The 53,336-nt window shown below is 42.2% G+C and carries 51 protein-coding genes and 2 other annotated features (1 of these 53 cut by a window edge); of the genes, 48 read left to right on the top strand and 3 right to left on the bottom strand.

All coding sequences use genetic code 11. From position 1 onward, the window contains the following. Positions 1-179: 179 nt before the first annotated feature. The 15 genes from tig to BOD01S_RS19300 all read left to right on the top strand — a co-directional run bounded on the left by tig (position 180) and on the right by BOD01S_RS19300 (position 20,936). Entirely contained in the window at positions 180-1,469 is a 1,290-nt protein-coding gene (gene tig / locus BOD01S_RS19370; protein WP_036156535.1) for a trigger factor, read from the top strand. A 408-nt stretch (positions 1,470-1,877) separates the two neighbouring features. Further along, the gene (gene clpX / locus BOD01S_RS19365; protein ID WP_036156537.1) at positions 1,878-3,143 is read left to right on the top strand and encodes an ATP-dependent protease ATP-binding subunit ClpX; all 1,266 of its coding nucleotides are present in this window, start codon (positions 1,878-1,880) and stop codon (positions 3,141-3,143) included. 157 nt (positions 3,144-3,300) lie between these two features. Then, positions 3,301-5,637: an endopeptidase La gene (lon, locus tag BOD01S_RS19360; RefSeq protein ID WP_036156803.1), complete on the top strand. Its 2,337-nt coding sequence runs from the start codon at positions 3,301-3,303 to the stop codon at positions 5,635-5,637. 3 nt (positions 5,638-5,640) lie between these two features. Further along, the gene (gene yihA / locus BOD01S_RS19355; protein ID WP_036156539.1) at positions 5,641-6,222 is read left to right on the top strand and encodes a ribosome biogenesis GTP-binding protein YihA/YsxC; all 582 of its coding nucleotides are present in this window, start codon (positions 5,641-5,643) and stop codon (positions 6,220-6,222) included. Positions 6,223-6,814: 592 nt separating this feature from the next. Continuing rightward, the gene (locus BOD01S_RS19350; protein WP_036156541.1) at positions 6,815-6,997 is read left to right on the top strand and encodes a YjfB family protein; all 183 of its coding nucleotides are present in this window, start codon (positions 6,815-6,817) and stop codon (positions 6,995-6,997) included. A 137-nt stretch (positions 6,998-7,134) separates the two neighbouring features. Then, positions 7,135-8,823, top strand: a complete 1,689-nt coding sequence (locus BOD01S_RS19345) for a hypothetical protein (RefSeq protein WP_036156543.1) — start codon at positions 7,135-7,137, stop codon at positions 8,821-8,823. Between the two features lie 67 nt (positions 8,824-8,890). Continuing rightward, complete coding sequence (locus BOD01S_RS19340) at positions 8,891-10,324, top strand: S-layer homology domain-containing protein (protein ID WP_036156545.1); 1,434 nt, start codon at positions 8,891-8,893, stop codon at positions 10,322-10,324. Positions 10,325-10,339: 15 nt separating this feature from the next. Further along, entirely contained in the window at positions 10,340-13,267 is a 2,928-nt protein-coding gene (locus BOD01S_RS19335) for a VWA domain-containing protein (protein WP_036156547.1), read from the top strand. 394 nt (positions 13,268-13,661) lie between these two features. After that, on the top strand, positions 13,662-15,023 hold the full coding sequence (gene hemA / locus BOD01S_RS19330) for a glutamyl-tRNA reductase (RefSeq protein WP_036156549.1): 1,362 nt from the start codon (positions 13,662-13,664) through the stop codon (positions 15,021-15,023). 209 nt (positions 15,024-15,232) lie between these two features. Next, positions 15,233-16,060 (top strand): cytochrome C assembly family protein, encoded by an 828-nt coding sequence (locus BOD01S_RS19325; protein ID WP_036156551.1) that lies wholly within the window; start codon positions 15,233-15,235, stop codon positions 16,058-16,060. A 19-nt stretch (positions 16,061-16,079) separates the two neighbouring features. Further along, on the top strand, positions 16,080-17,012 hold the full coding sequence (hemC, locus tag BOD01S_RS19320) for a hydroxymethylbilane synthase (RefSeq protein ID WP_036156553.1): 933 nt from the start codon (positions 16,080-16,082) through the stop codon (positions 17,010-17,012). Further along, a complete protein-coding gene (locus tag BOD01S_RS19315; protein WP_036156555.1) occupies positions 17,002-17,754 on the top strand; it encodes a uroporphyrinogen-III synthase in 753 nt (250 codons plus the stop codon). Before hemC ends, BOD01S_RS19315 begins: the two co-directional genes overlap by 11 nt. After that, entirely contained in the window at positions 17,751-18,731 is a 981-nt protein-coding gene (hemB, locus tag BOD01S_RS19310; protein WP_036156557.1) for a porphobilinogen synthase, read from the top strand. Before BOD01S_RS19315 ends, hemB begins: the two co-directional genes overlap by 4 nt. A 1-nt stretch (position 18,732) precedes the next feature. Continuing rightward, the gene (gene hemL / locus BOD01S_RS19305; protein WP_036156559.1) at positions 18,733-20,022 is read left to right on the top strand and encodes a glutamate-1-semialdehyde 2,1-aminomutase; all 1,290 of its coding nucleotides are present in this window, start codon (positions 18,733-18,735) and stop codon (positions 20,020-20,022) included. 113 nt (positions 20,023-20,135) lie between these two features. Then, positions 20,136-20,936 carry a hypothetical protein gene (locus tag BOD01S_RS19300; protein ID WP_052124923.1) on the top strand — a complete coding sequence of 267 codons (801 nt, stop codon included), beginning with the start codon at positions 20,136-20,138 and terminating at the stop codon, positions 20,934-20,936. Here BOD01S_RS19300 and BOD01S_RS22720 read toward each other — a convergent pair. After that, on the bottom strand, positions 20,913-21,104 hold the full coding sequence (locus BOD01S_RS22720; RefSeq protein ID WP_081978021.1) for a hypothetical protein: 192 nt from the start codon (positions 21,102-21,104) through the stop codon (positions 20,913-20,915). The two genes, BOD01S_RS19300 and BOD01S_RS22720, sit on opposite strands and share 24 nt — an antisense overlap. A 383-nt stretch (positions 21,105-21,487) precedes the next feature. After that, positions 21,488-21,977, top strand: a binding site (T-box leader). Between the two features lie 42 nt (positions 21,978-22,019). Here BOD01S_RS22720 and BOD01S_RS19295 point away from each other — a divergent pair. The 22 genes from BOD01S_RS19295 to BOD01S_RS19190 all read left to right on the top strand — a co-directional run bounded on the left by BOD01S_RS19295 (position 22,020) and on the right by BOD01S_RS19190 (position 40,713). After that, entirely contained in the window at positions 22,020-24,662 is a 2,643-nt protein-coding gene (locus BOD01S_RS19295) for a valine--tRNA ligase (protein WP_036156561.1), read from the top strand. Between the two features lie 150 nt (positions 24,663-24,812). After that, on the top strand, positions 24,813-26,099 hold the full coding sequence (locus BOD01S_RS19290) for a bifunctional folylpolyglutamate synthase/dihydrofolate synthase (RefSeq protein WP_036156563.1): 1,287 nt from the start codon (positions 24,813-24,815) through the stop codon (positions 26,097-26,099). A gap of 43 nt (positions 26,100-26,142) precedes the next feature. Beyond that, the gene (locus BOD01S_RS19285; RefSeq protein ID WP_036156565.1) at positions 26,143-27,369 is read left to right on the top strand and encodes a bifunctional folylpolyglutamate synthase/dihydrofolate synthase; all 1,227 of its coding nucleotides are present in this window, start codon (positions 26,143-26,145) and stop codon (positions 27,367-27,369) included. Positions 27,370-27,395: 26 nt separating this feature from the next. Continuing rightward, the gene (locus BOD01S_RS19280; protein WP_169745624.1) at positions 27,396-28,079 is read left to right on the top strand and encodes a hypothetical protein; all 684 of its coding nucleotides are present in this window, start codon (positions 27,396-27,398) and stop codon (positions 28,077-28,079) included. An 87-nt stretch (positions 28,080-28,166) separates the two neighbouring features. Continuing rightward, positions 28,167-28,754, top strand: coding sequence for a Maf family protein (locus BOD01S_RS19275; RefSeq protein WP_036156570.1), 588 nt, complete (start codon positions 28,167-28,169; stop codon positions 28,752-28,754). Positions 28,755-28,767: 13 nt separating this feature from the next. Further along, positions 28,768-29,466 (top strand): RadC family protein, encoded by a 699-nt coding sequence (gene radC, locus BOD01S_RS19270; protein WP_036156571.1) that lies wholly within the window; start codon positions 28,768-28,770, stop codon positions 29,464-29,466. Positions 29,467-30,003: 537 nt separating this feature from the next. After that, a complete protein-coding gene (locus BOD01S_RS19265) occupies positions 30,004-31,023 on the top strand; it encodes a rod shape-determining protein (protein ID WP_036156573.1) in 1,020 nt (339 codons plus the stop codon). A 12-nt stretch (positions 31,024-31,035) separates the two neighbouring features. After that, positions 31,036-31,947: a rod shape-determining protein MreC gene (gene mreC / locus BOD01S_RS19260; protein WP_036156574.1), complete on the top strand. Its 912-nt coding sequence runs from the start codon at positions 31,036-31,038 to the stop codon at positions 31,945-31,947. Then, entirely contained in the window at positions 31,947-32,474 is a 528-nt protein-coding gene (gene mreD / locus BOD01S_RS19255; protein ID WP_036156576.1) for a rod shape-determining protein MreD, read from the top strand. The genes mreC and mreD overlap by 1 nt, the downstream gene beginning before the upstream one ends. A gap of 28 nt (positions 32,475-32,502) precedes the next feature. Next, entirely contained in the window at positions 32,503-33,171 is a 669-nt protein-coding gene (gene minC / locus BOD01S_RS19250; protein WP_036156578.1) for a septum site-determining protein MinC, read from the top strand. Between the two features lies 1 nt (position 33,172). Continuing rightward, the gene (gene minD, locus BOD01S_RS19245; protein ID WP_036156580.1) at positions 33,173-33,970 is read left to right on the top strand and encodes a septum site-determining protein MinD; all 798 of its coding nucleotides are present in this window, start codon (positions 33,173-33,175) and stop codon (positions 33,968-33,970) included. 79 nt (positions 33,971-34,049) lie between these two features. Next, complete coding sequence (locus tag BOD01S_RS19240) at positions 34,050-34,580, top strand: peptidoglycan DD-metalloendopeptidase family protein (protein ID WP_036156582.1); 531 nt, start codon at positions 34,050-34,052, stop codon at positions 34,578-34,580. After that, positions 34,573-35,187 (top strand): site-2 protease family protein, encoded by a 615-nt coding sequence (locus tag BOD01S_RS19235; RefSeq protein WP_036156584.1) that lies wholly within the window; start codon positions 34,573-34,575, stop codon positions 35,185-35,187. Before BOD01S_RS19240 ends, BOD01S_RS19235 begins: the two co-directional genes overlap by 8 nt. 40 nt (positions 35,188-35,227) lie before the next feature. Then, positions 35,228-35,310, top strand: a sequence feature (ribosomal protein L21 leader region). Between the two features lie 16 nt (positions 35,311-35,326). Then, positions 35,327-35,635 carry a 50S ribosomal protein L21 gene (rplU, locus tag BOD01S_RS19230; RefSeq protein ID WP_008405205.1) on the top strand — a complete coding sequence of 103 codons (309 nt, stop codon included), beginning with the start codon at positions 35,327-35,329 and terminating at the stop codon, positions 35,633-35,635. Between the two features lie 17 nt (positions 35,636-35,652). After that, entirely contained in the window at positions 35,653-35,991 is a 339-nt protein-coding gene (locus BOD01S_RS19225) for a ribosomal-processing cysteine protease Prp (RefSeq protein WP_036156588.1), read from the top strand. Positions 35,992-36,005: 14 nt separating this feature from the next. Beyond that, on the top strand, positions 36,006-36,302 hold the full coding sequence (gene rpmA, locus BOD01S_RS19220) for a 50S ribosomal protein L27 (RefSeq protein ID WP_036156590.1): 297 nt from the start codon (positions 36,006-36,008) through the stop codon (positions 36,300-36,302). A gap of 152 nt (positions 36,303-36,454) precedes the next feature. Further along, complete coding sequence (locus tag BOD01S_RS19215; protein WP_244887331.1) at positions 36,455-36,994, top strand: Spo0B domain-containing protein; 540 nt, start codon at positions 36,455-36,457, stop codon at positions 36,992-36,994. After that, positions 36,994-38,283 (top strand): GTPase ObgE, encoded by a 1,290-nt coding sequence (obgE, locus tag BOD01S_RS19210; RefSeq protein WP_036156594.1) that lies wholly within the window; start codon positions 36,994-36,996, stop codon positions 38,281-38,283. The genes BOD01S_RS19215 and obgE overlap by 1 nt, the downstream gene beginning before the upstream one ends. A gap of 24 nt (positions 38,284-38,307) precedes the next feature. Next, complete coding sequence (locus BOD01S_RS19205; protein WP_036156597.1) at positions 38,308-38,763, top strand: ACT domain-containing protein; 456 nt, start codon at positions 38,308-38,310, stop codon at positions 38,761-38,763. A gap of 85 nt (positions 38,764-38,848) precedes the next feature. Further along, positions 38,849-39,721, top strand: a complete 873-nt coding sequence (gene pheA, locus BOD01S_RS19200; protein ID WP_036156599.1) for a prephenate dehydratase — start codon at positions 38,849-38,851, stop codon at positions 39,719-39,721. 9 nt (positions 39,722-39,730) lie between these two features. Further along, positions 39,731-40,114, top strand: a complete 384-nt coding sequence (locus tag BOD01S_RS19195) for a thiol-disulfide oxidoreductase DCC family protein (protein WP_036156601.1) — start codon at positions 39,731-39,733, stop codon at positions 40,112-40,114. 38 nt (positions 40,115-40,152) lie between these two features. After that, positions 40,153-40,713 (top strand): NUDIX hydrolase, encoded by a 561-nt coding sequence (locus tag BOD01S_RS19190; RefSeq protein WP_036156807.1) that lies wholly within the window; start codon positions 40,153-40,155, stop codon positions 40,711-40,713. 75 nt (positions 40,714-40,788) lie between these two features. On the opposite strand, the gene BOD01S_RS19185 is transcribed toward BOD01S_RS19190, so the two are convergent. Continuing rightward, positions 40,789-41,316: a transcription repressor NadR gene (locus BOD01S_RS19185; RefSeq protein ID WP_036156603.1), complete on the bottom strand. Its 528-nt coding sequence runs from the start codon at positions 41,314-41,316 to the stop codon at positions 40,789-40,791. Between the two features lie 131 nt (positions 41,317-41,447). Between BOD01S_RS19185 and safA the strand changes: the two genes are divergently transcribed. The 8 genes from safA (at position 41,448) to BOD01S_RS19145 (ending at position 48,642) form a co-directional block, all read left to right on the top strand. Further along, complete coding sequence (safA, locus tag BOD01S_RS23870) at positions 41,448-42,476, top strand: SafA/ExsA family spore coat assembly protein (RefSeq protein ID WP_052124924.1); 1,029 nt, start codon at positions 41,448-41,450, stop codon at positions 42,474-42,476. Positions 42,477-42,479: 3 nt separating this feature from the next. Continuing rightward, the gene (locus BOD01S_RS19175) at positions 42,480-43,295 is read left to right on the top strand and encodes an aminoglycoside phosphotransferase family protein (protein ID WP_052124925.1); all 816 of its coding nucleotides are present in this window, start codon (positions 42,480-42,482) and stop codon (positions 43,293-43,295) included. Between the two features lie 142 nt (positions 43,296-43,437). Next, positions 43,438-44,058, top strand: coding sequence for a Holliday junction branch migration protein RuvA (ruvA, locus tag BOD01S_RS19170; protein ID WP_036156606.1), 621 nt, complete (start codon positions 43,438-43,440; stop codon positions 44,056-44,058). Positions 44,059-44,074: 16 nt separating this feature from the next. Next, complete coding sequence (gene ruvB / locus BOD01S_RS19165) at positions 44,075-45,079, top strand: Holliday junction branch migration DNA helicase RuvB (protein WP_036156607.1); 1,005 nt, start codon at positions 44,075-44,077, stop codon at positions 45,077-45,079. 20 nt (positions 45,080-45,099) lie between these two features. Continuing rightward, positions 45,100-46,143, top strand: coding sequence for a tRNA preQ1(34) S-adenosylmethionine ribosyltransferase-isomerase QueA (gene queA, locus BOD01S_RS19160; protein WP_036156609.1), 1,044 nt, complete (start codon positions 45,100-45,102; stop codon positions 46,141-46,143). 84 nt (positions 46,144-46,227) lie between these two features. Next, positions 46,228-47,373, top strand: coding sequence for a tRNA guanosine(34) transglycosylase Tgt (gene tgt, locus BOD01S_RS19155; RefSeq protein WP_036156611.1), 1,146 nt, complete (start codon positions 46,228-46,230; stop codon positions 47,371-47,373). A gap of 124 nt (positions 47,374-47,497) precedes the next feature. Beyond that, positions 47,498-47,758 carry a preprotein translocase subunit YajC gene (yajC, locus tag BOD01S_RS19150; RefSeq protein WP_036156613.1) on the top strand — a complete coding sequence of 87 codons (261 nt, stop codon included), beginning with the start codon at positions 47,498-47,500 and terminating at the stop codon, positions 47,756-47,758. A 245-nt stretch (positions 47,759-48,003) separates the two neighbouring features. Beyond that, a complete protein-coding gene (locus tag BOD01S_RS19145) occupies positions 48,004-48,642 on the top strand; it encodes a DUF421 domain-containing protein (protein WP_036156615.1) in 639 nt (212 codons plus the stop codon). On the opposite strand, the gene BOD01S_RS19140 is transcribed toward BOD01S_RS19145, so the two are convergent. After that, positions 48,625-50,121 carry an oligosaccharide flippase family protein gene (locus BOD01S_RS19140; RefSeq protein ID WP_036156813.1) on the bottom strand — a complete coding sequence of 499 codons (1,497 nt, stop codon included), beginning with the start codon at positions 50,119-50,121 and terminating at the stop codon, positions 48,625-48,627. The two genes, BOD01S_RS19145 and BOD01S_RS19140, sit on opposite strands and share 18 nt — an antisense overlap. A 96-nt stretch (positions 50,122-50,217) precedes the next feature. On the opposite strand from BOD01S_RS19140, the gene BOD01S_RS19135 reads away from it, so the two are divergent. The 3 genes from BOD01S_RS19135 to recJ all read left to right on the top strand — a co-directional run. Continuing rightward, positions 50,218-50,529, top strand: a complete 312-nt coding sequence (locus tag BOD01S_RS19135) for a post-transcriptional regulator (RefSeq protein WP_036156617.1) — start codon at positions 50,218-50,220, stop codon at positions 50,527-50,529. A gap of 260 nt (positions 50,530-50,789) precedes the next feature. Continuing rightward, positions 50,790-53,057: a protein translocase subunit SecDF gene (gene secDF, locus BOD01S_RS19130; protein ID WP_036156619.1), complete on the top strand. Its 2,268-nt coding sequence runs from the start codon at positions 50,790-50,792 to the stop codon at positions 53,055-53,057. 155 nt (positions 53,058-53,212) lie between these two features. Further along, on the top strand, positions 53,213-53,336 hold the start of the coding sequence (recJ, locus tag BOD01S_RS19125) for a single-stranded-DNA-specific exonuclease RecJ (protein WP_036156621.1). Its footprint extends 2,207 nt past the window's final position; 124 of the gene's 2,331 nt are visible here — the first part of the coding sequence; it begins with the start codon at positions 53,213-53,215; its stop codon lies beyond the right edge, outside the window.

Genomic DNA, 53,336 nt, shown 5'->3' with positions numbered 1-53,336 from the left:
CACAGGGGATGAATGGTGAGGTAATTAACTTTCTCCATCACCTTGAAAAGCTGACAGAATTACAACATATGTGAAAAAAGTTGAAACTATGCTCATCTATGATATACTAAAATGGTTGTCAAATCGTATAAAACGAACAATTGGTATACAACCTTAAACTTATTTTGGAGGTCATCTAAATGTCAGTAAAATGGGAAAAACAAGAAGGTAACCAAGGTTTATTAACAATCGAAGTACCTGCTGCAGAAGTAAACAATGCTTTAGACAAAGCATTCAACAAAGTGGTGAAACAAATCAACGAACCAGGTTTCCGTAAAGGAAAAATGCCTCGTCCGCTATTTGAAAAGAAATATGGTGTAGAAGCTCTATACCAAGATGCCTTAGAAATCATCATTCCTGATGCATACTCTAATGCAATCGACGAAGCTGGTATCGAGCCAGTTGATTATCCAGAAATCGCTGGTACTGAAAACTTCGCTAAAGGCCAAGATTTCACATTCACAGCTACTGTAACAGTAAAGCCTGAACCAAAATTAGGCGAATATAAAGGGTTAGAAGTAACAAAACTTCCAACTGAAGTAACTGATGAAGAAGTAGAAGCGCAAATCCAAGAACAATTAGCTCGTAAAGCTGAGCTGGAAATCAAAGAAGAAGGCGCTATCGAAGAAGGCGACACAGCTGTAATCGACTTTGAAGGCTTCCAAGGTGAAGAACCATTTGAAGGCGGTAAAGGCGAAGACTACCCATTAGAAATCGGTTCAGGTTCATTCATCCCTGGCTTCGAAGAGCAATTAGTGGGTGTAAAAGCTGGCGAATCAAAAGATGTTGTTGTAACATTCCCAGAAGAATACCATGCAGCTGAGCTAGCAGGTAAAGAAGCTACTTTCAAAGTAACTGTTAAAGAAGTAAAAACAAAAGTACTTCCTGAACTAAATGACGAGTTCGCAAAAGAAATCGATCCAGAAGTGGAATCTTTAGAAGCATTACGTGCAAAAATCAAAGAGCAAACTGTTGAACAAAAGAAAACTGAAGCAGAAGGCGCTCTACGTGATGAGCTAGTAGAAAAAGCTGCTGCAAATGCTGAAATGGACATTCCAGCAGGCATGATCAACACAGAATTAGACCGCATGGTTCAAGAATTCGGCCAACGCTTACAAATGCAAGGCATGAACCTTGAGTTATACTTCCAATTCTCTGGTCAAACAGAAGAGCAACTACGCGAGCAAATGAAGGAAGATGCAGAAAACCGTGTACGTGTTGCATTAACTTTAGAAGCAATCGCAAAAGCGGAAAATGTTGAAGTATCAGAAGAAGACATTACTACTGAGTTAGATGCAATGGCTTCTCAATTTGGTATGACTGTTGACCAAATTAAAACAGCATTAGGCGGCACAGCTATTTTAGAAAATGATGTAAAAACAAAGAAAACAGTAGAACTTTTAGTTGAAAACGCTAAAATTTCTGAATAATTTCAAACAAAATATACGACAGCAACAACTAAATCGTGTAGAATAGAATTAATAGAAGACAAGACAAGGTACGGAACTTCCCGTGCCTTGTTTTAGCAGATAGGCATGAATCTGTCCAAGCATCCCTCCGGAAATGTAAAGAGGGGTCTTTCTAAATAGACTATAGAAATGATTACAGAGAGATTCTTTTCCTTTATAATCGAGCCTGTAGTATGTGAATAGTAAGCATGCCAGACATATAAGAAGTTTAAAATTGGGTACATATGTGCTTTTCTTTTTAAAAGGAAATTGACTTATTATATACATAGATTTTGGCACGGTACATATAGGCAACTTTTTTACAGTCAATATATTTGATAATAAGCGGATAATCTTGTAAGATTGTTGCTTGAATAGGGGTGAAACAAATTGTTTAAATTTAATGATGAAAAAGGCAATTTAAAATGCTCTTTCTGTGGGAAGCCACAAGAACAAGTTCGTAAGCTGGTTGCAGGACCAGGCGTATATATTTGTGACGAGTGTATCGAGCTATGCTCGGAGATCGTTGTAGAAGAGCTGGGCGTGGAAGAGGAAATCGATTTTAAAGATATTCCAAAGCCGAAGGAAATTTTAAACATTTTAGACGAATATGTTATTGGACAAGAACGTGCTAAAAAAGCTTTAGCCGTTGCTGTGTACAATCACTATAAACGCATTAACTCAAATGCGAAAATTGATGACGTAGAGTTATCAAAATCAAACATTGTTTTAATTGGGCCGACAGGTAGCGGTAAAACATTGCTTGCCCAAACATTGGCGCGTATTCTCAATGTACCATTTGCCATTGCGGATGCTACTTCCTTAACGGAAGCAGGCTATGTAGGGGAAGATGTGGAGAATATCCTGCTTAAACTGATTCAAGCAGCAGATTATGATATCGAGCGTGCAGAAAAAGGTATCATTTATATCGATGAAATCGATAAAGTAGCACGTAAATCTGAGAATCCTTCTATTACACGCGATGTATCTGGTGAAGGTGTACAGCAGGCACTCCTTAAAATTTTAGAAGGAACAGTAGCAAGTGTGCCTCCGCAAGGCGGACGTAAACACCCGCACCAAGAGTTCCTGCAAATTGACACATCTAACATCCTATTTATCGTAGGAGGCGCGTTTGATGGAATCGAGCAGATCATTAAACGCCGTCAAGGTGAAAAGGTCATCGGATTTGGTTCAAATGTAAGCCGTGAAGAAGAAGAGGGCTCATTGCTTGCTCATTTAATCCCGGAAGACTTGCTGAAATTTGGGTTGATTCCGGAGTTTATTGGCCGTCTCCCTGTATTGGCGTCATTAGAGCAGCTGAATGTAGATGCATTAGTGCGCATATTAACAGAGCCGAAAAATGCATTAGCAAAGCAATACCAAAAAATGCTGGAGCTTGATAATGTAGAACTTGAGTTTGAAAAAGATGCATTAGTTGAAATTGCTAAGCTTGCAATCGAACGAAAAACAGGTGCACGCGGACTCCGCTCCATTATTGAAGCAACAATGCTGGATGTCATGTATGAACTGCCATCTCGGGAGGATATTGTAAAATGTATCATTACAGCTGAAACAATTACTGATAAAGCTGATCCGAAGCTTTTATTGGCAGATGGTACAGAATATAAACGAGATAACAAAAAGACTTCAGCATAGTGTCTGATGTTACGCTTGACGTGGTAAATAAGCTGGCTTCGGATGTGCCAACGCACAGTCGACAGTCAGCTTTTTATTCACACTTAATACATAGAGGTTTATGAAAATCATTTTTACACACATACTACAATTGCGGGTTGTTGCGTATAGATTTTGGATGGAGGTGAATACCCGCGTGAAAAAGATTGAAAAAAATATTCCGTTATTGCCTTTAAGAGGGTTGCTTGTCTTTCCATCAATGGTGCTACATATTGATGTCGGTCGTGAGCGTTCAGTCGCTGCCCTTGAGCAGGCGATGTTAGGAGACAGCAAAATTTTTCTGGCGACTCAGCAGGATATGCGTGTCGAATCACCGGAGCGAAATGACTTGTATGAGGTAGGGGCAGTAGCAAATGTTAAGCAAATGCTTAAACTACCAAACGGGACATTGCGTATATTAGTCGAAGGCATTGCACGGGCGAAAGTCCTGGATTATAAAGAAGGGGAAAAGTATACGTCCGTTGATATTGAAATCCATGAGGATGATCCGACAAAAGATGCGGAAACGGAAGCGTTAATGCGTACACTGTTAAGTTATTTTGAGAAGTATGCCAAAATCTCCAATAAAATTACGACTGAAACAATTGAATCGGTTGTTGATATTGAAGAACCTGGTCGGTTCTCAGACGTTATTTCATCCCATCTTCCATTAAAGGTAGCGGAAAAACAGGAAATTTTGAGTATTTTCAATGTCAAAAAGCGTTTGGATTATTTAATTATCCGTTTACATGACGAGCAAGAAGTGATGGCCCTTGAAAAGAAAATCAATACAAAAGTAAAGCAGGCAATGGAGCGTACACAAAAAGAATACTTCCTGCGTGAACAAATGAAGGCGATCCAGCAGGAGCTGGGAGACCGAGACGGGAAATCCGGTGAAGTTGCCGAACTTCGTAAACGTATAGAGGAAGCAGGCATGCCTGAGGCGACACGGAAAGTTGCGCTAAAAGAGCTTGACCGTTATGAAAAAATACCAGCGGCAAGTGCAGAAAGCGGTGTAATCCGCAATTATGTAGAATGGCTGGCAACTCTCCCGTGGAGTGAAAAAACAGAAGACCGCCTGGATGTTGCTTATGCAGAGGAAATTTTAAATCGTGATCATGATGGTCTGGAAAAAGTTAAGGAACGAATTTTGGAGTATTTATCCGTTCGTCAGCTAATGAACTCCTTGCGTGGCCCGATTATTTGTTTAGCAGGACCTCCAGGGGTGGGTAAAACGAGTTTGGCACGTTCCATTGCGGAAAGTTTAGACCGTAAGTTTGTCCGTGTTTCCCTTGGCGGAGTGCGTGACGAATCAGAAATCCGCGGCCATCGCCGTACGTATGTAGGAGCAATGCCTGGTCGGATTATTCAGGGAATGAAAAAAGCCGGTACAACAAATCCTGTATTCTTGCTGGATGAGATTGATAAAATGTCCAATGACTTTAGAGGAGATCCTTCTGCTGCAATGCTGGAAGTGCTGGATCCTGAACAGAATAATACGTTTAGTGATCATTATATTGAAGAACCATATGATTTATCTGATGTATTATTCATTGCTACGGCAAATGATTTAAGCACGATTCCTGGCCCTCTCCGTGACCGTATGGAGATTATTACGATCGCTGGCTATACGGAGATGGAAAAGAAGGAAATCGCTAAAAATCATTTAATTCCAAAGCAGATGAAAGAGCATGGATTGAAAAAGTCCCAGCTTGTTGTGAAGGATGAAGCGGTCCTTGATTTAATTCGCTACTACACAAGAGAAGCAGGGGTACGTGGATTAGAGCGCCAAGCTGCGACTATTTGCCGTAAAGCGGCAAAAATAATCGTATCAGGCGAGAAAAAACGCGTAACCGTATCTTCCAAAATGCTTGTAGATATGCTGGGCAAACACCGCTTCCGCTATGGACAGGCAGAAACAGAGAATCAAATCGGTATCGCGACAGGTTTGGCCTATACAACCGTGGGTGGGGATACGCTTCAAATTGAAGTATCATTAACACCTGGTAAAGGAAAGCTGCAATTAACGGGGAAACTAGGGGATGTCATGAAGGAATCGGCCCAAACAGCCTTGTCCTATGTCCGTTCCCTCACAAATAAGCTTGGCATCAAACCTGAATTCTTTGATGAACATGATTTGCATATCCACGTTCCAGAAGGGGCTGTGCCAAAGGATGGCCCTTCCGCAGGGATAACGATTGTAACAGCAGTCGTATCTGCTATTACAAAAAAACCGATCAAGCGTGAAATCGGTATGACAGGGGAAGTAACACTCCGGGGACGTGTTCTGCCAATCGGAGGATTAAAGGAAAAATCGTTAAGTGCACATCGGGCTGGCTTAACAACAATTATTATACCAAAGGACAATGAGCGCGATATTGATGATATTCCTGAGGCGATTCGCGAACAATTGTCATTTAAATTAGTGTCACAAGCGGAGGAAGTGCTTCAGCTGGCATTAGATGGAGGGTTTTAAAAAATGAAAGTCCATAACGTCGAAATGGTCATTAGTGCCGTTAGACCAGAGCAGTATCCTGAAGATGGACTTCCTGAATTTGCGCTTGCTGGGCGCTCTAACGTCGGGAAATCTTCATTCATTAACCGTATGATAGGGCGTAAGGCATTGGCGCGTATATCTTCAAAACCGGGAAAAACGCAAACACTGAACTTCTATAAAATCGAAGAGCAACTGTTTTTCGTGGATGTACCTGGTTATGGTTATGCAAAAGTATCGAAAACTGAGCGAGCAGCTTGGGGTAAGATGATTGAAAAATATTTTACAGGCCGTGATTTATTGAAGGCCGTTGTACTGATTGTGGACTTGCGCCATTCACCTACGAATGATGACTGCATGATGTACGATTTCTTGAAGCATTACAATATCCCATGTATCGTTATTGCCACAAAATGCGATAAGATTCCGAAAGGGAAATGGGACAAGCACAAGAAAGTTGTAAAAGAAACATTGCAGATGGATAAGGAAGATCCGCTAATTGTATTCTCTTCTGAAAAAGGGATTGGATATGAACAGGCATGGGCGGAAATCGAAAGCCGTATGTAATACGGAACATACAGGATATACAAGAGAAATTATAAATGAAAGAGGGTAGTACATAACTATGCCCTACCTCTTATCAAAGGGTGAGTTGTCAAAGACAACTCACCCTTTGAATGTTTTTATGCCACAAAAAGGGAATTCTTTTCTTGTCAGTTCATTTCTACATTCAGCAGTTCAATTAATTAATTCATGTTACCATCTTTACACATATGAGCAATTCTTTTGCTTGAAATTTAGTAGTAGGATCCTTTTATTTCAACAATGAATGCTCTTTTTGTTTAGTGACAAAATTAGATAAAGATAGATATAAGTTGTTCGTAGTGGAGGCCGCGAAACGCGTCGGCCAGAACGGGAACAGCGTTTTCATAGAAAATAAGGCTTCAATCATCTCTGAAGAAAATTTTTTAAGACACAAATGCAGCCTGAGTGTTTACAGCAAGAAGTTTGTTACAAACATACGATGAGTCGTTTGTTTCCGCCCGTAATAATAGATGATCTACCTCATGCCTAGGAAGGACATCATTTCGTGAAGAAATGTAAATAAATGCTTGAGGTCTAGAACATACCGCCGATAAATATAAGAGGAGGTGCTACTATGGATATTGCCGCATTATCTATTACAATGAGCCAGGCACAGCTAATGCAAAATGTATCATTAGCGGTAGCTGGAAAAGTAATGGAGACACAGCAAATGCAGATACAGCAAGTGACCGAAATGATGGAATCAATGGACGCACCACATCCGGATCTAGGTCAGAAAATTGATATATCTATCTAAATAAGCAGAAAAATGGGTGGGCCGTCACTCTAGTCATGAGAAGTTTAAAAAAGCTGACGCTTCTTCAGGCGATAGTACAAAGCAACAGAGTATATACTCTACGGGGCAACTGAGACTAGTAAAGGAGGAACAGGAAATTGAAGAAAAGATTTGGTATTGTGATTCTTTCACTCGTTCTATTATTATCTTTCATTCCGTTCGGTGCATCTTCACAGGCAGCGACAGTATATAAAGGAACTTTTGAAAGTATTACATATACGGAGACAACGTTAAAAGATGGAACAGTTCAGCGTAAGAACCCGAAGTTGACGATTAAAAACTCAGCCGGCCGAACGACTACGCTAAATCTTACGGAAAGTACATATTACTATATCAACGGTACAAAGACGAATAGCAACGGATTTAAAAAGGGCATGGAGATTGAAGCAACAGTTAATCTGCGCAATGTTACACGCTTAGATGGTAAGTCGGCCGTTGAAGAAGGTGCCATTGTAGAAAAAAGCAAACAACAGACAGGTATTGTAACGAAAATCGACCCGAACGGTATGTTTGTGCAGGTAAAGCTTGATAGCGGATTAGAAAAACAATATTACATAAATAGCGACACTGCCTATGTAAAAGGCAAATCACATGTAGATATTAGCACGATGTATGAAGGAGACCGGGTCAAGCTGAAAATGTCCTCTGCCGCTTCATCCGTTGTGGCGGAGATAGAAATTATACAGACAGGGACACTTGTTCATCATCTGTACAAAGGACAGCTGCAAACGGTAAATGTCCGGAATAATCGTTTTATTGTAACGAATGCACATCCGTTTGAGGATTGGGCATTCGGGACGCGTCCTACTAATGATTTATCAACATTTTCTTTTGGCAATAACACCACAATCTATGCAGGAAATAAAAAAATAAATAAAAATCAATTGCAGAATTACCGTAACAGTGATGTCTATTATGTAACGACAAAGCAATTTGGACGTGAAATGGTAGAAAAGGTCGTTGTGCTGGAAAACAACGAGCGGACATTCTATGACCAAATTACAACGGTAGATACGTCAAATCAACTTTTCCGCTTAAAAAATTATGGGTTGATGTATTACCACAACGGATCTATTTTAGTACGTAATGGCCGTTTGGTAGAGCCGAACACTTTAAGTGCATGGGGCACAGCGTTTGTATTGACAGACGGAGTTACGAAAAATAATACAACACATATTGTTAACGTGACGAACGATAGTTTCCTTTCACCAAACCTAGCAATGCACGAGTTATACTTTGGAAGATTGTCATTAGTCGAACAAGACAAATATCTGCTGGAAATGGATGATTACACAAAAATGGACAGCGGCTCCCATGCTTGGTTGTATGAAGATGAGGAAGCTAAAACATTATCCTTCAGTAATTCAACAGTCGTCACGCAAAGTGTCGGTTCGACTGGTGTAGCACTTGCCTCAAGCTTACAGGTGCATGAAGGAAAGTATGGGTACTTCTATGTGAAGGACGGTCATATCCAAGCAGTCCATTTAGTTGGCAGAGACAAGCTGCAGCCGACAACGACAATGGCAGGACGTATCGCCTCTATCAAAATAATTGATAAAGGAACAATTGGTGTGGATGCGACGGCAGAATTAGAAGTGAAAGATGTCAGCCAATGGTATGAAGGTGCTTGGCTTGACACAGGCCGCCTTAACCGCCTGGAGTTATCTCAAGTATTAATCATTAAAGATCGTAAACGAATTACAATGGATCAATTAAAGCCAAATGACCGTATTGTTATATTTACTGACGATATGTTCGATGCGCAAATTATTTTAGTAAATGAATAATAGCAGATAGGTATGCAGGAATGCTGCATACCTATTATGCCAATAAAGAGAGGGGCATGGAAAAAGGATGAAAAAGCTGAGATTTATAGTATTGGTCAGTACCCTTCTTTTAGTGCTGTGGAGTCCGAAGCGGTCATCAGCTGAGATTGTAGATTTAACGGGTGGTATTAATAATGAATATACATATGAAGAATACATGTTCATTTTAGGAAAACCGATGCAATTTACCGCTACAAATAAAGACGTAAAAGTAAAAGTAACGGAAAAAAGTGACAAAATTACTGAAACGTATAACATCAAGATGAAAAGCAAGGAAGGCGCTTCGTTAACAAGAGCTTTTACTTACGTTTACACAGTCGATAACTACGATATGATTGGCCAAATGACGGCTACCGGAGAAGTAACGAAATATAGTGAAAAAATCAGCTATCAAGATGCAACAATCGAACTGGCCGATTACCAAATGTCGAAAAGCTATATTACTGATAAGCGGCCTGCATCTGACTATACATCCGGCAATACAGTGATGCGTAAAACATATCTCATTAAATATAAAAATGGCCAAACTCAGACTGTTGTTGTCAATGGAACAGGGAAAAATGCAAGCTACGAAAACTTCTGGGGGGCTACGGAAACACAGATTATGGAGTATGAATTTGATTATCCGGACGGCACAGTTGGAACAGTGACAAGCCGTTCATCCCACTCTAAATCCCGTACGCTCAATTATGAGGAGAACATGGGCTCATTAGGCAGCTTTGACGGTGGCTATTCCGTAAACAGTGAGGCGGATACTATTTCAGAATATCAATATGACTTGCCGAAAGAAGGAACTGGTACAATTGATTTTACAGCAGAATATATGCCGAAAGTGGAGCGCCTTATCGTGCCGAAGTTCCGTGATTTATCAAGCCATTGGGCGAAATCGCATATAGACAAGCTTTATTCACTTGGAATTTTTGATGATCAGTCGAACTTCTTCTCTCCAAATACACCAATGGGGCGCTATGATTTTGCAGTTGCCATTGGGAAAGCAATTGACCTTCGGGTAGAAGTCGGCAGCTCTAAAAAGAAAACAATGTCCACACCTTCGATTTTCAAGGATGTAAAGAGAACAAGACCAAACTATCCTTATTTAGTAGCAACTTATAATAAGGGTGTTATTACAGGAGTAAATCCCCAAACGTTTAATCCGGAAGGAAACTTGACACGTCAGCAGGCAGCGGCTATTTTGGTACGTGCTCTCGGTCTTGAAGGAAAAGCACCGGACCCAGGCTTTAAAACACCTTATAAGGACGATGCAAAGATTTTGGACTATGCGCGGGATGGCGTTTATGTAGTGACACAGCTGGGTCTAATGAGCGGTTCTCAAGGGAATTTCAACCCTAGCGGCATATTGACGCGCGCCCAGGCGGCAGCTATTTTAGAGCGCTTCTTGCTATACTTGGAAAATGATTTAAAACAAAACTATCGAGATGATATTTTATTCTTTGAATACTAAGAGAGGGGACTGGCAATGAAGAAAACAATTGTACTGTTTTTCAGCTTCATCCTTCTCCTGTCCGCATGGCTGCCTTATATGACGAAAGTCGAAGCCGCTGCCATTTCGGATGTGCCGACATCCAATGCCAAATACCAAGCCGTAAATTGGGCGGTTGAAAATGGATTGATGTCGCTATACACAGGAAAGAAGTTTGATTTGAATGGAAATGTATCCGAATCGGAGATGCTGTTGGCGTTTGCAAAAATGGATGCCAATTATCAACATTCTTTAACAAGTGATATGGCATACTTATACTATAGCGATTTGAACATCCCATTAGCAGGTGCCGCAAATAAAACAAAACGTAGTCGTTTGGCTACACGTGTAGATTTTGCCGTAATCTATGCGGCAATGCGTGGTTTGGATTTGTCAAAAGTACACGCTGTTCAATATTTATATACCCAGGAAATCACAACAGGATCATCAGGCAAGAAGACATATGAAGGCTATTCACCAGAGAAAAATATCAGCCGTGGGGATCTTGCGGTATTTCTATACCGGACTGCAAAAAAAGGTAAGTTTGCGGTAGAGGGGCTCCGCGCAGCAGCAACAGGGAAGGATGACGGGAAAGTTACCCTTCCGTTAAACTTTGTTTCCTCTGAGGGAACGTCTGTTGAACTCGAAAAACCCGGCCAGAACACTAGCGATGTTTCTCCAAATACCCCAAATGCGATGAAAGCAGTACAAAGCGTAGAGGTCGAAAATAAAACGCTGAACGCAAATGGCCATGATGTCACAATGGTGACGGTAAAACTGAAGGACAGCAATGGAAATACGATTCCTTATGATCAGTCGCTGACATTCAAAGTGTACTCGGAGTATTTTAAAAGTATAAACTTCAACCCATCCGCCAATAAACTGGGAGCGGCAGAAAAAGCAAAGCTGAAGTATAATCCTAAAGAAATTCTGGAGGCACCGACAGCCGTTACTTCACCGAATGGGGTTTCTACAGCTGTTGTAGAATCTGATGGGGGAGAGTTGACGTTCTTCTACCGTGCACCGCGCATGACTAAAAGTATGAAAGATAATATTATTTTGGAAATGGCTGATTCTTCTATTGGAAAGAATTTTGCTTCCTATAAAAATAGTCAGATTAAAATACCTGTTGAATATAAAGTAGAGCCTGAGCTTCGTGTTTCTTATGAAGTATATGACGGACAAACTTATGCAGGCGAAGATGGTGGAGGGCAGACGCCTTCAGCTCCCGCTTACCCGGCAGAAGTTATGAAGCAGGGTCCTATTACAGTATCAGACATAAATGTCGATGCAGGAACATTAACCGTGCAGTCGGTTAATATTACGCCGCAGTACCGGTATGCTACGCTAACGCTGGCTCAGCGTGAAATTTCAGAGCAAATGTTTGAACGGATCGTAGCGGATCTATTGGAGAATACGTCAACGATTCAGCTTGATTATTACGTAGATGCTAATGGGAATGCAGCCTACAACATTCCGTTCAGCTATATTCCAGGCAGTATCATTAAAGAATTTGGCAGTAATGAGCCGCAGGAATATGCTGTCCTGCTTTATCTGTTCAGATTACTTCCGGACAAAATTTCCGAGTTTTCGATGGCTGATTATAAAAGCGTAAAGTCTGCTCAGGCAATCGCTCAGCGTATTACAGAAGCAGATATCCGTAACTCAAGCTTCAAGGATTTACGAAGCGTTATCAATGGGATCGATGCATTAGCAAAGCTGGCGGACCAAACAAAAGCTGCTGAAGATGCAGCGAGCCGTCCAGGCGATATGCCAAGCTATACGAAGGTTGTCGTGACATTAGTAGCACCAGGTGGACAGGTCATTACGAATTATAATGGACAAGTGACAATCGAATATAATGGTCAAAGGAAAACAGTACCGTTTAACCGTACCCAAGGGACAGGCAGTGCAGACAGCGGCCGGGCCATCGCATATTTTGATGGAGCACATTACGGCAAAACAGAAGCGAAGGTAACATTCAGTCCGGAGACAGATTCCCGCTATAAAGAGCTGTTGAAGGGACTGGAAGGAAAAATCGTTAAAAAAGAAATTATTGCTCATCCACCGCTTAATACCCTGGAATCGTGTAACCGAATTCAAAAAGTGGCATTTGTAGTGGATGAATCAGGCTCCATGAAAAAAGCGGACCCGAATAACCTTATTGATAAAAAAACACGTGAACTTATGAAAACGCTGAATATTGACCCAACTGTTGCAACAGGATTCAACAGTAAGGGACGATTCATTTCGAAAGGCACGGGGGAAAAGGTTTCGAAGCTGGAGGAGCTGTATGAGTCACAATACCGAAAAGGCGGAACGAAAATATCTTCAGGAGTTGAAGCTGCAAAGGCGCATTTAAAAGAACAGCAAAATATCGGTTCTATTCCTGGAGCCATTATCCTTGTATCAGATGGCAAGGCTAATAGTAATGAAGCAAAAGATATTATTACTTATGCTAAGCAGAATAATCTAAAGGTATTCACTGTATCGGTGGGCTCTGATGCAAACCAGACAGTACTGAAAAATATTGCTGTACAGACAGATGGACAGCATTTCCATTTACCGAATATCAATAATATTACGGCTATCTATGAATCTCTTATGAAGGCGATGTGTATTAATCTAGTAGAGGCATGTCCTCCTAGCTTTGACTCGTTCCAGCAGGCAGATGTAACGATTGGGCGCACATATCTTTTCATCGAAGCCGAGGCGAACTGTGGCAATGTTGAAAAGGTAAAAGTGAAATTCTATTCTGTCCGCGGGGAGATTGAACTGGATCTGCAATATATTGGCTTGAACCGTTTTGAACTGGAGCATGATATCCGTAAAATTCATAACTTCAGTATATATGAAGAAGTAGAATTCTTTGCCTACGATAAAGCTGGTAAATTGCTAGCCACTAAAAAAATAGATATTCAATAAATAATCAGCTCCGGCAGCAGCATAGCTGCCGGGGTTTTTTCTATAGTTTAGGGAATACTAAATGGACGATTTCATAAAGGAATATTTCTGGGGATAAAGAGTTCACATTACTCACAAAAGAATTGAAGATCTATGAGTCGTTTGCTGCTTGTTTTGCGCCCGCTATTGCTCGCCTGTAACAAGTAAATGTTCATTTTTGTTCACTTTCATGTTTATAGTTGATAGAAAAAGTAAACATTCATTGAAACAGAACATAATTTTTGTTACACTTACTTTAGAATAATTCTAATGTAAGAATGTCGTTTCATATCATGTTCACAAATTTTAGCGTGAATTATGATTTCTTTATGTTACAATGAGTATTGTGAATTAGAACGTGTGAGGTGTAAGGTTCATGCATACATTAGTCGTAGGCTTGAATTATAAGACAGCGCCTGTCGAAATTCGGGAAAAACTATCATTTATTGAACGCGATTTACCGAACGCGATGGAAGCGCTGCAAAAAGAAAAAAGTATATTAGAAAACGTAATTGTATCGACATGTAACCGTACGGAAATCTATGCAGTAGTGGATCAGTTACATACAGGTCGTTACTATATCAAACAATTTTTATCAAACTGGTTCAATATACCGATCGAGAAGTTTGAAGACCATCTTTTCATCCAGGAAGATGACGACTCTATCCATCATTTATTCCGTGTGACAGCTGGGATTGACTCCATGGTGTTAGGTGAGACGCAAATTTTAGGACAAGTTAAAAAAAGCTTCCTGCAAGGACAGGAGATCGGTACAACGGGTACAGTTTATAACCAGCTGTTCAAACAAGCTGTAACCTTTGCAAAGCGTGCACATAGTGAGACAGCAATCGGGGAAAATGCTGTGTCAGTATCATATGCGGCCGTTGAGCTTGCGAAGAAGATTTTTGGCTCCCTTCAGCGTAAACATGTGGCGATTTTAGGTGCCGGTAAAATGGGAGAGCTTGCGATTCAAAACCTTTACGGCAATGGAGTTGGAAAAGTAACGGTCATTAACCGCACATTTGAAAAGGCACAGGATTTGGCTACGAAGTTCGAGGGGAACGCGAAGCCGATGGACGAGCTGCAATGTACTTTATTAGAAGCGGATATCTTGATCAGTTCCACTGGGGCGACAGATTATGTCATTGATTATGAATTGATGAAATATGTATCCCGAATGCGCAAAGGTGAACCGTTATTTATGGTGGATATTGCGGTACCGCGTGACTTGGACCCGAAAATCGGAGAGCTGCCGAATGTCTTTTTATATGATATTGATGACCTGCAGGGAATCGTAAATGCGAACTTGGCAGAGCGTGAAAAAGCGGCTGCACAAATTTCTGATATGATCGGTACCGAATTGGTGCAGTTTAAAGAGTGGTTTGCTACATTAGGTGTAGTTCCTGTCATTACGGCGCTGCGTGAAAAAGCGAACCGCATCCAGCAGGAAACGATGTCAAGTATTGAAAACAAGATGCCGAATTTAACAGAGCGTGAACGGAAAATTTTAAATAAGCATACGAAATCTATTATTAATCAGTTGCTGAAAGAGCCGATTCTGCAGGCGAAGGAATTAGCAAACTCGCCGAAAGCAAATGAAGAGCTGCAGTTATTCCAGCAGATTTTCGGTATTGAAGACGCTGTACAGGAAGAAGTCATTATGCATAAAAAAGCAGAGAAGGAACGGTTGGTTTCAACTCAAGGCAATATTTCGACAAATCCTGGGTATTCATTTTAAGTTAAGAAGTAATTTTTCATAAGCGTTTTCGTATCTGTATGGTAAAATATACAGGTACAAAGCGCTTTTTCTTTGTTTACGAGAAGGAGTCTTCCAACAATGGACAGGCAATAAAATGACATCTCGAGACAAAGAGGGGAAATATGTCGTTTAGAAGATAGACGAACTTTAGATAGGTAAGGATTCATTTAGAAAAAGAAGGGTTGCCTATGACAGAAATGACAATGACCAGATTATATGAAGTAATGGTCATTTTATATGCAATTGGAATTGTCTTTTATTTTATTGATTACCTTTATAAATATGTAAAGGCAAGAAGGGTCGCTTTTTGGTTCGTCTGTATCGCTTGGGTGATGCAGTCGGTATTTTTTATACTATTTATCATTGAAACACAACGTTTTCCAATATTATCTCTCTTTGAAGGGATTTATTTCTATGCATGGCTGCTGACAACCTTGTCGATTGTCCTCCATTGTATTGCACGTGTCGATATGCCGGTGTTTTTTGTTAATGTACTCAGCTTCGTGTTTGTGACGATTCACCTTTTTGCGCCGACTGAAAAAGTGCAGCCGATGGTTGATTCACTTGTATCGGAAATGCTTGTCATCCACATTTCGTTTGCCATCATGTCCTATGCGGCCTTTTCATTGTCGTTTGTATTTTCAATGTTATATTTGATTTTATACCGTATCCTAAAACAGAAAAAAGCACATCCTTTATGGTCGCGTCTGCCATCCCTGCAGCAAACAAGCAGCTGGATGAGCAATTCTATGCTGGTCGGGGTACCTTTGCTTTTCATTAGTCTAATTTTAGGGTTAGAATGGGCATTAATGACATTAGATAGATTATCTGTGTTTGATATTAAAATTATCGGCTCTTTTATTATTACGGTCATTTATTTGATCATTTTATTATTACATCGTAGTGGGAAATTGATGGGAACGAGCTACGCTTGGATTCAGATCTACGCCTATTTGCTAACGGTCGTGAATTTCTTCCTTGGCAATAAAATGTCGAACTTCCACTTATGGTACTAGCAGAAAGGTAGGATTTAAGTTGAGAAAAATTATTGTTGGCTCGCGTAAAAGTAAATTAGCTTTAACACAAACAAACTGGTTCATTAATGAGCTGAAAGCAGCAGGTGTTCCATTTGAGTTTGAAGTGAAGGAAATTGTGACAAAAGGCGATCAGATATTGGATGTGCAATTGTCGAAAGTAGGCGGCAAAGGGCTGTTTGTGAAGGAAATTGAGCAGGCGCTTTATGATAAGGAAATCGACTTTGCTGTTCATTCCATGAAGGATATGCCGGCCGTATTACCGGAAGGCCTTGTCATTGGTTGCATTCCGCCGCGGGAAGATGCGCGTGATGCCTTCATCTCAAATGGCAACATAAAATTCGCCGACCTACCTAAAGGTGCCGTTGTAGGGACAAGCTCTCTTCGACGCAGCGCACAGTTACTAACTATCCGTCCCGATCTTGAGATCAAGTGGATCAGAGGCAATGTGGATACACGCTTAAACAAGCTGAAAACAGAAGGATATGACGCCATTATTTTAGCAGCAGCGGGGTTAAAGCGCCTTGGTTGGAATGAAGACGTTGTAACGGAATATTTAGCCGCGGATATTTGCGTACCGGCTGTTGCACAAGGCTCGCTTGGAATTGAGTGCCGAGGAGACGATGCAGAACTATTGGCAGAATTAGCAAAACTGACAGACGCGGATACATGGAAAACAGCCCATGCAGAACGTTCTTTTCTTGCGGCAATGGACGGCGGCTGCCAAGTACCGATTGCAGGCTATGCCACAATCGATGGGGATACTATTACATTGACAGGATTAGTTGCAGCGCCGGACGCTTCCGTTACGTTTAAGGAAACGTTAACAGGAACAGACGCCGATGCTTTAGGAAAGGAAGTAGCAAAACGTTTAACAGAGCAAGGGGCCTATGATTTAATCCAGCGCGTAAAGGCTGAGCTGGATGCCAACTAATCGCCTTAGAGGAAAAACTATTGTTTTAACCGGCACACAGAAAACGTTGCCTATTAAGGAATTGATTGAGGAAAACGGTGGTGAGTGCATCGTTTTTCCTTTAATACAAACAACCGAGCTGCACTCGCCGGAGGATGCTGGCAGGTTGTCGGAGCTGGACAATTATGACTGGCTTATTTTCACAAGCCAAAATGCAGTTCAGGTGTTTATCGATAAATGTCAAAGAGCTGGAATAGATATCCGAAAGCTGGCATGCAGCATTGCGTCGGTTGGGGCTCAAACGACAGCTTTGCTGGAAAAATACGGGTTGAAAGTAGATTTTATGCCCTCTACATTCAGTGCGGATGTATTTGTTAAAGAGTTTCCAGAAACGGTACAAGAGACGCAGCGCAAGCTATTTATCAGAGGAAGCCTGGCAAAGCCGACGATTCGTAACGGCATAGCTAACATAACAGAATGGACAGTCTATGAAACGTGTGCCAATCATGCATCCGTTGTCCCGCTGGTGGAGCTCTTGAAGCAAAAACAGGCAATTGTTATTTTTGCCAGTCCTTCTGCTGTCCAGGTCTTTCAAGAAAAGGTCGCGCCGATTGTTGGCTGGCAGCATGTTTCTGCCGCAGCAATCGGCCATATTACGGCTGATGCATTACGTAAGCTTGGAGTGGAAGTGTATGTACAGCCGGCTACTTATACGATGCGAGCCGTAGTAGAGGAAATCATTTTATTGGAGGAAGAACAATGACAGAACTATTTTTCCAACGTCATCGCCGCTTACGTCAAAATGCGAGCATGCGTGCATTAGTAAAAGAGACATATTTACACAAAGAAGACCTAATCTATCCGATTTTTGTGATGGAAGGCGAGAATATTAAAAATCCCGTACAATCGATGCCGGGTGTATATCAATTTTCACTAGATCATCTAGGGGCAGAAATTGATGAGGTCGTTTCATTAGGTATTAAAGCTGTTATCTTATTCGGACTGCCGGCCGAAAAAGATGCGACAGGTTCGGGTGCTTACCATGATCATGGTATTGTCCAGGAGGCAACTCGCTTCATTAAAGAGCGCTATCCAGATTTGCTCGTCGTAGCGGATACATGCTTATGTGAATTTACGGACCACGGCCACTGTGGTGTGGTTGAGGGAGACCAGATTTTAAATGATCCTTCTTTAAACCTATTAGCTAAAACAGCGATTTCCCAGGCGGAGGCAGGTGCTGATATTATTGCGCCATCAAATATGATGGACGGCTTTGTAGCAGCAATCCGTGCAGGACTTGATGCAGCAGGTTTTGAGCATATTCCAATTATGTCGTATGCAGTAAAATATGCATCGGGCTACTATGGCCCATTCCGTGAAGCTGCAGACGGAGCACCAAAATTCGGGGACCGTAAAACATATCAAATGGATCCATCCAACCGTATGGAAGCTATCCGTGAAGCAACGTCTGATGTAGAAGAGGGGGCAGACTTCCTTATCGTTAAACCAGCGCTTGCCTATCTTGACATCATCCGTGATGTAAAAAATAATTTTCCGCTGCCAATTGTCGCTTACAATGTATCAGGCGAATATGCAATGGTAAAAGCAGCAGCATTAAATGGCTGGATTGATGAAAAATCAGTGGTGATGGAATCATTACTTGGTATGAAACGTGCCGGTTCTGACTTAATTATTACGTACCACGCAAAAGACGTGTGTCGCTGGTTGGAGGAGAAATAGTATGCGTTCTTACGAAAAATCAAAAGCTGCGTTTGCAGAAGCGGTAGACTTAATGCCGGGCGGTGTTAATTCCCCGGTCCGTGCATTTAAATCTGTCAATATGGACCCGATTTTTATGGAATCAGGACAAGGTGCGATTATCAAGGATATTGATGGCAACGAATATATCGATTATGTCCTGTCTTGGGGACCTCTTATTTTAGGACATTCTGAGCCAAACGTTGTAAAGGCAATCCAAGAGCAGGCAGCAAAAGCTACTTCTTTTGGAGCCCCATCACTTTCTGAAAATAAACTGGCGAAACTCGTAATGGATCGTGTTCCAGGAATCGAAATGATCCGTTTTGTTTCTTCAGGTACAGAGGCAACAATGTCTGCTCTTCGTTTAGCGCGTGGTTATACAGGCCGGGATAAAATCCTTAAGTTCGAAGGTTCTTACCACGGCCACGGTGACTCCTTGCTGATTAAAGCAGGGTCAGGTGTAGCGACACTTGGCTTACCGGATTCTCCGGGAGTTCCAGCTGATATCGCGAAAAACACATTAACAGTGGCGTACAATGACTTGGCATCCGCAGAGTTGGTATTTGAGAAATACGGCAAAGATTTAGCGGCTGTCATTGTAGAACCTGTAGCGGGCAACATGGGGGTAGTACCACCAAAGCCTGAATTCTTAAAAGGTCTGCGTGAGCTGACAGAAAAACATGGGACTGTCCTTATCTTTGATGAAGTAATGACTGGTTTCCGTGTGGATTATAACTGTGCGCAAGGGTATTACGGGGTAACGCCGGACTTGACAACGCTAGGAAAAGTAATCGGCGGCGGCCTTCCAGTAGGGGCATTTGCAGGGAAACGTGAAATTATGGAAAAAATCGCTCCAGCCGGCCCAATCTATCAGGCAGGCACATTATCAGGAAACCCGCTTGCGATGACGGCAGGCTACGAAACGTTATCACGCCTGACAAAAGAGTCTTATGAATACTTCAAAAAGCTGGGCGATCAGCTTGAAGCCGGATTCCGCGAGGCGGCAGGGAAGTACAATATTCCACATACAGTAAATCGTGCGGGCTCAATGATCGGTTTCTTCTTCACAAACGAAGATGTTGTAGATTTTGAATCTGCCAAAACATCTGATTTGGAATTGTTTGCCGAGTATTTCAAGCTGATGGCAGAAGAAGGCATCTTCCTGCCTCCTTCCCAATTTGAAGGCTTATTTATCTCAACAGCACATACGGAAGAGCATATCGCAAAAACAGTAGCTGCTTTCCATAAAGTATTTGAAAAACTTGCCCGATAAGGCAGTATGATTGTCCGCATAAAAAAAGCTGGGGTTGTACGAAAGCTTCCACTAGCCAAATAACGAATAAATATCCCTCCTTTATGCATACGGTGTTGCAAGGAGGGATTTTTTTGACTCAAACGATGCAATGGCAGGTGAATGAAACTTTTACATTTCCCAATGACTTTGGCTGTGTAAAAGATGTGAAATTGATAAATGTTCAGCCGAACTGGGAATGTGAGCAATTGTCTGAAGAGCTCCTTATACAAGGTATCTATCATATAATGGCGAGAGTAGAATTTGACCGCAAAAAGCATGCCCATTCGGAAATGGGCACACTCATTGAACATGTAGATTTACTGGATAATGAAGGGTATTTTGAATATGCCCTACCATTTCGAATGGAGCTGCCAAAGATGGAAGTGAAAAACTTACGGGTTAAAGATATTCAAACTACTTGTGGGGACGCGTTTGACATTGCCTGGCAGGTAATGTGTGTTTACGATGAAATAACTACTACCAATATAACGGATCATGAGAAAATTTTTATTGAAAAAGCAGCCGAAAGCTCTGAAAAAAGTATTCAAGTAATACACAACGAAAAGGTATTAGAGGATGTAATGGAAAGCAGTGTGAAAGAAATAATCGAAGTCTCTGCTGAAAAGATTGTTGAGAAAGTCGCCGATGCGGTTGTTGAAGAAGCGGCTAAAGAAACAATTCAAGAAATAGCTGAAGAGATAGCAATTGAAATAACGGAAGAAATTGCCGATAAAATTGCCGTGAATATGGTAGATGAAGTAGAAGAATTGATAGAAGAGCGTGTAGAAGAATATATAGATGAAAGCAGGCCGGAATCTACAGAATTTCTGTTTCACTTGGAAGATGGTTACCGAAAAGAAACATTCGCTTTAAATAAAGTCCGTAATCAGTAGATAGGCGATCAGTCCCAATATAGCTAACAAAATCAAGTCCCATGTAGACGGGAAAAACAATGTCCGGCAGCCCTGGAAAACAGTAATAGGTATAATGATTGTCCGGCAGTAAAAACGTGTTTTCCGAAGCCACGGAGGTAGTAAATAAGGGTTGTAATGTTTTCTCATATTATTACTCCTTTCTCGAGAAGATGAAGGCTATCCTGTAGAGGGATAGTCTTTTTTGTTCTATTAAAAAGAATAGTCCCCAGCCAGGCAAATGTTGATGAAGATAAAGTTAATAAAACAGGTGATGACATCAATGGCATTAGAAAAAAATTTAGTAAAGGCTGCTTTTAACCTTACAGTCTGCGTCCACTTTTAAAAATCCGGTTATTATAGTTTATTCGGTGGCCCCTCTTAACGCCACACCCCATTATCTCATGCTTTTACCCAACATAAGAAGAATCTCTTTTTTAATAAAAGCGTGTAGTTTTTTTAAAATGAACCATGATATGTAACAAAGCTTGAAAAAGCAGCATAAATTGATTACAATAACAGGTAACTAAATATTTGATGCTATGATCAGGAAGAGTAGAATGAACACCCTTTAGTAGAGAGGAAACGGTAGCTGAAAAGTTTCCAAAGCGGCCCATTTGAACGTAGCCTGGGAGCAGCCTTTATGAAATGATAGTAGTAAAGTGCCGGTTAAACACCGTTAACGAATGAAGAGCCAAAATGGAAAAGCATGCGAACGCTTGACAGATGAACGGCGCAAAAGAAAGCGTTTGTCAGTCAAGGAACAACGAAATGAGGCAGCCGGAGTGAACATACAGTTCATGAGGATTGCTGAGTGAGGAGTGACGCAGAATGCGAACACTTGACAGATGAACGGCGCAAAAGAAAGCGTTTGTCAGTCAAGGAACGACGAAATGAGGCAACCGGAGTGAACATACAGTTCATGAGGATTGCTGAGTGAGGAGTGACGCAGAATGCGAACGCTTGACTTGTGCCGTTTTGGAATTAAAGGTGGTACCGCGAACTAACTCCCTCGTCCTTTTATTGACGAGGGAGTTTTTTTATTTTCTATAAGGAGGAGTCAATATGACAGAAATCACAATGCCGACAAAGTACGACCCACAGGGCACCGAAGCCGGCCGCTATGAATGGTGGCTAAAAGGCAAATTTTTTGAAGCACAGCCTACAAGCGGGAAAGAGCCGTATTCGATTGTTATTCCACCGCCAAACGTAACAGGGAAATTGCACCTTGGCCACGCCTGGGATACAACACTGCAAGACATCATTATCCGCATGAAGCGCATGCAGGGATATGATGCATTATGGCTGCCGGGTATGGACCATGCTGGAATCGCTACACAAGCAAAGGTAGAAGAAAAGCTGCGCAGCGAAGGAATTACACGCTATGACCTTGGCCGTGAAAAATTTCTTGAAAAAACATGGGAGTGGAAGGAAGAGTATGCTTCCCATATCCGTGCGCAATGGGCAAAGCTAGGTTTGGCTCTTGATTATTCGCGTGAACGCTTTACATTGGATAAAGGTTTATCTGAAGCGGTAAAGGAAGTATTCGTCAAGCTTTACGAAAAGGGATTAATCTACCGCGGTGAACGCATTATTAACTGGGACCCTGCAGCTAAAACGGCATTGTCCGATATTGAAGTAATCCATAAAGAGGTAGAGGGTGCATTCTATCATATGGAATATCCGCTTGCTGATGGTTCCGGTACATTACGTGTTGCGACGACGCGTCCAGAAACAATGCTTGGTGATTCCGGGGTAGCAGTACATCCAGAAGATGAGCGTTATGCACATTTGGTAGGGAAAACAATTATCTTGCCAATCGTAGGTCGTGAAATCCCAATCGTAGCGGATGATTATGTTGATAAAGAATTCGGTACAGGTGTTGTAAAAATGACGCCGGCCCATGACCCAAATGACTTTGAAGTCGGCAACCGCCATAACCTGGAGCGAATTTTAGTCATGAATGAAGATGGCACAATGAACGATCTTGCCGGTAAATATGCCGGTATGGACCGATTTGAATGCCGCAAGCAAATTGTAAAAGACTTGCAGGAGGCAGGCGTGCTTGTTGAAATCGAGCCGCATGTCCATCAGGTAGGACACTCAGAGCGTTCCGGGGCGGTTGTAGAGCCGTACCTTTCAAAGCAATGGTTTGTTAAAATGGGACCACTTGCTGAGCAGGCACTTGCGATACAGGAAAATGAAGAAGAGAAAGTTCACTTCGTACCAAATCGTTTTGAAAACACATATAACCGCTGGATGGAAAATATCCATGACTGGTGTATTTCTAGACAGCTATGGTGGGGACACCAAATCCCGGCTTGGTACCATAATGAAACAGGTGAAATTTATGTAGGCAAGGAAGCGCCTGCTGATCCGGAAAATTGGACTCAGGACGAAGACGTGCTGGATACTTGGTTCTCTTCTGCTTTATGGCCGTTTTCAACAATGGGCTGGCCGGATGAAACAAATGAGGAATTTAAACGCTACTACCCGACAAGCACATTGGTAACAGGGTATGACATTATCTTCTTCTGGGTAAGCCGTATGATTTTCCAAGGAAAAGAATTTACAGGTGAACGTCCGTTTAAAGATGTTTTGATTCACGGGCTTGTGCGTGATGCGGAAGGACGTAAAATGTCGAAATCCCTTGGTAACGGGGTTGACCCAATGGATGTCATAGGTCAATACGGCGCGGATTCGCTGCGTTACTTCCTAGCGACAGGATCTTCTCCAGGGCAGGATTTGCGTTATACGACAGAAAAAGTTGAAGCGACTTGGAACTTTATCAATAAGATTTGGAATGCATCACGCTTTGCCTTAATGAATATGGAAGGTTTAACATACGAGGAAATCGATTTAACTGGTGAATTATCTGTAGCGGATAAATGGATTCTATCCCGTCTGAACCATACAATTGAACGTGTGACAACATTGTCTGATAAATATGAGTTTGGGGAAGTTGGCCGGGAGCTGTACAATTTCATTTGGGATGACTTCTGTTCATGGTATATCGAGATGGCGAAACTGCCGCTTTACGGTGAAGATGAAGCCGCAAAGAAAACGACACGCTCAGTACTTGCATATGTATTAGACCAAATAATGCGCCTGCTGCATCCATTTATGCCGTTTGTGACAGAGGAAATCTGGCAGCACTTGCCTCATGAGGGAGAATCCATTACAGTGGCTGCCTGGCCGGTAGTTCGTCCTGAATTTGATTTTGAAGCAGAAGCAGGCGATATGAAGCTGTTAATGGATATCATCCGTTCTGTACGTAACATCCGGGCAGAAGTAAATACACCGATGAGTAAGCAAGTACCACTTTATATTTCGGCCAAGGACGAAGCAACAGCTGCCGTACTGGATTCAAATAAAGCATATATCGAGAAATTCTGTAATCCGGAAACACTTGAGATTGGCGTAGGAATTGAAGCCCCGGGACAAACGATGTCTGCTGTTGTATCAGGAGCAGAATTATTCTTACCGCTGGCAGGCTTGATTAATGTGGAAGAAGAAGTTGCGCGTTTACAAAAAGAGCTTGAAAAATGGGCGAAGGAAGTAAAATTAGTGACAGGCAAGCTTTCAAATGAAAAATTCGTTTCGAAAGCACCGGAAGCACTCGTAAATGCCGAACGGGAAAAGCTTGCAGATTATGAAGAGAAATATGCAACAGTTGAGAAGCGTTTAGCTGAACTGAAAAATATGTAATGACGAGGGGGGTGCCGATTTGGCGCTTCCCTTTCATTTGTTTCTAGACAAATCAGTCTGAGTATTAGACAATGTGAAAGGATTAAAGGATCAACTAACGATGGCAATCGGACAAAGTACATAAGTAATCAGTTGTTGGGAGGCTAGATAATGTTTCACACTATGAAAGACTGTACCGATTTTATTTTCACATTAAAAGCAAGCCAGTATAAGGGACAGCCGCTTGAATCAGCGCGAAAAATTTTAGCGGCATTAGGAAACCCGGAAACATCCACACGTTTTATTCATTTTGCCGGCTCGAACGGCAAAGGTTCTACTCTTAATGCGACAAGGGAAATTCTAATGGCACACGGATTAACGGTAGGTGCCTTTATATCCCCGCATCTGGAGCGGCCGAATGAGCGTATAACAATCAATAAAAATCAAATTTCAGATGAAGACTTTTTATACTTTGCCAATAAAATCGCTGACATCGTACATAATCAATTAGACGGAAAGTTTCCGAGCTTTTTTGAATTTATGACGCTTATTATGTTTCAATATTTTGCGGCGGTACAATTGGATGTGGCGCTTATCGAGACGGGAATAGGCGGGCGCCTTGATACAACTAATGTACTGAACCCGGAAGTTAGTGTCATTACGACAATTTCATTAGAGCATATGGATATGCTTGGTGATACGATTGAAAAAATAGCCGGTGAGAAAGCGGGAATCATTAAATTTCAAAAACCTGTGGTCGTCGGTGTTCGGGAGCAGGAAGCCCGGGAGGTAATTAGGGGTGAGGCTAACAGGCGTCAAGCACCTCTTTATATGCTGGACGACACAATCCTTATAGAAAAAACAGCGGAACGGCAAATGCTTACTTACAAAGCATTGGGTAGAAAGATAGAGGATATTTATGTAATGATGGCTGGCGCACATCAATTGGATAATGCAGCACTGGCAATGACAGCTGCACTTTTGTATGATGCTTCCATCAGTGAGGAAACGATGCGGATAGGGCTCGAAAAAGCAAGCTGGAATGGGCGTTTTGAGCGGATAGCTCCTCAAATCATTCTTGATGGGGCTCATAACCCGGAAGGAACGGCTGCCTTACTGCAAACACTGGAGCAAATAGAGCCGGACAAGCATTATAAATTTGTCTATGCAGCTTTGCAGGATAAGGATCATCAGGAAAGCATACGGATGATGGATGGTGCAGCGGTCGAAATGTATTTTACAGAAATTGATTTACCACGGGCAGCGAAGGCAGAGATTCTTGCCGAAGAAAGTAAGCACCAGTGCAAATTCATACAAAAAGATTGGCGTGCCCTGCTCCTAAGGCTGCAGGGGAATTTAAAGGAAGACGAGCTCCTTGTCATTACAGGGTCACTTTATTTTATAGCTGAAGTACGTTCTTTTTTAGCTTCATACAGCAAAAGTCTCCCGCCTTTATAGAAGGTGCAATGACACCGGTATGTAATTAATAGGAGGAATAGAGATGATAACAGGGTTTGAGCATTACAAAAAAAAGTGGGGAGTTAATAGTGAAAATATCATTAAGCCTGGCCTTGATGCTATGAAAGAGGCACTTGCTCTATTAGGTAATCCGGAAAGAGGTACGTCATATATTCATGTAGCCGGAACAAATGGAAAGGGGTCAACGATTGCGTTTTTAGAATCTATCCTTTGCCAGCATGGTAAAACGGTAGGGAAGTTTATGTCCCCCTGCATATTGGATGTACATGATCAAATTCAAATCAACGGTGAAAAAATTACTGCCCAAGAAATGGATGGCCTCTTTCAAGAAATGCGGGAAGCGGGATTAGACGGCAAATGCACGGACTTTGAATTATTAACATGTGCAGCATTTTTGCACTTCCAAAAGCAGCACGTTGATATCGCTCTGATCGAGGCGGGCATGGGGGGACTTCTTGATAGCACAAATGTTATTACCCCACTCGTTTCTATCATCCCAAGCATCTCCCTGGAACATACGAATTTCCTGGGAAATACCCTGACAGAGATTGCAGCGCATAAGGCAGGCATAATCAAGCAAGAGGTACCGGTAGTTGTAGGAAAGCTGTCTGAAGAGGCAATGAATGTCGTAAAGCTAGAGGCAGAAGGCAAAAATGCGCCACTTTATATGCTTGGAGAGGAATTTACGGTAGAGGGGGAACAGTTTCTTTCACCAAAATATCAATTTTCTGCTCTTGAGCGGAGAATGCCCGGTACTCACCAGGGAGAAAATATGGCGCTTGCCATTATGGCCTTTCTACTTATAGCGGACAATATAACGACTGAATCGGTAAGAAAGGGCGTGGCGCTTGCAGCATTGCCGGGGCGGTTTGAAGAGGTACTGCCGAATGTTTACTTTGACGGAGCGCACAACCCAGCCAGCGCAGAAAAGTTGGTGGCTACTATTCAAGAGCAATTTCCGTATAAAAATATTGAGTTTGTCATTGGAATGCTTGCAGATAAGGATGTGGATGCGGTCCTGCGTATATTTGAAACGGTGAGCACGACATTTACATTTGTAAGTTTTGAGAACGAACGAGCCATGGAGGCGATAGATTTAATGAAGAAAAGCCGGGCTGTCGATCGCCGCATCATCCATTTGCCTGCTGAATATTTACAGGAGCCGGTAGAGAAGGGTAATGTCAAAATTGTAACAGGATCACTCTATTTGCTTGCTGCCTTACGGGCACAGCTTACAGGCGAAAAATAAAATTATTTGTCGAGAAATTTTAGGACATGGGCGACAAGGCTCCTGTCCTTTTTTCATTTTTATTTGTTACTGTTGTGCTAGAGGTGATGGTAATGTTTTCAAAGCAATTCATCAGTACAAAACAAATTTTCCGGGCTGCGGCTCTTGGTATGTTAATTGGATTAGCGGGTGTTGGAGCTTTTGCTCTTTTTCTCATTACAGCGAAAGATTCGGCTGAAGTTCCGGAAGCGACCGAAAAGGAGGAGACTATAGAAGCAAACGCGGCTCCGCAGCAGACAGCTCGTTTTTATGCAAGCCAGCATGGAGCCTTCACGACATTTGACAGTGCCTCAGCCTTTTTAGCACAGAATCCTACATTAAATAAGGCAGTCGTTGTGCAAGTGGCGGATACATTTTATGTATGGTCAAAGGTGGCACTGGCAAAGTTGACAGAGGAAACAGTTCCCGCTTCTTTCTCAAAATCCTTTCAGTTTTCCAGCAACGGGTGCACCAAAAACGCCATTGCCGATATTCCCGCTTATTTACAGGATGAAAACAAGCTGAAAAATAATTTTCAAGCAAACGGCAAAGATGCAGGGCTTCCTGAGGAATGGACATCCTTTATTGAAAGTATTGCACCGCTTTCGAATGATATGAATGTCATTCGGCTGCACGCGCTAGCGCAATTTTACGGAGAAAATGACTGTCTAAAAATACAATTTGACTCATAAAACGTGCGCAAAATAAAAATTTGAGCAGGGGCCGGGGTTTTTCAAAAATAGAAATGTCCGTTATTATAGTGCTCAGGGGGTACTAACATGAAATTTAATACAACTCACAAATTTGTACTCGCCTCGGCATCGCCCCGTAGAAAGGAATTGTTTGGACTGCTTCATATTCCTTTTGAAGTCCTGACAAGCGATGTGGAAGAGACGAGCGTAAAAGCACAAAACGTACAGCAGTATGTAACAGAAGTAGCATTGTTAAAAACGAGAGATATAGCGGGGAAATGCCCTGATAAGACTGTTGTTGGCGCAGATACAATTGTTGTGTATGAGGATTGCTTGCTGCATAAGCCTGTTTCTTTTGAAGAGGCTGTTCAGCACCTGCAAACTTTATCCGGCAACACGCATACGGTCATGACGGCAGTTGCTATCATAACACCCGATGGTAAGGAATCCACCTTTGTGGAAGAAACGAAGGTTGTATTTAAACATGTACCACAACCATTAATTGAGGCGTATGTGGCATCCGGAGATCCGTTTGATAAAGCGGGCGGGTACGGCATTCAAACGGATGGGGTATTTTTCGTGGACCGTATCGAGGGCGATTATAATAACGTTGTTGGTTTACCATTAGCATCTTTAGTAGAGAGATTATTGTCATTGCGTTATATTTCAATCTAAAGGAGTGACATGGTTGACGCTTTCACCAATTTCACAGTTGAAGATCCGCGATGTACATGAAGCAGACCGGCCGCGCGAAAGGCTGATTAGACAGGGCTCGCAAAGTCTGTCGAATCAGGAGTTGCTAGCTATACTGCTGCGGACAGGGACAAAAGAGGAGTCTGTATTAGCGCTTGCTAATCGAATATTGATGAGTTTTGAAAAACTTCACGCATTAAGGGATGCCACCATAGAGGAAATGATGGCTGTAAAAGGGATAGGAGAGGTAAAGGCGGTCCACATATTAGCAGCCATAGAGCTTGGACGCCGGCTTGCGCAGAAAGAGATGAATGAGCGCTTTACTATCCGCTCTCCAGATGATGCTGCGCATTATTTGATGCCTGATATGTCATCTCTTACGCAGGAGCACTTTGTCGTTCTTTTCCTGAATACGAAAAATCAGGTGTTACATAAAAAGACGATTTTTATCGGCAGCTTAAATGCTTCCATTGTGCATCCTAGAGAAATTTTTCGGGAAGCGGTGAAACGCTCTGCTGCTTCTATTATTTGCGCTCATAATCATCCAAGCGGTGTTCCGACACCGAGTCCGGAAGATATTGAAGTAACAACACGATTGATGGAGGCGGGGTTAATCATTGGTATTGATTTAATCGATCATATTATCATCGGCGATCATCAATTTATCAGTATGAAAGAAAAGGGATATATTTAGTGCTTTTTGCTTTTATTTTATATAGAATAGAGGAGCTGAATTTTTACAGATCTTCACTATAAGTCGGGGATGGTAAACTAGTTGATTGGAATGGCGGCCAGCCTGCCAGAACGGAAATCAACCCCATGTTATGGTAATGACCTTCTCCCTTTTTATGGAATCATTTAACATGCTGTCGGAGGCTTTTTTTCATGAAAATAGAGAAGTGGAGATATAAGGGCTTAAAGGAAAAACTACGTCATTTACCGGACGTAGTTTTTTTGTTATATTACAATAATGTGACAGCGAACCTTTTTTAGAGACATATCGTCATAGATTTGCAATGTAATTGTTAAAAGTTATATAGCTTTTTTGTTTGTTTCATCTACTAAATACAAATACAATAGAAGAGGCAAACTTTATTATTAGCGGAAATGTGACAAAAAGTTCATGAATGGGTGGTGTGGCACTACAATTTTGAACGTGTATCCGCTATAATAGAGCGTATGATTTTAGCTAACTTATAAGAACGGCTTGTATAGAAAGGGAGTACTTAATTTGTTTGGATTAGGAAATAAGGATGTCGGGATCGATCTTGGCACAGCGAATACATTGGTTTTCGTTAAAGGGAAAGGAATCGTTTTACGCGAACCTTCCGTTGTGGCGAAAAATACAAAAACAGGTGATATTGTAGCCGTAGGTAACAACGCCAAAAATATGATTGGGCGTACACCAGGTTCAATTGTAGCGATTCGTCCAATGAAGGATGGGGTTATCGCAGACTTTGACATTACAACAGAAATGATTAAATATTATCTGCATGAAGCATTGAAAACATCCGGTTCAAACTGGAAAAAACCAAATGTCATGATTTGCGTGCCGTATGGTATTACATCTGTTGAGCAGCGTGCGGTAATCGATGCATCACGCCAGGCGGGTGCAAAGGAAGCATTTACAATTGAGGAGCCATTTGCGGCAGCGATCGGCGCTAATCTGCCGGTTTGGGATCCGACTGGTTCGATGGTAGTAGATATCGGCGGCGGTACAACAGAAGTAGCTGTTATTTCACTTGGCGGTATCGTAACAAGTGAGTCAGTACGTGTCGGTGGGGACGCAATGGACCAATCGATTATTACGTATATCCGTAAAGCATATAATTTAACAATTGGTGAACGTACTGCTGAAGCAATTAAAGTGGAAATTGGTACAGCACGTGTAGAAAATGAAAACGAAAAAATGGACATCCGTGGTCGTGACCTGCTGACAGGTCTTCCAAAAACAATTGAAATTACAGCAGAAGAAATCTCTGAGTCGCTGCGTGAAGCAATTACGGCGATTGTAGACGGCGTGAAAAAGACATTGGAGCAGACTCCTCCTGAATTGTCAGCCGATGTAATGGAACGCGGTATTGTCCTAACAGGCGGCGGTGCATTGCTTCGTAACTTGGATAAAGTGATCAGTGATGAAACACAAATGCCTGTCTTCATTGCCGAAGAACCGCTTGACTGTGTAGCAATTGGTACTGGCAAGGCGTTAGACCATATTGATTTAGTTCGTTCTCAGCAAATGAAAGGGTAAGGAGGATAGGCAATGCCACATTTTTCGAATAAGAAACTGATAGTGCTTTTAGTAAGTGTTATTTTCCTTGTGGCATTGATTAGCTTCTCATTACGTGATCGTCAGAACGCGACATTTCCGGAAAAGATTATTAAGGATACAGTTGGCTTTGCACAAGGTATTGTAGCAAAGCCGACAAATTACATAACAGGTATTTTCGACGGAATTGAATCTTTATTAAATACGTATGAAGAAAATAAACGACTGAAAATGCGCTTGGAGGAGTTTGCGGTACTGCAGACGAAAGTTCATAATTTGGAGAAGGAAAATGCCAATTTACGGGAACTCAGCGACAAAGAACAGAGCCTGCTTGATTATAATCCGGTCCATGCGACGGTCATTGCGAGAAACCCTGATCAATGGGAAGAAAAAATCATTTTAAATAAAGGGTCGAAAAACGGAATTGAGAAAAATATGGCTGTTATGACAGCTCGTGGATTAATTGGTAAAATTATTCTTGTTACACCATATACTTCCGAAGTAGAGCTTTTATATACTAACAATTCGAATTACCGTGTGTCTGCCTTAGTGCAGTCCGGCAAAGAGGATATTTACGGCCTTATCGAAGGCTTTGATGCAGAACGCAATGAATTAGTGTTAAAGCGGATTGATTCCAGCAAAAAAATTGAAGTAGGGGAAAAGGTGGTATCATCAGGTCTTGGGGGAATCTTCCCGAAAGGTATTCCAATCGGTGAAATCACAGAAGTAACAACAGATGATTTCGGTCTGACAAAAATGGCATTTGTGAAGCCGTCAGCAGACTTTTCGCTGTTGGAAGAAGTGATTATTGCAAAGCGCTCAATCACTTCAATTGATGGACTGGACGGAGAAGGAACAAATAAGGATCTGTCGAATAAAAATACAGAACCAGAAGGTGACGAATAATGGTCCGATATTTAATTCCATTTGTCGCGGTCCTCTTATTTTTGCTGGAGCCGGAATTTGCAAAGTTTTCACCGATTTACTTCGATGATTATACAGCGTATCTCGTACCGCGGTTTTTAATACTATATTTAATCTTCATTTCTATTTACTATAACCGAAAGCGGGCCGTTATTTATGGCCTGATTTTTGGCCTCTTGTATGATGTATTTTACATTGATATTATTGGATTATATTCAGTGTTATATCCCTTAGTATGCTTCATCGCAGGTTGGAGTATTAAATTTATCCATCAGCATTTGCTTATTACGACAGTACTTGCTGTGCTGCTTGTTGCCGGCATGGAGGTCCTGCTCTATGAATTCTTCCTGCTCATCGATTTTACAGCCATGCCATTTATGGAGTTTTTGAATGGGCGCCTATTACCAACAATCGGGGCAAACCTATTATTTTTACTGATGCTCGGCTGGGCGTTTAAATATTTAATTGATGCACGGCTGCTCGAGCGGGAACGCAATATGACATATTAAAATGGAAGCGTGAGGTGTCACTTTAACTATGAAGAAGTCGTATGTCCATATCAAGGGGACAAAAGATGGACTAGTACTCCGGCTGGATGACCAATGTGCATATTCTGAGCTAGTCGAAGAGCTGGAACGCAAAGTTTCAGAAGGTGGCATAGATGGTAAAGTAGAGGTGCAGCTTCACCTCGGCAATCGATATTGTACAGAACAGCAAAAAAAGCAGCTAACGGAAGTTGTACAAAATACAGGGAAAATGCGTGTTTCAAAAGTACAAAGTGATGTGCTGACAACAGAAGAAAGCAACCTGCAATTTTTACAGCAAAAATGTGAGATCTATGCAGGGATCATTCGCTCAGGACAGATTGTACGTTCTCCAGGGGATATTGTGATTATCGGAGATGTAAATCCCAATGGCCGTATTGAAGCAGGCGGGAATATATATGTGCTCGGTAAGCTGAAGGGGATTGCCCACGCAGGAGTAGAGGGAAATAAAGAAGCGGTCATCACGGCTGCCTTTTTTGCGCCGACACATGTACTGATTGCTGACCAGACACAAACTATGAGCAATGAGCAACAATTTGTACTAAAGCATAGAGAACAATTATGCGCATATTTGAATTCATATGGTGAAATTTCTTATAGTCATGTGCAGGATGTAAGAAAGCTTCGGCCATTTTTGAATACATTTAAAGGGGGAAGCTAATGTGGGTGAAGCAATCGTAATAACTTCAGGTAAAGGCGGGGTCGGTAAAACAACTACAACTGCTAATCTTGGAACTGCATTGGCTCTTCAAGGGAAAAAAGTATGTTTAGTAGATACTGATATCGGCCTTCGGAATCTGGACGTTGTACTAGGTCTGGAAAACCGTATTATTTATGATCTAGTCGATGTAATTGAAGGCCGCTGTAAGCCGCACCAGGCGCTTGTGAAGGATAAGCGTGTTGATGACAAACTATTTTTATTACCAGCTGCTCAAACGACCGACAAAAATGCAGTAAATGCAGAGCAGATGAAGAGTCTGATTGAAGGCTTAAAACAAGAATTTGACTATGTGTTAATTGACTGTCCTGCAGGTATTGAGCAGGGATATAAAAATGCGGTTGCCGGTGCGGATCAGGCAATCGTCGTAACGACCCCTGAAATTTCTGCTGTACGTGATGCCGATCGGATCATTGGGTTGCTCGAACAGGAAGCAATCGGTGCACCAAAGCTGATTATCAATCGTATCCGGAAGCATTTGATGGATAGCGGCGATACAATGGATATTACAGAAGTAACGTCACACCTATCGATCGACTTGCTTGGTATTGTCATAGATAGTGAAGATGTCATCAGCTCTTCTAACAAAGGGGAGCCTATTGTAATGGATCCGAATAATAAGGCGTCTCTTGGCTACCGGAATATTGCCAGAAGAATTTTGGGTGAATCTGTTCCTCTTATGAAGCTAGAGGAAGAATCCAAAGGTGTTTTTGCAAGATTGAAGTCCATTTTTTCAAAATAAATAGGAACCGTCCTTTAGTGATAAGCTAAAGGGCGTTTTTTTTCACTTACTGACATATGATAATAAAAAGGATGGTGACATGAAAGCATGGCAATGGCTTACCTCGCTTATTCTATGCGTTGTCATTTATGTCGGTTTGAACAGTTCCAATGAATCGGTAAGGCATATGATAACACGAATTGTTTATAGCACAGAGCATATGACAATGATGAGACATACAGTAAGCGAGTTATTTTCGAAAGAAGAGCTGGTGGAGGTTGCCTCGACTTCAAAGGGAGAGCTCGTAAAATTTGTAGCGATCAAACGGTATGATAAAGGGTTCATGCTCGCCTATGAGGAGCCGTTGACGATTACGGCTACGCAATCGGGTGTCATTGTATATACAGGACATACGGCGAGAACAGGAAAGGTCCTGTCAGTTGCTTATGACGATGGGTATAGTGTGACGTTTGGGTTTATTAATGATTTTTATCATTTGCCGTATAGCACGGTCGCACCTGGTGAGGTTATCGGGGTAAAGGAAGCGGGAGAATTATTTATCCAAATTGAAAAAAACGGACGGGTACTAAGCTTGGAAGAAACAGTTGAATGGCTAAAGCAATATGGTTAATATAAGAATCCATCCGGTATTTTTAGCAATGCTGCTTATATGGGCATTGAGTGGACATATAGCGTACTATTTCCTTGTCCTCGTGTCTTTGCTTTGGCACGAGGCGGGCCATCTTCTTTTTGCATGGCTTCGCGGGGTAAAAGTGAGAAGGGTTACGATGCTGCCTTTTGGAGCGAATATACAATTCCCGACAGGACAGGCCCCTTCTTATACTTCCCTTATGTGGATTGCAATAGGGGGGCCTCTGTTTACGCTGATTGCCTATGCAGGAAGCCCATTTATACCTACTATCGTTCAGAAGGAATTTGCCTTTATTCAGCTGACACTTCTTCTTGTGAATCTGCTCCCGATTTATCCGCTTGATGGAGGGCAGATTTTATGTAATTTTTTGTTGAAAATGAACCCAAAGAAAAAGATATACGAGTATTATATTTCACTCTCGTTGATTTTTATCACTATAATAGTGGTAGTAATATTACTAATGCTACCACAATCTATTTTCCTAGCTGTGTTAAGTCTCTTACTATGGAGCGAAGTAATGGGGGAATGGAGATTCCGTAAGTACCGTTCAGCATTTGAAAAAGTTGTAATGAATCGGTTGACTTGAAACGCGGAGCGTGGTAGTATTTTAATGTTATTGTTTGTAGCACCCGCTACAACCGCACTGGCAAGGTGCCTAAGAGTCGCGAATGCGGCCACCTTTCAATAACAGGCGAGTCTTAGTTTATTAGAGGAGGTGCATTTTAATGTACGCAATTATCGAAACTGGTGGTAAACAAATCAAAGTTGAAGCAGGTCAAGAAATCTACGTTGAAAAACTAGGTGTAGCTGCTGACGAAATCGTTACTTTTGACAAAGTTTTATTCGTAGGTGGAGAAACAGTTAAAGTTGGTGCTCCAACTGTTGCTGGCGCTACTGTAACAGCGAAAGTTGTGAAAGAAGGCAAGCAAAAGAAAATTACTGTTTTCAAATTAAAAGCGAAGAAAAACTACCGTCGTAAACAAGGTCACCGTCAACCATACACTAAATTAGTTGTTGAAGCAATCAACGCTTAATTTGTGAGGTGAACCGGATGATTACGGTAACTATTTACAGCGATGAAAATCGCAAATCGTATGGATTTGAGGTTTCAGGACATGCCCTATCTGATGTATATGGCCGTGACCTTGTATGTGCAGGAGCATCAGCTGTAGCGTTTGGTGCAGTCAATGCTATCCATCACATTACAGGCATCCAGCCGCAAATCGAACAGGGCGCTGAAGGCGGCTATTTATCTGTGAAATTGCCGAACGATCTCGATCCTGAAACAGACGATAAACTACAAGTGATCCTGAATACTATGGTTACACAGTTCTACACGATGACTGCTAGCTATTCGGATTATATTGAACTAAAATATAAAATGGTGTAGGAGGTGGAACAAAGATGTTGTTACTAACTTTAGATCTTCAGTTCTTCGCATCTAAAAAAGGTGTAGGTTCTACAAAGAACGGTCGTGACTCTGAGGCAAAACGTCTTGGTGCTAAACGTGCTGACGGTCAATTCGTAACTGGTGGTTCAATTCTTTACCGTCAACGCGGTACAAAAATCTACCCAGGTACAAACGTAGGCCGTGGTGGTGACGATACTCTATTCGCGAAAGTTGATGGCGTTGTAAAATTCGAACGCATGGGCCGCGATAAGAAAAAAGTATCTGTATACCCAGTAGCTCAAGAAGCATAAAAAAAACGTAGACAAAGTCGTTTTGACTTTGTCTACTTTTTTTTGAGAAAAGGCAGACTGCTCTGCATGGATTATTGGAATGTTCCAAGTATAACGTTTTAAAGGAAATATAGATGAAAAATTGTTATACTATGTAAGATAACAGTAGTGGGGTGAGTGAAGGTATGGGGCAATCGTTGACGGTAAAAGATGTATTACGCTTTACAAATCATGATTTTTTGAATCAGCTTCATTTGATTAAAATGAATCTGGACCTTGGACGTGTGGAGGAAGCAAAGGAGCTTATTGATGAGATCTCTTTGCAATGCCAGCAGTTTTCAGGTTTGGGGAAAATCGGATGGCCAGAAGCGGTTGAGTTTTTACAAACGTTAAAATGGCGTTACCCAGAATTTTTGATTACCCTATCAAGCTATGTAACGGAATCTTTAAACGAACAGTGGGACAAGCCGATTGTTCAATACTTGGAAGAGACAATTATTCATGTGCATGAGCGATTAGATGTTTTTTCGGAGCAATATTTAAAAATCGAAGTTGCAGGTGCTGCGGATGTATGGAAAGTAACCGTTCATTTTACGGGAAGCTTTACAGAAATCCCGCATTTTCATAAAGAAACGGAAGCATTCTATGTAGAGACGCTGGAACAGACAGCGGCTTCGTTTAAAATAGTAATGCAAAATAGGGAGTGGAAGTAATGTTTGTCGATCACGTAAAGATATATGTTAAAGGTGGGGACGGCGGAGATGGAATGGTTGCATTCCGCCGCGAAAAATATGTACCAAATGGCGGACCAGCAGGTGGAGACGGAGGACATGGCGGGAACGTTGTGTTTGTAGTAGATGAAGGTCTTCGCACATTGATGGACTTCCGCTATAAACGCCACTTCAAAGCAGAGCGTGGCGAACATGGTATGAGTAAAGGAATGCATGGACGCCGTTCGGAAGATTTAATCGTGAAGGTACCGCCTGGAACAGTAGTAATCAATGCAGAAACAAATGCCGTTATTGCAGATCTTGTGGAAGATGGCCAGCGCGCGGTTATCGCAAAAGCAGGCCGCGGCGGCCGTGGGAATTCACGTTTTGCGACTCCGGCCAACCCAGCGCCGGAGCTTGCTGAAAAAGGAGAGCCGGGTCAGGAGCTGGATGTCATCCTGGAGCTTAAGGTGCTGGCAGATGTAGGGTTAGTAGGTTTCCCTTCTGTCGGGAAATCAACACTACTTTCTGTTGTATCGGCAGCGAAGCCGAAAATCGGCGCGTATCACTTTACAACAATCGTACCGAACTTAGGAATGGTGGAAACGGAAGACGGCCGGAGCTTTGCAATGGCTGACCTGCCGGGGCTGATTGAAGGGGCTCACCAGGGTGTCGGTCTTGGTATGCAGTTCCTGCGCCATATTGAGCGTACGCGTGTTATCGTCCATGTGATTGATATGAGCGGTATGGAAGGCCGGGATCCTTATGATGATTACGTAACAATTAATAAAGAACTGGAAGAGTACAATCTGCGTTTAACAGAACGTCCGCAAATTATCGTAGCAAACAAAATGGATATGCCTGGTGCTGAAGAAAACTTGGAAGAGTTCAAGAAGAAGATAAAAGAGGACGTCAAAATTTTCCCGATTTCCGCAGTTTCCCGACAAGGGCTGAAGCCATTGCTATTTGAAATAGCCGATTTATTGGAAGTAACACCTGAATTCCAGCTTCATGAAATTACAGAGGAAGAATCGGATGCAACAGTTCTTTATAAACATGAATCGAAGAAGGATAATTTCGAGATTACACGTGATGACGACGGTGCATTTGTCCTTTCCGGCGGTTCAATCGAGCGTTTATTCAAAATGACGGACTTCAGCCGTGAAGACGGCATCCGCCGCTTTGCACGTCAGCTGCGCGCGATGGGAGTTGACGAGGCACTTCGTGAACGCGGCGCACAAGATGGCGATATAGTCCGTTTGTTAGAATTTGAATTTGAATTTATTGATTAAGGTTTTAGCTTTGGAGGGAAGAGTATGAAAAACGTTGCAAATCAACGGTATTATTTAGTACGTGAAGATGTACTGACAGACGCGATGCAAAAAACATTAGAAGCGAAGCAGCTTCTTCAAAGTGGGCAGGTCGCCTCTATATGGGACGCTGTTAAAGAAGTGGATTTATCAAGGAGCGCCTTTTATAAATATCGTGATGCTGTTTTTCCCTTCCACTCCATTGTGCAGGAACGTATACTAACCGTCTTTATTCAATTGCAGGACCGAAAAGGGGCCTTGGCAAAACTGCTGGAGCTCGTATCGGAAGCACATTGTAACGTATTGACAATTCACCAGACAATCCCGATTCAGGGACGGGCGAATGTTACATTATCGCTTGATGTCACGAGTATGATTCATGAGCTGGATGAATGGATGCAAACGTTAAAGAGACTGGATTTCGTAGAATCTGCGGAAGTGATCAGTTCCGGCGCCTTATAAAAAGTCAGGAGCGCAAGCACGCGCTCCCTCTTTTTTAGTTGTTATTAACTGAAGATTTAGAAATAATAGGGTTGGAGGCTGTAAAATGTTACAGGAACAATGGGGAAAGCGAATTGCATATTTAGGACCGGAAGCATCATTTACTTATTTGGCTACGAAAGGATTATTTGCTGAAAGCTGGCTGGTCCCTTACACAACAATACCAGAATGCATCGAAGCGGTAGCTGACGGGAAAGTAGATTTAGCCGTTGTTCCGGTAGAAAATGCTTTAGAGGGCTCTGTTCCATTAACGGTAGATTACCTATTCCACGAGGCTGACCTTTTTGTGACAGCGGAATTGCTCTCAAAAATTCAGCAGCATTTAATGGTACATAAAAATCAGGCTGCATGTTGGAAAGATATAAAAGCTATTTATTCACATCCGCATGCACTTGCGCAATGCCATAAATATTTATTTTACCAATTTGCCGGTGTTCCCCTTAATCAGTATTCATCTACTGCTGCAGCGGCAAAGCTCGTATCTGAATCTCCGGATGAATGCATTGCTGCAATCGGCAATTCTTCTGCAGCAGCAAAGTACGGGCTAGAAATAGTAGAAAAGAATATTCATGATTTTCACTTTAATCATACACGATTCTTTGTCTTATCAAAGGAAAATGGGAGAGTAACGAAGGGTGGGGCAAGCAGCGGACCAAAAACGACTTTCATGCTGACCTTGCCAACAGATGGCTCCGGAGCACTTCATCAGGTGTTATCGGTATTCGCTTGGCGAAAGCTGAATTTAAGCAAGATTGAATCACGCCCGCTCAAAACTGGATTAGGTGATTACTTCTTTATTATCGATGTATTGGCAGATGAAGAAGAGCCGATGATGAAAGGAGCTGTGGAAGAGTTAGGGGCTTTGGGTTGCTCCGTGAAATCACTTGGTACATACTATACATATAACACACCGGAATGAGGGGATTAGATGCGAATCATTTTATTTGACGGTATATGTAATTTCTGTGATGCCAGTGTGCAATTCATCATGAAGCGGGACAACGGTGCTTTTAAGTTCGCATCACTTCAAAGTGACATTGGACAAGAGCTTGTTGCCCGCCACAAACTTCAGGGGATTGATAGTATTGTGCTTATTGAGGAAGACATGGCTTATACAAGATCAACAGCTGCTCTCCGCATTGCGAAAAGATTGAAGGGGTTATGGTCCTTTTTATATATAGGTATCATTATCCCAAAACCTTTACGTGATCCATTGTACGACCTGTTTGCTAAAAACCGCTATAAATGGTTTGGCAAAAAGGATGCCTGTATGCTGCCGACTAAAGAGCAACGTGCCCGCTTTTTAGCATGATATAATAAAGAGGGTAAGATGAAAGGATGGCAGCAGATATGGATTGGAAGCAGCAACTGATGAGCTATTCGCCGTATAATGAACAAGAAGCGGCTGATCAGCGGGTAATACTGACATGTTTGAATACATTTGAGGATGTATTGACGAGAAATAATGCTATAGCCCACATTACGTGCTCGGGGTTTGTCGTCAACAAAGGTCGCTCAAAAGCTTTAATGGTACATCATAATATTTACCATTCGTGGAGCTGGACAGGTGGACATGCTGATGGGGAAACGGATTTTCTTGCCGTTGCATTGCGGGAAGTAGAGGAAGAGACGGGTGTCAAAGGGATTCCTGTTACGACAGATATTTTTTCTTTGGATGTGTTAACAGTTGTAGGACATGTGAAAAATGGAGAATTTATCACACCGCATCTCCATTTAAATGTAGCGTATTTAATCGAAGCGGATGAAAAACAGGCGCTGTATATTGCCGAAGCAGAAAACAGCGACGTTGCTTGGATACCAATTGATCAATTAAACGATTATTCAAATGAAGAGCATATGAAGCCGATTTATAACAAAATGGTTGAAAAAATGACGGCTGCAGTTCGCTGAGGTGTTTTTTTACAGGGTGCAAGTGATATAACAGAAATAAAAGAGATTGCCAGCTTCGCAGCATGGCAATCTCTTTTAATTTTCCACTAGAATTCCCTTTTCCCTAAGTCTGTCCGACGCCCGGTCCAACAGCTCTTCGCTCGGAGCAGAAATAACATGAAGATGGGTACCGCCTGTTAAGGTAGATAAAAAGTTTGCATTCGTATCCGCCAATTTTTCTAAAAAGAGATCTGCTTCCAGTCGATTAGAAACGCGTATGGAGGCGGTAATTTCTCCATATACCGGATGCTCCACAATAACATTTTCAATAGTAACGCCACAATCGACAATGGTATATAACTCTTCGCGTGTTTGTTCCCCTGTATGCATGCAAACGATTTTCCGCTCAAAAATCCCTGTCCGCTGCTCCTCTATATATAAGTAGCCCTGGCTTGTTGCCATAATTGGTTCATTACGGGCCTTTAAGAGGTTCATGTCATTTACAATAACTTGGCGTGATACATTGGCATGCTTTGCCAAATCAGTCCCCGTAATCGGTCTTTTTTGCTGCTTTAATAAGTTCAGAAGCTCAAGGCGCCTTTTCTCTCCAAGCATTTTCTTCATATATAATCACCTCTGTATGTCAAAAAACAATTCCTGTAAGCATAGTGTATCATGACAGTTGTCGTTGCGCCCAAAAATTGTGTCGTTTTTTAGATATAGGCATATGCTATAGCGAGAAAAGGAGGCAATGCATGCGAGTTCATATTGTGCAAAAGGGTGATACCCTGTGGAAGATCGCAAAACAGTATGGCATTGGTTTTGATGAATTAAAGCGACTAAATGCGCAACTAGCGAATCCTGATTATATTGTCCCGGGAATGGAAATCTTCCTGCCGGAGAAAAGTGGAATGACTGGAAAGGAAGTTGTCAAAGGGGATAAAAGTAAAGTAGTACATGAAATGAAGGAGAAGGAAGTAGAATGGAAGCCTTCTAAAGAAATACAGCACATAGAGGAGAAGCCGGTAGAGTTACCGCCTCCAATGCCACAGCCAGAACCAACTTATAATCCATATGCTTTTATGCCCTCTATTTACCAGATGGCCTACATGCCTACGTATCAACAGCCAATCTATCAGATGCCTGTTTATCAGCAGCCCATCTATCAAGCGCCGGTACAGCAATCAGTACAGCAACCAGTACCCCATCCAATATTCGAAGAGTCTCCCGCTGTTGAGTCTGTAGAAAAAATAATTTTTAAAGAGGAGTCATTTGAAAAGGAAATGCCCCCTCAACCAATGATGCATCACGAGCCAATGATGCACCACCAACCAATGATGCACCACGAGCTAATGATGTACCAGCAGCCAATGATGCATCATCAACCAATGATGCACCACCCATCCCCTTGTGGATGCAGCCAACCGATGTACCAACCAGTATATGATTGCCAGCCAATGATGCATCACCAGCCGCACGGGTGTCACCAAATGATGCACCATCAGCCGCATGGGTGTCACCAGATGATGCATCACCAGCCACATGGATGTCACCAGATGATGCACCAATACCCAATGTACCAGCAGCCAATGTATTATCAACCGATGGATGACGAATCAATGTTCCAGCCGGCTGATGTGTGTGAATCCAGCAGACCATTTTGTCCAGACAAGGAAGAACAAGTAAAAGGTTATTACGAAGATATTAGGCAAATTGAAAACGCAACAAAATCTCCATGCGCCCCAATGCAGTTTCCTTATTCGACACAGCAGCATTGGCAATAAGCCATGCAATTAAAGGAGAACTGCTGGCGTTATGATACGGAAACGGGCGCGTTTTTTGTAAAATATTACGAAGATTCATTTACCGCAAATAAAGTCCGCTTCATTCATGAACAATTAACCCAACAGAAGTTCCCCTATATTGCTCCAATGACATCTAAAAGGGCAACACCTTATATCGTACACAAATGGATTGAAGGAAAACCAGCCAGCTATGAAAAACGAGAGGATCGAACGAAAACTCTGGCGATGCTGCAAGCCCTGCATGAGTCAACAGTTGGCTGGGATGGTCCTTACTTGCCGAGGCAGGATTTGCGAAAAAAATGGGAAGCAAGGCTATCAAAATTTATTAGTAAAGAAAGAGAATTGATTCCCCTACTAGGATCTAATTTTCATACAATTATAAGTCTCGGTGAGTTGGCGCTGAAAAAGATGCAGCCATTTAAAGATCCCACACAATCGCTGCTTCATGGCGATGTTGTGCATCATAATTTCCTGCTTGGTGACACCCCGGTATTAATTGATTTTGATCTGGCATGCATAGGGGACCCATCGGAGGAAGTGATTTTATGGATGAACCGGGTCTTGCCGCATGTGCAATACGATATAAAAGCATTGCTATATGAGCAGCCTTATGCAGAAATTGTACGTCATAAGCTGGCTTACCTTATTTATCCGAATGAATTACTTAGAGAGTGGCTGTATTTCATCCAAGTAAGCGACACGCAAAAAGAGCAGCTGTACAAATATGTCAACCCCTTCACAGAGAGGGCTCTGTTTATGTGGTCGAGAATTATGAAACATGTACATGAATTATCGTGACCGCCTGTAGCCAGGCGGTTTCTTTTTATGAAGGAGTAAGAAAGGAATGAAGGGATAGGAAATTCCAACAAAAAGTATGTTGTTCGGGGAAAAAAGCGAACAATATGGTATAATATCAAGGTTGAATGTGAGGGGAAATAAAATGTACGATTATATAAAAGGACAGGTTACACGTGTGACGCCAGAGTATATTGTATTGGAAGCACAGGGGGTCGGCTATCAGCTATACACACCAAATCCTTATGCTTTTCGGGTCAATAACCAGCTTCAGCAAATTTATGTACATATGCATGTGCGGGAAGATGCACATACACTGTTTGGCTTTACTAGCCTTGAACAGCGGGAACTGTTCCGCAAATTGATTCAAGTCTCTGGTATAGGGCCAAAAGGAGCTCTTGCCATTTTGGCGAGCGGCTCGCCGACACATGTTATTCAGGCGATCGAAATGGAAGATGAGGCCTTTTTAGTGAAATTTCCTGGTGTCGGTAAGAAGACTGCACGCCAGATGATCCTTGATTTGAAAGGCAAGCTTGGTTCCCTGATGGATGTAGTGGAGCTGCCTAGTGCAGAAGATGAACTGCCGTTATTTGGTGTGAATCCGAATAAGCAGGAGCTGGAAGAGGCGATGCTGGCATTAACGGCACTTGGCTATTCTGAAAGAGAGCTCCTGAAAGTAAAGCCGCAGCTTGAGGAGGATGACTCCCTTACAACTACAGATGGCTATATGAAGCAGGCGTTAAAATTGTTATTAAAAATGAAGTAAGAGAGGGGGACCAAAAATGTCGGATCGTTTATTATCAAGTGAGTCGAGCACATTTGATGAACAATTTGAATTATCACTGAGACCACAAAAGCTTTCACAATATATTGGCCAACAAACGGTAAAGGACAATTTAAAGATTTTTATCGAGGCAGCAAAATTGCGTGAAGAAAGTTTGGATCATGTGTTATTATACGGTCCTCCGGGTTTAGGAAAAACAACGCTTGCAGTAGTAATAGCAAATGAAATGGGTGTAAACGTAAAGATGACGAGCGGGCCGGCAATCGAAAGACCGGGTGATCTAGCAGCCATTTTAAGCTCTTTGGAGCCTGGCGATGTGCTATTTATCGATGAAATCCACCGTCTTCCACGTGCCATTGAAGAGGTACTATATCCGGCGATGGAGGACTTCTGCCTTGATATTGTCATCGGGAAAGGACCTGAGGCGCGTTCGGTACGCCTTGATTTGCCGCCATTTACACTCGTTGGGGCTACAACACGTGTGGGTGCTCTTTCGGCTCCGCTGCGTGACCGCTTCGGTGTGCATCTTCGTCTTGAATATTATGACGAAACATCCCTTGCTCATATTGTTGTCCGCAGTGGACATCTGTTTAATGTGGAAATAGACGAGCAAGCTGCATATGAAATGGCACGGCGTTCCCGTGGTACACCCCGTATTGCCAATCGCCTTCTTAAGCGTGTACGGGACTATGCCCAAGTGCTGGGAGATGGACGTATAACCCTTGATTTAGCAAACCAGGCTTTGGGACTGCTGCAGGTAGATCCACGGGGACTTGATCATATCGACCATAAATTAATGGTCGCTCTCATTGAACGCTTTACCGGTGGACCAGTTGGATTGGATACAATTTCAGCCTCAATCGGTGAGGAGCGGATTACGATCGAGGAAGTGTACGAGCCGTATTTACTGCAAATCGGCTTCGTGCAGAGAACGCCGCGTGGCCGTGTTGCCACATATTTGGCGTATGAACATTTCGGATACGCATATCCTGAACAAAATTAAACGATAGGAAGTTACGAAAAATGAAAGTAGAAGATTTTGATTTTCACTTACCAGAAGAATTGATTGCTCAAACACCACTTCTTGACCGGGCATCGAGCCGCTTGATGGTTGTCAATCCGTTTACAATGGAAATAGAGCATCATCAGTTTGGACATATTTTAGACGAATTACAAGCTGGGGACTGTCTTGTATTAAATGATACTAAAGTATTGCCGGCCCGTCTGATGGGGACAAAGGAAGATACAGGAGCCGGCATCGAGCTTCTTTTATTGAAGCAGACGGGAAATGACGAGTGGGAGACACTTGTTAAGCCGGCAAAGCGTGTAAAAATCGGCACCGTCATCACATTTGGTGGTGGATTATTGAAGGCGACATGTACTGGCATGCTGGAGCATGGCGGACGATCGTTCAAATTTTCATACGATGGTATTTTCTATGAGATTTTGGAAAAACTAGGTGAAATGCCGCTGCCTCCATATATCCGCGAGAAGCTCGAAGACCAGGACCGCTATCAGACTGTTTATGCACGGGAGCGAGGTTCTGCAGCAGCTCCGACAGCTGGGCTGCATTTTACACAGGAGCTTTTGGAGCAGATCAAAAACAAGGGCGTTCACGTAGTATTTGTGACACTGCATGTTGGGCTTGGTACATTCCGTCCAGTAAGTGTAGACTCGATTGAGGACCACGATATGCATTCGGAATTTTATAGTGTGACAGAAGAGGCGGCAGAGGTCATTAACCGTACAAAGCAGTCAGGCGGTAAGGTGGTTTCTGTCGGTACGACATCAACTCGTACATTAGAAACAATTGCAAGTAAATATAATGGGGAAATCCGAGCTGAGCAAGGCTGGACAAATATTTTTATTTACCCCGGCTATGAGTACAAGGCAATTGACGGCCTGATTACAAACTTCCACTTACCGAAGTCCACACTTGTGATGCTTGTAAGTGCATTAGCAGGAAAGGAAACAATTCTGCATGCGTATAATGAAGCTGTAAAAGAAAAGTACCGCTTCTTTAGTTTTGGGGATGCCATGTACATTCGTCCGCGAAACAATCGCTAAAACATTTTTGCAAGAGCTTATTCAAATGAGTAGGCCCCCCTTCAAAGTACTGTTTTTACTTTAGAAACGAGAGGAAATATAGAAATGACACAACCACCAATCCGTTATGAATTAATTAAAACATGTAAGCAGACAGGTGCACGTCTAGGCATCGTGCATACGCCACACGGTTCATTTGAGACGCCGACATTTATGCCGGTGGGAACACAAGCAACAGTAAAAGCAATGTCTCCTGAAGAATTAAAGGAAATGAATGCAGGTATCATCCTTTCTAATACGTATCATTTATGGCTGCGTCCAGGCAATGATATTGTGAAGGAAGCAGGTGGACTGCATAAATTCATGAACTGGGATCGCCCCATCTTAACAGATTCAGGAGGCTTCCAAGTATTTTCTCTGAGCCAGTTCCGTAAAATTGAAGAAGAAGGCGTACACTTCCGCAATCACTTAAACGGAGACAAGCTCTTCTTGAGTCCCGAAAAGGCAATGGAAATCCAAAATGACTTAGGGTCAGACATAATGATGGCATTTGATGAATGTCCTCCGTATCCTGCAACACATGAGTATATGCTGAAATCCGTCGATCGTACGACGCGCTGGGCGAAGCGTTGTAAAGAAGCACATCAGCGTCCGGATGAGCAAGGATTGTTCGGCATTATCCAGGGCGGGGAATATGAAGACCTGCGTCGTCGTTCGGCAGAGGCGTTAGTTGAGCTTGACTTCCCGGGCTACGCAGTTGGTGGACTATCTGTAGGAGAGCCGAAAGATGTCATGAACCGCGTGCTGGATTTCACAACACCACTGATGCCGGCAGATAAGCCGCGTTATTTAATGGGTGTTGGATCACCGGATTCATTAATTGACGGTTCAATTCGCGGAATCGATATGTTTGACTGTGTATTACCAACACGGATTGCGCGTAATGGTACGTTAATGACATCAGAAGGCCGCATGGTCATTAAAAATGCAAAATATGCACGTGACTTCCGTCCGATTGATGAAAACTGTGACTGCTACACATGTAAAAACTATACACGTGCGTATGTACGTCATTTACTTCGTACTGAGGAAACATTTGGTCTGCGCCTAACTTCTTATCATAATCTGCGCTTCCTAATTAAGCTGATGGAGGATGTCCGCCAGGCAATTAGAGAAGATCGCCTAGGTGATTTTAAGGAAGAATTCTTCGAAAAATATGGCTATAATAAGCCGGATGCTAAAAATTTCTAGTGGATTTTGTAGTAATTTCTTTCATATAAGAGAAAAAGTTATAAAATTCTTTGTAAATCCAAGCGGTTTTAGAGATTTTATACTATACTAATGAAGTGAGAAAGTTTGAAAGGGGGATATTTACGTGCAGACACTTTATCAATTAGCTCCAATTCTTATCATGTTTGTCGCGATGTGGTTCATCCTCATCCGTCCGGCACAAAAGAGACAAAAAACAACAGTTGCCATGCAAAATAGTTTAAAACGTGGGGATAAAGTCGTTACGATCGGCGGTCTTCATGGTGAAGTTGACAAAATTGAAGATGCAGCAGTTTATCTGAAAATAGACAATAACACAACGTTAAAATTTGAGCGTCAAGCAATTGGCCGTGTCATTACAGAATAAACAACAAAGGTTGTCCTAAGCGTAGCTTTGGGACAACCTTTTTATTTCCATTAAAAGCGCTCTTCAATAAATAACTCCTCAATTCTTCAGGGAATCACTGCTGTTTTTCATTAAAAATGGTAAATGAAAAAATGAGCTCTATTCGCCCTTATGACAAGGAAAACGCTATGATGGCAGGTCTGCTGTTTTTTCTGTATAAGGTGTAAACAGTTCGCCTACACTTGAATGAAGAAAGGGTGTTGTGTGTGGAAGATTATTGGTTAATAAGCTTTAGGACTTTTATTTTATATATTATTGTACTTGTCGTCTTTCGTTTGATGGGCAAAAGGGAAGTAGGAGAGCTGAGCCTGCTGGATTTTGCCGTTTATGTGTTGATTGCAGAAGTAGCATCGCTGGCTATCGATAATTTAGACCAGCCGCTCATGCTGGCTATTGTACCCATTATTTTGCTGTTTATCATCCAATATTTAAACGCGCTCTTCATCCTAAAAAATAAAAAAATGCGGGACGCCATTGATGGAGACCCGACGATTGTAATAAGAGACGGCCGCATTGTAGAAGCAGAAATGCGAAGGCAGCGTTATAATCTAGATGATTTATTCCAGCAGCTTCGTGAACAAGGAATTACATCTGTCCAAAGTATTGCCTATGCTTTTTTAGAGCAGTCAGGCAAGCTTTCAGTTTTTCAAAAAGGGAAGGACCCTTTTATACTGCCGCTCATACTGGATGGTTATGTTGATGAAAAACACCTTACCTTTATCGGCAAGGATCGGAAGTGGCTGGAAGATATGCTGCGTAATGAGGGAATTCATAGTATGGATGAGGTTTTTTATTGCTGTTATGAAAACGAAAAGCTTCATTATCAGCTAAAAGCGCGCAAATAGCATACGAACATAACGAAGATCAGTCAGTTTTACCTGTTTTGTGAAAATAAGCAGGACAGTTAATAAAATAAATGTAATAGTCATACTAAAGATTTCCGAATGGTAGGAAATATGCGACTGGATAACACTTGTTAAAACAAAGCAGCCATATGAAGCAACGAATAGACGGAACCCTACGTGAATATTTGGCATATTGCGTACGGAAGCAATGTGTAAAAATGAAGTAAGCAGCACACCGAATCCGATAGCGATAATGGCACCAAATTGCTGCAGCATCGGCTGAGCAGCAAGGATAAGCATCAGTAAAAGCTTCCCAAGCCCGCCGTAGATAGAATTCATCATGGCAATACGGGCCCTGTCTAACGCCTGCAAAATAGAAAGCAATGGGCTTTGTATATAGTAGAAGTAGAAGATAGGAGCGAGTATTTTCATATAGCCTGTCTCATCTTTTAAGTGAAACAGCTCTCTGGCGAGAAAGTCACCATAGAGTAGGAAGTATGTTGCGGCATAGCATCCGATGAGTGATGAAAGTCGTAATGAGATGATAATTCGTTCATTCAGCAGCCGTGAATTATGGACAGCGGCAGCACCACTGACAGCCGGAATAAGGATGATGGAAAGAGCTGCTGGAATAAATGCTGGGAATAGAAGAAGCGGTATGTGTACCCCTGATATGACACCATATAATGTTGTAGCAGCAGTAGCTGTCATACCGGAAATTGTGAGTGCTTTAAGAAATACAATAGGTTCTAAAAACCATGTAAATGTACCAAATAATTTACTGCCTGCTGATGGTAAAGCAATTCGGAATAAGGGACCTGTAGGATGACTGCCCACTTTTTTGTCGCTCCGCTGCTTTGTAAATTGATAATGAAGAATTAGGTAAATAAACGCCCCTAACTCACCGAGAGCTGTCATTCCCATCGCATAGGCGGCATCTACTGTGCTTGTACCCGTCAGGAAATAAGGAAGGGCAAATGTGATGGCTCCAATCCGGATTGCCTGCTCAATGAGAGAAGACCAGGCAGTCGGTGATGTTTTACCTGCCCCGAGTAAATAAGCCTTGATGATACCTCCATAAACAACAATCGGTACAGTACAAATAGCGATGATGAGGGGATAGCGTGTCCCGCTGCTTTGCAGGAAAATCTCTGCAATTTTTGGTGTGATAAAGAACAGTACCGGCAACAAAATAATGATAGATATGGTAGAGATACGCATGCATGTTTTCAGAACGCTTGCAGCCTCTACCTTTTTTCCTTTGGCGTAAAAATCTGCTACCACTTTCGTCAGCGCAATTGGCAGACCGAGCTGCACAAGGGAAATGAAGAAAATGAATGCAGGATAGGCGGTCATATAAATCCCTACAACCTCTTCCCCTGCAATACGCATGAATTGCATACGATAGACAAATCCAAATAGTTTAGACAAAAAAATGACAATCGTTAACAGGAGAGTCCCTTTGACAAAAGAAGTCATTAGCTGGCGCAACCCTTTCTCTTTTTAAAAGTTTCATATACAATATTTGTATGCAACTGCACCTGCCATTAAAACTAACGATTAGGGGTGGATGAAATGACGGTTCCTTACGAGGCGCTTTATAACAAAGTGGATATTATTTTGCAGAGCAAGCTAGAGGAGTTTCATTTATATGAGTATGATGCTATTACAATGGAACAGTTATGGGTGTATTGCGTTGAAAAAAAATGGCGGAAAAAAGTGATTGAAGAGCTTCCGCTGTATGAAATTGTTTCCACCATTTTTTCCATTACCCCCTCAGAATTATGGAACTACACGCAAGTTAGTAATCTGAAATCTTTTGACGGCCTTGTGGAAATTAATATGGAAGAGCTTGAGGAATTACTAGGAACGAGTAAAGTAAAATAGAATTCTAGTAAAAATTTGGTCATCTGTTGGAAGTTCATTTGACAGCGGACGATGTGTGACTCATAATAAGCTTATTGCACGTTTCTTTTACATTTTTTTCTGATAACCAAAGCCACCCTTCCTTTTATAGGGATAGGTGAAGTAAGGAAAAAATATAGTTTGGCAGCGAGTGGCTACTGCTATAGAAGTAAAGGAAAGGGCGCATATTGTTTGCGCTCTTTCTCGTGTGCGTCAGCATACATTTTGAGGAGGATTTACAGATGAAATTAGCAAACCGTATCATTACGTTTATACTTGTAGTTGGATTGCTATTTGCAGGTATGAGCACGACGGCAAAAGGAATTCTGGAAGACGTAAAGCTTGGGCTGGATTTACAGGGCGGCTTCGAAGTATTATACGAAGTCGAATCACTTGTTAAAGGTCAAGAGGTAACACAGAAAGTCTTGACGGATACAACGACGGCTTTAGGAAACCGGATCAATGCATTTGGTGTTAGTGAGCCAAGCATCCAGGTAGAAGGGAAAGACCGTATCCGTGTGCAGCTTGCAGGACTCGATGATCAGTCATCTGCACGTGAGCTGTTATCAAGTACAGCTGAGCTTACATTCCGTGATGTTGATGATAATGTATTGTTAGATGGAACGGACTTAAAAGAGGGCGGCGCAACTGATTCATTTGATCAGCAGAATCAACCGATCGTTACTTTGACATTAAAAGATGCCGATAAATTTGCGGAAGTAACACGTAAAATTTCAGCACGGCCACAAGGTGAAAACTTATTGGTTGTATGGCTCGATTTTGAAGAAGGCGTCGATTCTTATAAGGCTGAAGCTGCAAAGGCTAAACCGAAATTTGCATCTGCAGCTACGGTAAATGAAGTCATCAATTCAAAAAATGTTCAAATTTCAGGTAACTTTACAGTAGAAGAAACAAAAAACCTGGCAAGTGTTCTTAACTCAGGTTCTCTGCCTGTTAAGTTAACAGAAAAGTACTCGACATCTGTAGGTGCACAGTTTGGTAAAGATGCATTAAACGATACGGTATTTGCCGGTATTGTCGGTGTTATCGCTATCTTTATCTTTATGCTGCTGTACTACCGTCTGCCAGGATTTATTTCTATTATCACGTTGACGGTATTTACGTATTTGGTGCTTGTCGTATTCAATGGCATTAACGCTGTCATGACATTACCAGGGATTGCGGCGATTGTGCTTGGAATCGGGATGGCAGTGGATGCTAATATCTTAACAGCCGAGCGTATCCGGGAAGAACTGCGTGTCGGCCATACGGTAAAAGAAGCATTCCAGCTGGGCTCAAAGCAGTCATTGTCGGCAATCATCGATGCACAGCTGACAACATTGCTAGCTGCTGTCGTCCTGTTCTTCTTTGGGACAAGCTCTGTTAAAGGGTTTGCGACAACATTAAGTATTTCAATTATTTTATCATTCGTTACAGCTGTTTGGGGTTCTCGTATTTTACTAGGCTTACTTGTAAACAGCGGCTATTTCAATAATTCGGCATGGTTCGGTATTCCAAAATCGAAGCAGCATAAACCGGAGGAAGGAATTTCGACGCTGGATCTTTCTACTAAGTTTGACCGTTTAGACTTTGTACACAACCGCAGAAAGTTCTATGCTTTTTCGCTGGTAATCTTACTGGTCGGTTCAGCAATCATCGGTATTTACCGCCTGAATCTGGGGATTGATTTCTCAAGCGGTACGCGGGTTGATATTCAATCAGATGAGGCGCTTACAAAAGGGCAGGTTGTCGAATATTTAGACTCTATCGGCTACGCAAATGAGGATGTCATCATCTCCGGAGAGGAGAAAAAGATAGCTGTAATGCGCTATAAAGATGACTTCACACAGAAAGAGATTGCAGACTTCAAAGCAAAGGTCAAGAAAGACTACGGACATGAGCCAAACGTCAGCACCGTGTCGCCGACAGTCGGTAAGGAACTTGTGAAAAATGCTATTAAGGCGCTTGCAATTGCTGCGCTCGGTATCATTATCTATGTAGCCATCCGTTTCGAATGGCGTATGGGTGTAGGAGCCATTGTATCCTTACTGCACGACGTGTTCTTCATCGTGGCGGCGTTCAGTTTGCTGCGGCTAGAGGTGGACATCACATTCATTGCAGCTGTACTGACAATTGTCGGTTATTCAATCAATGATACAATTGTAACGTTTGACCGGATACGGGAAAATGTGGACCGTTCTGAAAAGATTACAACAAAAGAAGAGCTGGCGTTGATCGTCAATAAGTCTCTCCGCCAAACAATGGGACGCTCTGTTAATACCGTATTAACGGTTATCATTGTAGTTGTTGCCTTGATTGCCTTTGGGGCACCATCCATCCAAAACTTCTCGATTGCTCTATTAATCGGTTTAGTAACGGGGATGTACTCATCTATCTGTATCGCGGCACAAATTTGGTATTCATTAAAGTCCCGTGAAATGAAGAAAAAAGGGACTTCGGTTATGAAAAAAGAAAAGAAACAATGGGGTTCAGACGAGCCTGTCGTATAAGAGGAAAAGTGTACCGGAGTGATTCTGGTACACTTTTTTCATGCGCTGATTTTCTTAAGCAGGCACGAAACAAGTTCTTCTTCTAGAAATCTATTCGTATTCTTCCTATTTAAAAGAAAAACTCGTTATAATGGACTTCATAAGGAAGTGAGAGAATGATTGAATCAACGAAAAAATGGATTGTCCAGCGCCCTGACCAGGAGCTTGTTCAGCAGTTACAAAATACGCTGGGCATTTCTGCAATTGCAGCAAAAATCCTCGTTGCCCGGGGGTGTACAA

It is taken from the genome of Lysinibacillus odysseyi 34hs-1 = NBRC 100172, assembly GCF_001591965.1.
Lineage (GTDB): Bacteria > Bacillota > Bacilli > Bacillales_A > Planococcaceae > Lysinibacillus_B > Lysinibacillus_B odysseyi.
Note: the sequence above shows the minus strand (reverse complement) of the source record. Positions and strands in the feature narration are given on the sequence as shown.

Coding starts and splice junctions, on each gene's coding strand:
- rplU (WP_008405205.1), top strand. CDS start 35,327: ATGTACGCAATTATCGAAACTGGTGGTAAACAAATCAAAGTTGAAGCA.
- BOD01S_RS19280 (WP_169745624.1), top strand. CDS start 27,396: ATGGGCGACAAGGCTCCTGTCCTTTTTTCATTTTTATTTGTTACTGTT.
- yihA (WP_036156539.1), top strand. CDS start 5,641: ATGAAAGTCCATAACGTCGAAATGGTCATTAGTGCCGTTAGACCAGAG.
- BOD01S_RS19325 (WP_036156551.1), top strand. CDS start 15,233: ATGACAGAAATGACAATGACCAGATTATATGAAGTAATGGTCATTTTA.
- BOD01S_RS19335 (WP_036156547.1), top strand. CDS start 10,340: ATGAAGAAAACAATTGTACTGTTTTTCAGCTTCATCCTTCTCCTGTCC.
- minC (WP_036156578.1), top strand. CDS start 32,503: ATGAAGAAGTCGTATGTCCATATCAAGGGGACAAAAGATGGACTAGTA.
- BOD01S_RS19275 (WP_036156570.1), top strand. CDS start 28,167: ATGAAATTTAATACAACTCACAAATTTGTACTCGCCTCGGCATCGCCC.
- BOD01S_RS19195 (WP_036156601.1), top strand. CDS start 39,731: ATGCGAATCATTTTATTTGACGGTATATGTAATTTCTGTGATGCCAGT.
- mreD (WP_036156576.1), top strand. CDS start 31,947: ATGGTCCGATATTTAATTCCATTTGTCGCGGTCCTCTTATTTTTGCTG.
- BOD01S_RS19140 (WP_036156813.1), bottom strand. CDS start 50,121: ATGACTTCTTTTGTCAAAGGGACTCTCCTGTTAACGATTGTCATTTTT.
- hemB (WP_036156557.1), top strand. CDS start 17,751: ATGACAGAACTATTTTTCCAACGTCATCGCCGCTTACGTCAAAATGCG.
- BOD01S_RS19285 (WP_036156565.1), top strand. CDS start 26,143: ATGATAACAGGGTTTGAGCATTACAAAAAAAAGTGGGGAGTTAATAGT.
- ruvB (WP_036156607.1), top strand. CDS start 44,075: ATGTCGGATCGTTTATTATCAAGTGAGTCGAGCACATTTGATGAACAA.
- lon (WP_036156803.1), top strand. CDS start 3,301: ATGGAGGTGAATACCCGCGTGAAAAAGATTGAAAAAAATATTCCGTTA.
- ruvA (WP_036156606.1), top strand. CDS start 43,438: ATGTACGATTATATAAAAGGACAGGTTACACGTGTGACGCCAGAGTAT.
- BOD01S_RS19350 (WP_036156541.1), top strand. CDS start 6,815: ATGGATATTGCCGCATTATCTATTACAATGAGCCAGGCACAGCTAATG.
- tgt (WP_036156611.1), top strand. CDS start 46,228: ATGACACAACCACCAATCCGTTATGAATTAATTAAAACATGTAAGCAG.
- BOD01S_RS19190 (WP_036156807.1), top strand. CDS start 40,153: ATGGATTGGAAGCAGCAACTGATGAGCTATTCGCCGTATAATGAACAA.
- rpmA (WP_036156590.1), top strand. CDS start 36,006: ATGTTGTTACTAACTTTAGATCTTCAGTTCTTCGCATCTAAAAAAGGT.
- secDF (WP_036156619.1), top strand. CDS start 50,790: ATGAAATTAGCAAACCGTATCATTACGTTTATACTTGTAGTTGGATTG.
- queA (WP_036156609.1), top strand. CDS start 45,100: ATGAAAGTAGAAGATTTTGATTTTCACTTACCAGAAGAATTGATTGCT.
- BOD01S_RS19340 (WP_036156545.1), top strand. CDS start 8,891: ATGAAAAAGCTGAGATTTATAGTATTGGTCAGTACCCTTCTTTTAGTG.
- BOD01S_RS19240 (WP_036156582.1), top strand. CDS start 34,050: ATGAAAGCATGGCAATGGCTTACCTCGCTTATTCTATGCGTTGTCATT.
- BOD01S_RS19235 (WP_036156584.1), top strand. CDS start 34,573: ATGGTTAATATAAGAATCCATCCGGTATTTTTAGCAATGCTGCTTATA.
- BOD01S_RS19290 (WP_036156563.1), top strand. CDS start 24,813: ATGTTTCACACTATGAAAGACTGTACCGATTTTATTTTCACATTAAAA.
- BOD01S_RS19315 (WP_036156555.1), top strand. CDS start 17,002: ATGCCAACTAATCGCCTTAGAGGAAAAACTATTGTTTTAACCGGCACA.
- hemL (WP_036156559.1), top strand. CDS start 18,733: ATGCGTTCTTACGAAAAATCAAAAGCTGCGTTTGCAGAAGCGGTAGAC.
- BOD01S_RS19295 (WP_036156561.1), top strand. CDS start 22,020: ATGACAGAAATCACAATGCCGACAAAGTACGACCCACAGGGCACCGAA.
- BOD01S_RS19225 (WP_036156588.1), top strand. CDS start 35,653: ATGATTACGGTAACTATTTACAGCGATGAAAATCGCAAATCGTATGGA.
- BOD01S_RS19185 (WP_036156603.1), bottom strand. CDS start 41,316: ATGAAGAAAATGCTTGGAGAGAAAAGGCGCCTTGAGCTTCTGAACTTA.
- tig (WP_036156535.1), top strand. CDS start 180: ATGTCAGTAAAATGGGAAAAACAAGAAGGTAACCAAGGTTTATTAACA.
- pheA (WP_036156599.1), top strand. CDS start 38,849: ATGTTACAGGAACAATGGGGAAAGCGAATTGCATATTTAGGACCGGAA.
- BOD01S_RS19135 (WP_036156617.1), top strand. CDS start 50,218: ATGACGGTTCCTTACGAGGCGCTTTATAACAAAGTGGATATTATTTTG.
- safA (WP_052124924.1), top strand. CDS start 41,448: ATGCGAGTTCATATTGTGCAAAAGGGTGATACCCTGTGGAAGATCGCA.
- hemA (WP_036156549.1), top strand. CDS start 13,662: ATGCATACATTAGTCGTAGGCTTGAATTATAAGACAGCGCCTGTCGAA.
- BOD01S_RS22720 (WP_081978021.1), bottom strand. CDS start 21,104: ATGAGAAAACATTACAACCCTTATTTACTACCTCCGTGGCTTCGGAAA.
- obgE (WP_036156594.1), top strand. CDS start 36,994: ATGTTTGTCGATCACGTAAAGATATATGTTAAAGGTGGGGACGGCGGA.
- BOD01S_RS19205 (WP_036156597.1), top strand. CDS start 38,308: ATGAAAAACGTTGCAAATCAACGGTATTATTTAGTACGTGAAGATGTA.
- BOD01S_RS19175 (WP_052124925.1), top strand. CDS start 42,480: ATGCAATTAAAGGAGAACTGCTGGCGTTATGATACGGAAACGGGCGCG.
- mreC (WP_036156574.1), top strand. CDS start 31,036: ATGCCACATTTTTCGAATAAGAAACTGATAGTGCTTTTAGTAAGTGTT.